This window comes from Bradyrhizobium sp. NP1, from assembly GCF_030378205.1.
In the GTDB taxonomy this organism is placed as follows: domain Bacteria; phylum Pseudomonadota; class Alphaproteobacteria; order Rhizobiales; family Xanthobacteraceae; genus Bradyrhizobium.
Window position 1 is genome coordinate 4371108 of the sequence record NZ_CP127385.1, and the last position, 54490, is coordinate 4425597.

Annotated in this window: 62 protein-coding genes (1 of these 62 running past the window's edge); 24 read left to right on the forward strand and 38 right to left on the reverse strand. The window is 65.1% G+C overall.

Annotated features, from left to right (window positions below; all coding sequences use genetic code 11):
- A protein-coding gene (locus tag QOU61_RS21120; RefSeq protein WP_289653131.1) for a cyclopropane fatty acid synthase crosses the window boundary here: on the forward strand, positions 1-491 show its final stretch. It extends 763 nt beyond the left edge of the window; the window shows 491 of its 1254 coding nt (coding positions 764-1254); its start codon lies off the left edge, out of view; the stop codon is at positions 489-491.
- A gap of 2 nt (positions 492-493) precedes the next feature.
- Here the strand turns inward: QOU61_RS21120 and QOU61_RS21125 are convergent, their stop codons facing one another.
- Positions 494-730, reverse strand: a complete 237-nt coding sequence (locus tag QOU61_RS21125; RefSeq protein WP_289653132.1) for a transcriptional regulator — start codon at positions 728-730, stop codon at positions 494-496.
- Between the two features lie 150 nt (positions 731-880).
- Here QOU61_RS21125 and QOU61_RS21130 point away from each other — a divergent pair, with 150 nt between their 5' ends.
- The 3 genes from QOU61_RS21130 to alr all read left to right on the forward strand — a co-directional run bounded on the left by QOU61_RS21130 (position 881) and on the right by alr (position 4142).
- Positions 881-1003 carry a hypothetical protein gene (locus QOU61_RS21130; protein ID WP_289653133.1) on the forward strand — a complete coding sequence of 41 codons (123 nt, stop codon included), beginning with the start codon at positions 881-883 and terminating at the stop codon, positions 1001-1003.
- A 334-nt stretch (positions 1004-1337) separates the two neighbouring features.
- Complete coding sequence (locus tag QOU61_RS21135) at positions 1338-2837, forward strand: replicative DNA helicase (RefSeq protein WP_289653134.1); 1500 nt, start codon at positions 1338-1340, stop codon at positions 2835-2837.
- 90 nt (positions 2838-2927) lie between these two features.
- Positions 2928-4142, forward strand: a complete 1215-nt coding sequence (alr, locus tag QOU61_RS21140) for an alanine racemase (RefSeq protein WP_502876800.1) — start codon at positions 2928-2930, stop codon at positions 4140-4142.
- A 12-nt stretch (positions 4143-4154) separates the two neighbouring features.
- Here alr and QOU61_RS21145 read toward each other — a convergent pair whose 3' ends face one another.
- Positions 4155-4379, reverse strand: a complete 225-nt coding sequence (locus QOU61_RS21145; protein WP_289653135.1) for a cysteine rich repeat-containing protein — start codon at positions 4377-4379, stop codon at positions 4155-4157.
- 45 nt (positions 4380-4424) lie between these two features.
- On the opposite strand from QOU61_RS21145, the gene QOU61_RS21150 reads away from it, so the two are divergent.
- On the forward strand, positions 4425-5195 hold the full coding sequence (locus QOU61_RS21150) for an exodeoxyribonuclease III (protein ID WP_289653136.1): 771 nt from the start codon (positions 4425-4427) through the stop codon (positions 5193-5195).
- Here the strand turns inward: QOU61_RS21150 and QOU61_RS21155 are convergent, their stop codons facing one another.
- Both QOU61_RS21155 and QOU61_RS21160 read right to left on the reverse strand, forming a co-directional pair.
- A complete protein-coding gene (locus QOU61_RS21155) occupies positions 5196-5564 on the reverse strand; it encodes a GFA family protein (RefSeq protein WP_289653137.1) in 369 nt (122 codons plus the stop codon).
- Between the two features lie 146 nt (positions 5565-5710).
- Positions 5711-7057 (reverse strand): MFS transporter, encoded by a 1347-nt coding sequence (locus QOU61_RS21160; RefSeq protein ID WP_289653138.1) that lies wholly within the window; start codon positions 7055-7057, stop codon positions 5711-5713.
- 223 nt (positions 7058-7280) lie between these two features.
- Here QOU61_RS21160 and QOU61_RS21165 point away from each other — a divergent pair, with 223 nt between their 5' ends.
- From QOU61_RS21165 to QOU61_RS21200, 8 genes are all read left to right on the forward strand, one after another.
- Positions 7281-8006, forward strand: coding sequence for a sulfite exporter TauE/SafE family protein (locus tag QOU61_RS21165; RefSeq protein ID WP_289653139.1), 726 nt, complete (start codon positions 7281-7283; stop codon positions 8004-8006).
- 82 nt (positions 8007-8088) lie between these two features.
- On the forward strand, positions 8089-9555 hold the full coding sequence (radA, locus tag QOU61_RS21170) for a DNA repair protein RadA (RefSeq protein WP_289653140.1): 1467 nt from the start codon (positions 8089-8091) through the stop codon (positions 9553-9555).
- A gap of 165 nt (positions 9556-9720) precedes the next feature.
- Positions 9721-10347, forward strand: coding sequence for a CvpA family protein (locus QOU61_RS21175; protein ID WP_289653141.1), 627 nt, complete (start codon positions 9721-9723; stop codon positions 10345-10347).
- A gap of 27 nt (positions 10348-10374) precedes the next feature.
- Positions 10375-11895 carry an amidophosphoribosyltransferase gene (gene purF, locus QOU61_RS21180; RefSeq protein ID WP_502876801.1) on the forward strand — a complete coding sequence of 507 codons (1521 nt, stop codon included), beginning with the start codon at positions 10375-10377 and terminating at the stop codon, positions 11893-11895.
- 162 nt (positions 11896-12057) lie between these two features.
- Positions 12058-12798, forward strand: a complete 741-nt coding sequence (locus tag QOU61_RS21185) for an SDR family NAD(P)-dependent oxidoreductase (protein ID WP_289653142.1) — start codon at positions 12058-12060, stop codon at positions 12796-12798.
- A gap of 94 nt (positions 12799-12892) precedes the next feature.
- Positions 12893-14038 carry an NHL repeat-containing protein gene (locus QOU61_RS21190; RefSeq protein ID WP_289653143.1) on the forward strand — a complete coding sequence of 382 codons (1146 nt, stop codon included), beginning with the start codon at positions 12893-12895 and terminating at the stop codon, positions 14036-14038.
- Between the two features lie 41 nt (positions 14039-14079).
- Entirely contained in the window at positions 14080-15231 is a 1152-nt protein-coding gene (locus tag QOU61_RS21195; protein WP_502876802.1) for an NHL repeat-containing protein, read from the forward strand.
- Positions 15232-15332: 101 nt separating this feature from the next.
- The gene (locus QOU61_RS21200; protein ID WP_289653144.1) at positions 15333-16556 is read left to right on the forward strand and encodes an ABC transporter substrate-binding protein; all 1224 of its coding nucleotides are present in this window, start codon (positions 15333-15335) and stop codon (positions 16554-16556) included.
- Between the two features lie 67 nt (positions 16557-16623).
- Here the strand turns inward: QOU61_RS21200 and QOU61_RS21205 are convergent, their stop codons facing one another.
- Positions 16624-17010 (reverse strand): COG4315 family predicted lipoprotein, encoded by a 387-nt coding sequence (locus QOU61_RS21205; protein WP_502876803.1) that lies wholly within the window; start codon positions 17008-17010, stop codon positions 16624-16626.
- Between the two features lie 204 nt (positions 17011-17214).
- Here QOU61_RS21205 and QOU61_RS21210 point away from each other — a divergent pair, with 204 nt between their 5' ends.
- Entirely contained in the window at positions 17215-17619 is a 405-nt protein-coding gene (locus tag QOU61_RS21210) for a c-type cytochrome (RefSeq protein ID WP_289653145.1), read from the forward strand.
- On the opposite strand, the gene QOU61_RS21215 is transcribed toward QOU61_RS21210, so the two are convergent.
- From QOU61_RS21215 to QOU61_RS21255, 9 genes are all read right to left on the reverse strand, one after another.
- Positions 17600-18877, reverse strand: a complete 1278-nt coding sequence (locus tag QOU61_RS21215; protein WP_289653146.1) for a TCR/Tet family MFS transporter — start codon at positions 18875-18877, stop codon at positions 17600-17602. The genes QOU61_RS21210 and QOU61_RS21215 overlap by 20 nt on opposite strands.
- Positions 18874-20250, reverse strand: a complete 1377-nt coding sequence (der, locus tag QOU61_RS21220; RefSeq protein ID WP_289653147.1) for a ribosome biogenesis GTPase Der — start codon at positions 20248-20250, stop codon at positions 18874-18876. Before der ends, QOU61_RS21215 begins: the two co-directional genes overlap by 4 nt.
- A gap of 55 nt (positions 20251-20305) precedes the next feature.
- On the reverse strand, positions 20306-20896 hold the full coding sequence (locus QOU61_RS21225) for a hypothetical protein (protein WP_289653148.1): 591 nt from the start codon (positions 20894-20896) through the stop codon (positions 20306-20308).
- 5 nt (positions 20897-20901) lie between these two features.
- The gene (locus QOU61_RS21230; RefSeq protein WP_289653149.1) at positions 20902-21555 is read right to left on the reverse strand and encodes a tetratricopeptide repeat protein; all 654 of its coding nucleotides are present in this window, start codon (positions 21553-21555) and stop codon (positions 20902-20904) included.
- A 148-nt stretch (positions 21556-21703) separates the two neighbouring features.
- Positions 21704-23290, reverse strand: coding sequence for a class I adenylate-forming enzyme family protein (locus QOU61_RS21235; RefSeq protein WP_289653150.1), 1587 nt, complete (start codon positions 23288-23290; stop codon positions 21704-21706).
- Positions 23291-23295: 5 nt separating this feature from the next.
- Positions 23296-24120, reverse strand: coding sequence for a 3-methyl-2-oxobutanoate hydroxymethyltransferase (gene panB, locus QOU61_RS21240; RefSeq protein WP_289653151.1), 825 nt, complete (start codon positions 24118-24120; stop codon positions 23296-23298).
- A gap of 3 nt (positions 24121-24123) precedes the next feature.
- Positions 24124-24708 carry an NnrU family protein gene (locus tag QOU61_RS21245; protein WP_289653152.1) on the reverse strand — a complete coding sequence of 195 codons (585 nt, stop codon included), beginning with the start codon at positions 24706-24708 and terminating at the stop codon, positions 24124-24126.
- Positions 24709-24791: 83 nt separating this feature from the next.
- Positions 24792-25397: a UCP034077 family protein gene (locus QOU61_RS21250; protein WP_289653153.1), complete on the reverse strand. Its 606-nt coding sequence runs from the start codon at positions 25395-25397 to the stop codon at positions 24792-24794.
- A 120-nt stretch (positions 25398-25517) separates the two neighbouring features.
- Positions 25518-27137 (reverse strand): peptide chain release factor 3, encoded by a 1620-nt coding sequence (locus QOU61_RS21255; RefSeq protein ID WP_289653154.1) that lies wholly within the window; start codon positions 27135-27137, stop codon positions 25518-25520.
- 153 nt (positions 27138-27290) lie between these two features.
- Between QOU61_RS21255 and sugE the strand changes: the two genes are divergently transcribed.
- A complete protein-coding gene (gene sugE / locus QOU61_RS21260) occupies positions 27291-27605 on the forward strand; it encodes a quaternary ammonium compound efflux SMR transporter SugE (RefSeq protein WP_289653155.1) in 315 nt (104 codons plus the stop codon).
- Here sugE and QOU61_RS21265 read toward each other — a convergent pair.
- The 7 genes from QOU61_RS21265 to QOU61_RS21295 all read right to left on the reverse strand — a co-directional run bounded on the left by QOU61_RS21265 (position 27598) and on the right by QOU61_RS21295 (position 34250).
- Positions 27598-28602 (reverse strand): inorganic phosphate transporter, encoded by a 1005-nt coding sequence (locus QOU61_RS21265; RefSeq protein WP_289653156.1) that lies wholly within the window; start codon positions 28600-28602, stop codon positions 27598-27600. The genes sugE and QOU61_RS21265 overlap by 8 nt on opposite strands.
- A 155-nt stretch (positions 28603-28757) precedes the next feature.
- Positions 28758-29402: a DUF47 domain-containing protein gene (locus QOU61_RS21270; RefSeq protein ID WP_289653157.1), complete on the reverse strand. Its 645-nt coding sequence runs from the start codon at positions 29400-29402 to the stop codon at positions 28758-28760.
- A gap of 167 nt (positions 29403-29569) precedes the next feature.
- The gene (locus QOU61_RS21275) at positions 29570-30538 is read right to left on the reverse strand and encodes a branched-chain amino acid ABC transporter permease (RefSeq protein WP_289653158.1); all 969 of its coding nucleotides are present in this window, start codon (positions 30536-30538) and stop codon (positions 29570-29572) included.
- A gap of 1 nt (position 30539) precedes the next feature.
- Positions 30540-31403: a branched-chain amino acid ABC transporter permease gene (locus QOU61_RS21280; RefSeq protein WP_289653159.1), complete on the reverse strand. Its 864-nt coding sequence runs from the start codon at positions 31401-31403 to the stop codon at positions 30540-30542.
- A 93-nt stretch (positions 31404-31496) separates the two neighbouring features.
- Positions 31497-32717: an ABC transporter substrate-binding protein gene (locus QOU61_RS21285; protein ID WP_289661652.1), complete on the reverse strand. Its 1221-nt coding sequence runs from the start codon at positions 32715-32717 to the stop codon at positions 31497-31499.
- Positions 32718-32749: 32 nt separating this feature from the next.
- Positions 32750-33502, reverse strand: coding sequence for an ABC transporter ATP-binding protein (locus QOU61_RS21290; RefSeq protein WP_289653160.1), 753 nt, complete (start codon positions 33500-33502; stop codon positions 32750-32752).
- Positions 33495-34250 (reverse strand): ABC transporter ATP-binding protein, encoded by a 756-nt coding sequence (locus QOU61_RS21295; RefSeq protein ID WP_289661654.1) that lies wholly within the window; start codon positions 34248-34250, stop codon positions 33495-33497. Before QOU61_RS21295 ends, QOU61_RS21290 begins: the two co-directional genes overlap by 8 nt.
- A 353-nt stretch (positions 34251-34603) precedes the next feature.
- Here QOU61_RS21295 and QOU61_RS21300 point away from each other — a divergent pair, with 353 nt between their 5' ends.
- Together QOU61_RS21300 and QOU61_RS21305 are read left to right on the forward strand one after the other, a co-directional pair.
- Positions 34604-35209, forward strand: coding sequence for a PAS domain-containing protein (locus QOU61_RS21300; protein WP_289653161.1), 606 nt, complete (start codon positions 34604-34606; stop codon positions 35207-35209).
- Positions 35210-35213: 4 nt separating this feature from the next.
- Positions 35214-35834, forward strand: a complete 621-nt coding sequence (locus QOU61_RS21305) for a hypothetical protein (protein WP_289653162.1) — start codon at positions 35214-35216, stop codon at positions 35832-35834.
- On the opposite strand, the gene QOU61_RS21310 is transcribed toward QOU61_RS21305, so the two are convergent.
- The 4 genes from QOU61_RS21310 to QOU61_RS21325 form a co-directional block, all read right to left on the reverse strand.
- Positions 35831-36226 (reverse strand): VOC family protein, encoded by a 396-nt coding sequence (locus tag QOU61_RS21310; RefSeq protein ID WP_289653163.1) that lies wholly within the window; start codon positions 36224-36226, stop codon positions 35831-35833. The genes QOU61_RS21305 and QOU61_RS21310 overlap by 4 nt on opposite strands.
- A gap of 118 nt (positions 36227-36344) precedes the next feature.
- Positions 36345-36473: a hypothetical protein gene (locus QOU61_RS21315; protein ID WP_289653165.1), complete on the reverse strand. Its 129-nt coding sequence runs from the start codon at positions 36471-36473 to the stop codon at positions 36345-36347.
- Positions 36474-36697: 224 nt separating this feature from the next.
- Positions 36698-37066 carry an ArsC family reductase gene (locus QOU61_RS21320; RefSeq protein ID WP_289653166.1) on the reverse strand — a complete coding sequence of 123 codons (369 nt, stop codon included), beginning with the start codon at positions 37064-37066 and terminating at the stop codon, positions 36698-36700.
- 34 nt (positions 37067-37100) lie between these two features.
- Positions 37101-38420 carry a dicarboxylate/amino acid:cation symporter gene (locus tag QOU61_RS21325; RefSeq protein ID WP_289653167.1) on the reverse strand — a complete coding sequence of 440 codons (1320 nt, stop codon included), beginning with the start codon at positions 38418-38420 and terminating at the stop codon, positions 37101-37103.
- A gap of 235 nt (positions 38421-38655) precedes the next feature.
- Between QOU61_RS21325 and QOU61_RS21330 the strand changes: the two genes are divergently transcribed.
- On the forward strand, positions 38656-38814 hold the full coding sequence (locus QOU61_RS21330) for a DUF5993 family protein (RefSeq protein WP_289653168.1): 159 nt from the start codon (positions 38656-38658) through the stop codon (positions 38812-38814).
- An 8-nt stretch (positions 38815-38822) separates the two neighbouring features.
- Complete coding sequence (locus QOU61_RS21335; protein WP_289653169.1) at positions 38823-39380, forward strand: disulfide bond formation protein B; 558 nt, start codon at positions 38823-38825, stop codon at positions 39378-39380.
- Here the strand turns inward: QOU61_RS21335 and QOU61_RS21340 are convergent.
- The 3 genes from QOU61_RS21340 to QOU61_RS21350 all read right to left on the reverse strand — a co-directional run bounded on the left by QOU61_RS21340 (position 39377) and on the right by QOU61_RS21350 (position 41584).
- Positions 39377-40081, reverse strand: a complete 705-nt coding sequence (locus tag QOU61_RS21340; RefSeq protein ID WP_289653170.1) for a glutathione S-transferase family protein — start codon at positions 40079-40081, stop codon at positions 39377-39379. The two genes, QOU61_RS21335 and QOU61_RS21340, sit on opposite strands and share 4 nt — an antisense overlap.
- Positions 40082-40175: 94 nt before the next feature.
- Positions 40176-40850 (reverse strand): methyltransferase family protein, encoded by a 675-nt coding sequence (locus QOU61_RS21345; RefSeq protein ID WP_289653171.1) that lies wholly within the window; start codon positions 40848-40850, stop codon positions 40176-40178.
- A complete protein-coding gene (locus QOU61_RS21350; RefSeq protein WP_289653172.1) occupies positions 40850-41584 on the reverse strand; it encodes a TetR/AcrR family transcriptional regulator in 735 nt (244 codons plus the stop codon). Before QOU61_RS21350 ends, QOU61_RS21345 begins: the two co-directional genes overlap by 1 nt.
- A gap of 513 nt (positions 41585-42097) precedes the next feature.
- On the opposite strand from QOU61_RS21350, the gene QOU61_RS21355 reads away from it, so the two are divergent.
- Positions 42098-43342, forward strand: a complete 1245-nt coding sequence (locus QOU61_RS21355) for an MFS transporter (protein WP_289653173.1) — start codon at positions 42098-42100, stop codon at positions 43340-43342.
- A 33-nt stretch (positions 43343-43375) separates the two neighbouring features.
- Here the strand turns inward: QOU61_RS21355 and QOU61_RS21360 are convergent, their stop codons facing one another.
- Both QOU61_RS21360 and QOU61_RS21365 read right to left on the reverse strand, forming a co-directional pair.
- Positions 43376-43915 carry a 2'-5' RNA ligase family protein gene (locus QOU61_RS21360; RefSeq protein WP_289653174.1) on the reverse strand — a complete coding sequence of 180 codons (540 nt, stop codon included), beginning with the start codon at positions 43913-43915 and terminating at the stop codon, positions 43376-43378.
- A gap of 127 nt (positions 43916-44042) precedes the next feature.
- Positions 44043-44414 (reverse strand): hypothetical protein, encoded by a 372-nt coding sequence (locus tag QOU61_RS21365; RefSeq protein WP_289653175.1) that lies wholly within the window; start codon positions 44412-44414, stop codon positions 44043-44045.
- A gap of 109 nt (positions 44415-44523) precedes the next feature.
- Here QOU61_RS21365 and QOU61_RS21370 point away from each other — a divergent pair, with 109 nt between their 5' ends.
- A complete protein-coding gene (locus QOU61_RS21370) occupies positions 44524-44892 on the forward strand; it encodes a VOC family protein (RefSeq protein ID WP_289653176.1) in 369 nt (122 codons plus the stop codon).
- Between the two features lie 99 nt (positions 44893-44991).
- Here QOU61_RS21370 and QOU61_RS21375 read toward each other — a convergent pair whose 3' ends face one another.
- Positions 44992-45906, reverse strand: a complete 915-nt coding sequence (locus QOU61_RS21375; RefSeq protein ID WP_289661656.1) for a LysR family transcriptional regulator — start codon at positions 45904-45906, stop codon at positions 44992-44994.
- Positions 45907-46010: 104 nt separating this feature from the next.
- Between QOU61_RS21375 and ilvD the strand changes: the two genes are divergently transcribed.
- Positions 46011-47861, forward strand: a complete 1851-nt coding sequence (gene ilvD, locus QOU61_RS21380; protein WP_289653177.1) for a dihydroxy-acid dehydratase — start codon at positions 46011-46013, stop codon at positions 47859-47861.
- 72 nt (positions 47862-47933) lie between these two features.
- Here ilvD and QOU61_RS21385 read toward each other — a convergent pair whose 3' ends face one another.
- The 5 genes from QOU61_RS21385 to QOU61_RS21405 form a co-directional block, all read right to left on the reverse strand.
- Positions 47934-48122, reverse strand: coding sequence for a helix-turn-helix transcriptional regulator (locus tag QOU61_RS21385; protein ID WP_289653178.1), 189 nt, complete (start codon positions 48120-48122; stop codon positions 47934-47936).
- Positions 48119-48511: a hypothetical protein gene (locus QOU61_RS21390; protein WP_289653179.1), complete on the reverse strand. Its 393-nt coding sequence runs from the start codon at positions 48509-48511 to the stop codon at positions 48119-48121. Before QOU61_RS21390 ends, QOU61_RS21385 begins: the two co-directional genes overlap by 4 nt.
- Positions 48512-48686: 175 nt before the next feature.
- On the reverse strand, positions 48687-49031 hold the full coding sequence (locus QOU61_RS21395) for a DUF1428 domain-containing protein (RefSeq protein WP_289653180.1): 345 nt from the start codon (positions 49029-49031) through the stop codon (positions 48687-48689).
- A gap of 90 nt (positions 49032-49121) precedes the next feature.
- Positions 49122-49391, reverse strand: coding sequence for a hypothetical protein (locus QOU61_RS21400; protein WP_289653181.1), 270 nt, complete (start codon positions 49389-49391; stop codon positions 49122-49124).
- Between the two features lie 83 nt (positions 49392-49474).
- Entirely contained in the window at positions 49475-50242 is a 768-nt protein-coding gene (locus QOU61_RS21405) for a DUF899 domain-containing protein (protein ID WP_289653182.1), read from the reverse strand.
- Positions 50243-50456: 214 nt separating this feature from the next.
- Between QOU61_RS21405 and QOU61_RS21410 the strand changes: the two genes are divergently transcribed.
- Positions 50457-51677, forward strand: coding sequence for a helix-turn-helix domain-containing protein (locus QOU61_RS21410; protein WP_289653183.1), 1221 nt, complete (start codon positions 50457-50459; stop codon positions 51675-51677).
- A 44-nt stretch (positions 51678-51721) separates the two neighbouring features.
- Positions 51722-52372 carry a Vgb family protein gene (locus QOU61_RS21415; protein ID WP_289653184.1) on the forward strand — a complete coding sequence of 217 codons (651 nt, stop codon included), beginning with the start codon at positions 51722-51724 and terminating at the stop codon, positions 52370-52372.
- A gap of 11 nt (positions 52373-52383) precedes the next feature.
- On the opposite strand, the gene QOU61_RS21420 is transcribed toward QOU61_RS21415, so the two are convergent.
- The gene (locus QOU61_RS21420) at positions 52384-53187 is read right to left on the reverse strand and encodes a CPBP family intramembrane glutamic endopeptidase (RefSeq protein WP_289653185.1); all 804 of its coding nucleotides are present in this window, start codon (positions 53185-53187) and stop codon (positions 52384-52386) included.
- Between the two features lie 235 nt (positions 53188-53422).
- Complete coding sequence (locus QOU61_RS21425; protein WP_502876804.1) at positions 53423-54391, reverse strand: MBL fold metallo-hydrolase; 969 nt, start codon at positions 54389-54391, stop codon at positions 53423-53425.
- Positions 54392-54490 lie beyond the last annotated feature (99 nt).

Below are 54490 nucleotides of genomic sequence, written 5' to 3' on the forward strand. Positions count from 1 at the left end.
ACGATACCTTCTTCGAGCGCTGCGCGGACCTGCTCACCGACGACGGCGTCATGATGCTGCATTCGATCGGCCGCTCCACCGGGCCGGACGTGACCAGCCCGTGGATCGCGAAATACATCTTCCCGGGCGGCTACATTCCGGCGCTGTCGGAAGTGTTTCCCGCCATCGAACGCGCGGGCCTGCTGGTCTGCGACACCGAGATCCTGCGGCTGCATTACGCGGAGACGCTGAAAGCCTGGCGCGAGCGTTTCATGGCGCGCCGCGAAGAGGCCGTGCAGCTCTATGACGAACGGTTCGCGCGGATGTGGGAATTCTATCTGGCGGCCTCCGAGATGGCGTTCCGCAAGCAGAACCTGATGAATTTCCAGGTCCAGCTCACCAAACGCCAGGGCGTGGTGCCGATGACGCGCGACTATATCGTGCATGAGGAGGCCAAGCTGCGCGGCGTCGAGCGCGGCAACCGGCCGCGGCTCAAGATCGCCGGCGAATAGCGTCAGTTTCGGGTGCGATAGGCCGAGCGGCTGGTGGCCCGGGGCAACGCCGGCCGCGCGAGGCGCGCACGAACCCGGGCCCGCAAGCGGGGATCGTCAGGCTGGCTGCGGATCTCGGGCCGGGTCACCCGCTCGATTGCCGAAATCAGCCGCGACAGCCATTTCCGCTCGTCGCGCAACGACCGCCACGCTTTGGGCCGCCAGGCTTTCGGCCGCAAAGTCTTGAACTTCTGCGCCATGATTTTCGTCCTCGACGTCCTGTCCTCGGCCCGTGCCGGAAAACACGGAATACCCGCTTGATGTTCCAATGGAGACGGCCGGAAAAAGAAAATTGGCCAGATGTGAACTGCTTCACACGACACCGGCGCATGGCGGCCTAGACCAACCCCATGACCCGGAACACACGCGAACCATATTTCGGCGCGCCCAACGACCTGCGCATCGACTATGCCCTGATCGCGACGGGTATCGGCGCCGCGCTTTTCGCGCTGCTTTACCTCCTCCTGACCTGAATACGACTGCAAACGGCGAGCAAATCCCGGGCTCTGGTGGAGTTTTGGATAATCCGCTCCACCGGGCCACGTGGGCATTTGTAGACTTCAGTCGGCAGAAGGTTCACGCCTACGGCGCGCCATGCCACGTCCCGCTCCGGAGCGGGTGATTCTGGTGCCCAGCCGTCAAGCGGAATGCGGGGGTCTTTCCGAATCCTTGCCCGATCCACATTCCTCTTTGTGTGAATCGTGAATAAGACAGCTTCCGCCTTTCGCTCGCTACCCGGCGAGCGCTTTATCGCTCCCCCCGGGGCCGACACCCCAACAACGACCCCAATCAAGAATAATCTGAACCATGGCTCCGACTGATTCGACCGTCCTGAAGCTCGCGCCCGACGCCGGAACCCCGGCCTATCGCAGCGCTCCGCACAATATCGAGGCGGAACAGAGCCTGTTGGGCGCGATCCTGGTCAACAACGACGCCTTTTACCGGGTCTCGGACTTCCTGGAGCCCAAGAACTTCTTCGAACCGATCCACCAGACGATCTTTGAGACCGCCAGCAGCCTGATCCGGATGGGCAAGGTCGCAACCCCCGTGACCCTGAAGACCTTCCTGCCAGCCGATACCGACATCGGCGGCATGACGGTTGGCCAATACCTCGCCCGTCTTGCGGCGGAGGCGACCACCATCATCAACGCCCAGGACTACGGGCGCACGATCTACGACCTGTCGCTGCGGCGCGACCTGATCGGGATCGGCGAGGACATGGTTAATGTCGCCTATGACGCGCCGGTCGATTTTGCGCCGCGGGCTCAGATCGAGGATGCCGAGCGCAGGCTCTACGAACTCGCCGAATCCGGCCGCTATGACGGCGGCTTCCAGAAATTCTCGCAGGCGCTGACGGTTGCCATCGACATGGCGGCGAAGGCGTTTCAGCGCGACGGCAAGCTGTCAGGCATCGCCACCGGCCTGCGCGACCTCGATACCAAAATGGGCGGACTGCAGTCCTCCGACCTCATCATCGTGGCGGGCCGTCCCGGCATGGGCAAGACCTCGCTTGCCACCAACATCGCCTACAACATTGCCCGCGCCTATCAGGGCGAAGTCCAGCCGGACGGCACCATGAAGGCGGTCAATGGCGGCGTTGTCGGCTTCTTCTCCTGCGAAATGTCGGCCGAACAGCTCGCGACCCGTATCATCGCCGAGCGCACCGGAATTCCATCGAGCCATATCCGGCGCGGCGGCATCACCGAGGGCGATTTCGAGAAGATCCGCGACTACTCGATCGAGCTGCAGTCGCTGCCGTTCTACGTCGACGAGACCGGCGGCCTCTCGATCGCGCAGCTCATGGCGCGCGCCCGCCGTCTGAAGCGGCAGAAGGGCCTCGACCTGATCGTGATCGACTACATCCAGCTTCTGCAGGGCAGCGCCAAGCGCTCCGACAACCGCGTGCAGGAAGTCACCGAGATCACCACGAGCCTGAAGGCGCTCGCGAAAGAGCTCAACGTCCCCGTGATCGCGCTGTCGCAATTGTCTCGCCAGGTCGAAAACCGCGACGACAAACGCCCGCAGCTTTCGGACCTGCGCGAATCCGGCTCGATCGAGCAGGACGCCGACGTCGTGCTGTTCGTGTTCCGCGAGGAATACTACCTCGCCATGAAGGAGCCGCGCCCCGGCACCGAAGAGCACACCAAATGGCAGACCGACATGGAACGGGCGCTCGGCCGCGCGGAAGTCATCATCGGCAAGCAGCGCCACGGCCCGACCGGCACGGTGGAATTGCATTTCGATGCTTCGGTGACGCGGTTCGGCGATCTCGCGCATGACGGCCAGTTGCCTGATCGCGCCTACTAGCGGCGGGAGCCGAAATCGATTGAAAAATCGCCCGGCGCCGCATCCGATTGTTCGGTTGAACCGCCCCTGCCCGGCGCGTAAAACGGCGACATGAACATCATTTCCGATCCGAGGCCGGTGGGCGGCATTCTTTCGCCCGAGGCCAATCAGGCGGCGGCACTCGCGACCGCCACCGGCATCTTGACCGTCGACCTCGACGCCATCGTCGCCAACTGGCGCAAGCTGGAAAAGACCGGCGTTCCCGCCGAATGCGCCGGGGTCGTCAAGGCCAACGCCTATGGCTGCGGTATCCCGCCCGTGGCGCGCGCCCTCGCCGCGGCCGGCTGCAAGACCTTCTTCGTCGCAACCCTCGACGAGGCGCGGGCGCTGCGCGGCGCATTGCCGACGACGACCATCTATGTGCTCAACGGCTTCTTCCAGAATTCGGGCGATGCCTACGCCAAGATCAACTGCCGGCCCGTGATCGGTGACCTCAACGAGCTCGCCGAATGGGACGTGTTCTGCCGCCGCTCGGGCTGGCACGGCGGCGCCGCCATCCATATCGACACCGGCATGAACCGGCTGGGGCTGACGATCGCGGAAGCGCAGGGCATCATCCCGCGTATCAGTGCCGGCGATCACGGCATCACGCTGGTGATGAGCCATCTCGTCTCGGCCGAGCAGCTCAACAGCCCGGTCAACGCCAGGCAGCTTGCGACCTTCCGCGAGATCGCAAGCCGGTTTTCCGGCGTGCCGGCCTCACTGTCGAACTCGTCCGGCATCTTCCTCGGCGCTCAATTCCAGTTCGACCTGGTGCGGCCGGGCGCGGCGCTCTATGGCGTCAATCCGACGCCGGAGGCCGACAATCCGATGCAGCCGGTGGTTGAGCTCAAGGCGCGCATCGTGCAGATCCGCAATGTCGAGCGCGGCGAAACCGTCGGCTATGGCGGCACCTGGACGGCGCGACGCTCGACCAGGCTTGCCATCGTGTCGGCAGGCTATGCCGACGGCTACTTCCGCGCCGCCAGCGCCAATGACGGCACCCGCGGCGCCGAAGTCGTGGTCGCCGGCAAGCGCTGCCCGGTCGCGGGGCGGATATCGATGGACCTGACGGCCGTCGACATCACCGACCTGCCGACGAACGCGGCGCGGCGCGGCCACATGGTGACGCTGCTCGGCGACGGCATCACCGTCGACGAGCTCGCGCATCATTTCGGCACCATCGGCTATGAGGTGCTGACCAGCCTCGGCACGCGCTACGCCCGTGTCTACAAGGGCGGCGAAACCGCCGGACCACGGGCGGACTCCATCGCAGCCCCATCCTGACGCCGCGTCGCTCTACTGCTTTCTGCTGTCGAGCGCCTTCTTGCAGGAATCGCTGAGCTGATTGCGTTGGCCGTTCAGGCAGGCGACGATCCGGCCCCCGCCCGGCGCGATGCCCGCGCAGAACTTCTGGTAGTCGGCCTTGCAGGCGCCGCGCTGGTCTGCCGTCGCGGTCTGCGCCGAAGCCGCATTGGAAAATCCAATCAATACGGCAAGAATAACGAAACACGGCTTCGACATGGAACCTCCCGTGACGGTCGACGGACCCGCCCACCGCCTCTCTACATGAAGATCGCGACCTTCAACATCAACAACGTCAACCGCCGGCTGCCGAACCTGCTCGCCTGGCTGAGCCGCGCGCGGCCCGACGTCGTCGCGCTGCAGGAGCTCAAGGCCGCCGACAACGAATTTCCGGCAGCGGCGCTCGCGAAGGCCGGCTTCAACGCGGTCTGGCGCGGACAGAAGACCTGGAACGGCGTCGCCATCCTCGCGCGCAAGGCAACGCCGGTATTGACCCGCTCCGAGCTGCCCGGCGATCCCCACGACAAGGAAGCGCGCTACATCGAGGCCGCCGTGCGCGGCGTCATCGTGGCCTGCCTCTATCTGCCGAACGGCAATCCGCAGCCCGGGCCGAAATTCGACTACAAGCTCGCCTGGTTCGCGCGGCTGCGCCGCCACGCTGCGACGTTCATCAAGCAGGAATTGCCGGTCGTGCTTGCCGGCGACTACAACGTCGCGCCGACGCCGCGCGACATCTATCCGACGCGTTCATGGGACAAGGATGCCCTGATCCAGCCCAAAAGCCGCGCCGCGTTCGCGTCACTGGCCAAGCAGGGCTGGACGGATGCGATCCGCACCCTGCACCCGGACCAGCCGATGTTCACCTTCTGGGACTACAAGCGCAACCGCTGGCCGCGCGACGCGGGCCTGCGGCTCGATCATCTGCTGCTGAGCCCGACGCTGGCGCCGCGCCTCTCCAAGGCAGGCGTCGACCGCGACGTGCGCGCAGAGGACGGCGCGAGCGATCACGCGCCGGCATGGATCGTGCTGCGCTAGTCACCAGAGGTTCTTGCCGTCGATCACGGTCACCGGCACCGCGGCCAGATCGAAATCGTCGAACAGCCGCGAATTGACGCCGACCTTCGGATTGTCGAAGTCCGGTTGTCCGCTCGACCAATCCGGGGATTCCGAATAGGTGCCGCAACCGCAAGCCGCGCAGAAATGATGTTTGACGGTCCGGCTACCCCACTGATACGTCGCGACATCGTCTGGCGACGACGTCAGGCGAAATTGCGCGGGCCGGTAATAGGCCCACAGCGCGCCGCGCTTCGAACACAAGGAGCAGGTGCAGCTTGTCACCGTCGACGGTGCCTCGTTGACCTCGAACTGCGTCTTGCCGCAATGGCAGCTTCCCTTGATAGCCACGCCTCGCTCCTCTCAATCAATCCGACCGGAACAGACCGATAGCGCGGGTCTGCTGACAGCATGATGTCAGCAGCCGGCAGCAGGCGTCAGCATCAAAAGCGGCGGCGCCGGACCGACGCGTCCCGCCGCACTGCCAGCACGGCGCCTTAATGCACGATGCCTCCGGCGTTGAGGTCGACGCCCTTGGGGTCCTTGATCGTGGACACCGCAGCAAGCGAGATGATCGACAGGATCATGATGTAGACGCCGATCGCCCACGAGCTGCCGTAGACGCCAATGATCCATTGCGCGATCATCGGCGCGAAGGCGCCGCCGAACACCGCTCCGAGCGCATAGCCGACCGACACGCCGGAGTAGCGCACGTTCGCCGGATAGAGCTCGGCGTAGAGCGCGGCTTGCGGGCCGTAGGACAGCCCGAGCCCGAGCGTCAGGCCGGCGGCGGCGACGAAGAACAGCAGGATGTTCTTGCTGTCGATCAGGAACCACATCGGCACGGCCCACAGCACCATGATGGCGTAGCCGACCTGGAAGGTGCGCACGCGTCCCCATCGGTCGCCAAGCACGCCGCCGGTGAGCGTGAAGATGAACCAGGTGACGGCGCCGAGCGTGGAGACCAGCAGAACCTGATCGACCGGCATCTTCAGCGTGTTCAGCGCGTAGCTGATCATGAAGGCGATGAAGATGTAGCCGGCCGCATTGTTCGCCATGAAGATCAGCGCGGTTCGCAGGATCTCGCGGCTATGGCCGCGCAGGAGGTCGCGCAGCGGCGCGGCGGATTCCTTCTGGCGGCGGACCATTTCGGCGAAGACCGGCGATTCCTCGACCGAGCGGCGGATGATCGCACCGATGACGATCAAGACGATGGAGAACAGGAACGGCACGCGCCAGCCCCATTCCGTCATCGCCGGCTTGCCTAGCCAATTGGTCAGGATCCACAATGCACCGGTGGCGAGCACCATGCCGATCGGCGTGCCGATCTGCGGAAACGAGCCGAAGAAGCTGCGCTTGCCGACCGGGGCATGTTCGACGGCCATCAACGCCGCGCCGCCCCATTCGCCGCCTGCGGAAAATCCCTGCAGGATGCGCATCAGGATCAACAATGCCGGTGCCCACGGGCCAATTTGCGCATAGGTGGGCAACAGGCCGATCACCGCCGTCGCCACACCCATCAGCACCAGGGTCAGCACGAACAGCGCGCGGCGGCCGATGCGATCGCCCATATGGCCGCAGAAGATCGCCCCCAACGGCCGAAACAGGAACGACAAACCGATGGTCGCGAACGACACGATCTGCGCCAGCAGCGGATTGTTCTGCACCATCGGCCCGAAGAACAAGGGCCCGAACACGAGCCCGGCGGCCTGCGCGTAGACGAAGAAATCGTACCATTCGATCGTCGTGCCCACGAGGGTGGCGGCAAGCACCTTCTTCTCGTCCGCGCTGACGCCTTGTACCGACGCGCCGCCCCGCAGCGCGCCCACTTCAGAAGACACCATGACGTTTCCCCAAGTTCTCTTTATTTAAAGCGTTATCAGATTACCGGATCGTCGCCGCTCCGCGACGCAAAGTCGAGCGCATCTTTCGCGTTTGCACCAAGTGGCGGCGTGATCTGACAGCGGCATCTCGCGGTGCAGGATGGAAAGCGCCATCCCGCAGGCCGCGTTGGCCCGGCCTTCCGGTGCGCGTTAGGCTTTTCACCGATTCGCGGGAGACATCCCCTTGGGCTACCTGTTCATCCTGATCGTCGGCCTGCTCGCCGGCACGATATCGGGCATTGTCGGCACCGGCTCCTCGATCATGCTGATGCCGGTGCTGATCTACGAATACGGGCCGAAGCAGGCGGTGCCGATCATGGCGATCGCGGCCGTGATGGCCAATTTCGCTCGCATCCTTGCCTGGTGGCGCGAGGTCGACTGGCGCGCCTGCGTCGCCTACTCGCTCCCGGGCATTCCGGCCGCGGCACTTGGCGCTCGCACGCTGCTGGCGCTGCCGTCGCGGGCTGTCGACATCGCGATCGGCAGCTTCTTGATCGCGATGGTGCCGGTGCGGCACTGGCTCGCGCGGCATCAGCTCAAAGCGAACCTTTGGCATCTCGCGCTCGGCGGCGCGCTGATCGGATATCTCACCGGCATCGTGGTCTCGACCGGTCCCTTGAGCGTGCCGCTGTTCCTGTTCTATGGCCTCTCCCGCGGCGCGTTTCTGGCCACGGAAGCGGCGAGCTCGCTCGGCCTTTACGTCAGCAAATCCGTGACCTTCGAGCGCTTCGGCGCGCTGAACGCCGACGTCGCGCTCAAGGGCCTGGTCGCGGGCTCCTCGCTGATGTTCGGCGCCTTCATCGCCAAACGCTTCGTGCTGAAGCTCGAGCCCGACATGTTTCGCCTGATCATGGACGGCATCATGATCGCCGCCGGCCTGTCGCTATTGTGGACGGCGATAATCGCCTGATTTTCCTCTTCGGCGCGTTGTCGTGTCCAGCGATTCGCAAAATCATTGCGGCGCGCCCTCCCCGAAGCTGCTATCAGCCTGCATGGCCAAATCCACCCTCTCCTTCGTCTGCCAGAACTGCGGCGCGGCTTATAACCGCTGGCAGGGCAAATGCGACGCCTGCGGCGAGTGGAATACGCTCGCCGAGGAGGACGCCACGGGCTCGGTCCCGGTTTCGATCCGCTCCAAGCGCAAGGGGCGGACCTTCGCGCTGGAGACCTTGACCGGCAAAAGCCAGGACGCGCCACGGCTGTCGTCCGGCATGGCCGAACTCGACCGCGTCACCGGCGGCGGCTTCGTGCGCGGCTCAGTGCTCCTGGTCGGCGGTGATCCCGGTATCGGCAAGTCGACGCTCTTGACGCAGGCCACCAGCCAGCTCGCCCGCGCCGGCCATCGCGTCGTCTATATCTCCGGCGAAGAGGCGGTGGCGCAGGTGCGGCTGCGCGCCGAGCGGCTGGGGCTGTCGGACGCGGCGGTGCAGCTTGCGGCGGAAACCTCGGTCGAGGACATCGTCTCGACGCTGTCGGAAGGCGCCGTGCCGCGGCTGATCGTAATCGACTCCATACAGACCATGTGGACCGACACGGTGGAATCCGCACCGGGCACGGTGACCCAGGTGCGCGCCTCGGCGCAGGCCCTGATCCGCTTTGCCAAGAAATCGGGTGCGGCGATCATCCTCGTCGGCCACGTCACCAAGGATGGCCAGATAGCCGGCCCCCGCGTGGTCGAGCACATGGTCGATGCGGTGCTTTCCTTTGAGGGCGAAGGTTCGCAGCAGTTCCGGATCCTGCGCGCGGTGAAGAACCGCTTCGGCCCGACCGACGAGATCGGCGTGTTCGAGATGACGGGGCTTGGCTTGCGCGAGGTTTCCAATCCCTCCGAGCTGTTCCTGTCGGAACGCGACCTCGGCAGCCCGGGAACGGCCGTCTTTGCCGGGATTGAGGGCACCCGCCCGGTCCTGGTCGAGCTGCAGGCGCTGGTGGCCCCGACCTCGCTCGGCACCCCGCGCCGGGCGGTGGTCGGCTGGGATCCGAGCCGGCTCTCCATGGTGCTCGCGGTGCTCGAGGCCCATTGCGGGGTCAAGCTTTCCGGCCATGACGTCTATCTGAACGTCGCCGGCGGGTTGCGCATCCAGGAACCCGCGGCCGATCTCGCCGCCGCTGCCGCCCTGGTTTCATCGCTGGTGAATGCGCCGCTGCCGACGGATGCGGTCTATTTCGGCGAGGTTTCTCTCTCGGGCGCGGTCCGCCCGGTGGCGCAGACCAACGCTCGGCTGAAGGAGGCGGCCAAGCTCGGTTTCGCCGGCGCGATCCTGCCCGAATCGGCCCGTGGCGAGGTCGGCGGGGACGCCGGGCTCAAGCTGGACGCGGTTGGCAATTTGACCAGCCTTGTCGCCGAAATTGCCGCCCGCGGTTCACCAAGAAGAAACCACAACCGAGACGAGACCCGGGAAGAGCCCAAGCCTGAGAAAAATACCACACCTGCGAGATTCCGCCGTCAGGACGGCTAGCCGGGCGTGACGTTCCCGGCCCGCGCCGCTATACAACCCGCGCGCAAGATGGGCTGGACAGCGCGATCTCCAGCCTTGCGGGATGGCCGCTCTGCCCCTCAGCTAGGACGGCACCGACGCGCCGATTCGCAAACAGGGTAATGGACGAGCGGACCTGACCAGCCGATGCCGATAACGATACTTGATCTGATCTTGCTCGGGGTGATGCTGGTCTCGGGCCTGCTTGCGATGGTGCGCGGCTTCATGCGCGAGATCCTGTCGATCGCCGCCTGGGGCGCGGCGGCGCTGGTGACGCTTTATTCATTTTCCAAGCTGCTGCCGACCGCCAAGACCTATTTCAGCAATGACACCGTGGCTGCGGTCGTGGTCGTGGCCGGCGTCTTCGTCGGCACCCTGATCGTGGTTTCCATTATCACGGTGCGGATCTCCGACATGATCCTGGATTCCCGAATCGGCGCGCTCGACCGCACGCTGGGCTTCCTGTTCGGGCTCGCCCGCGGCCTCCTGATCGTGGTTGTGGCGTTCCTGTTCTTCTCCTGGCTGGTGCCGGAGAAGCAGCGCCCGGACTGGGTTACGGGGGCGAAATCCCGGGTGGTGCTGCAGGGAACCGGCGATTGGCTGATGTCGCTCTTGCCGGATGACCCCGAGAACACCATCTTGAAGAGGTTCAAGAAAAACAAACCGGACGACGACCAGACTGATGCCGAGCCGTCCTCGCCGGGCGGCAGCGACGGCTACAGCAAACCCGCTCGCGACAGCCTCAAGAAGCTGATCGAGAAGCCGGCGCGCTGAGCCGCAGAGCCAGAGAGAGAGGCCGCGATGGACGAGATGCAAAACCCCGCCGGTGCCGGCTGGCTCGACCTGGACCACGGCTCGGCGGGGATTGAACTACAAGAGGATCTCGAAGGGGACACGCTGCGCGAGGAGTGCGGCGTGTTCGGCATTTTTGGCCACCCCGACGCCGCCGCGATCACCGCACTCGGGCTGCACGCCCTGCAGCACCGCGGCCAGGAAGCCGCCGGCATCGTCTCCTTTGACGGCAACCGCTTCCATTCCGAACGGCGGCTAGGGCTGGTCGGCGACACTTTTTCCCGCCGCGAGGTGATCGAGCGGCTGCCTGGCAACGTCGCGATCGGGCATGTCCGCTATTCCACGACCGGCGCCACCATCCTGCGCAACGTGCAGCCGCTGTTCGCCGAGCTCAACGCCGGCGGCTTCGCCGTCGGCCATAACGGCAACCTCACCAACGGCCTGACCCTGCGCCGCGAGCTCGTCAAAAACGGCGCCATGATGCAGTCCACCACCGACACCGAGGTGATCCTGCACCTGGTGGCCCAGAGCAAGCGCAATCGCTTCATCGACCGTTTCATCGAGGCGCTGCGCACGATCGAAGGCGCCTATTCGCTGGTGTCGATGACCAACAAGAAGCTGATCGGCGCCCGCGACCCGCTCGGCATCCGCCCGCTGGTGCTCGGCGAGCTCGACGGCTGCCCGATCGTGACGTCGGAGACCTGCGCGCTCGACATCATCGGCGCCAAATATGTCCGCGACGTCGAGCCCGGCGAGATCCTGGTGTTCGACGACAACGGCGCGCACAGCCACAAGCCGTTCCCGCCGAAGCCGCCGCGGCCCTGTATCTTCGAATACATCTATTTCTCGCGACCGGATTCGACCGTCCACGGCCGCTCGGTCTACGAGGTGCGCAAGGCGTTCGGCGCGCAGCTTGCGAAGGAAAGCCATGTCGATGTCGACGTGATCGTGCCGGTGCCGGACTCCGGCGTGCCGGCGGCGGTCGGCTACAGCCAGCATTCCGGCGTGCCGTTCGAGCTCGGCATCATCCGCAACCACTATGTCGGGCGCACCTTCATCCAGCCGACCCAGAGCATCCGGGAATCCGGCGTGAAGATGAAGCACAACGCCAATCGCGCCGCGATCGAGGGCAAGCGCATCATCCTAATCGACGACTCGCTGGTACGCGGCACCACCTCGAAGAAGATCGTGCGCATGATGCGCGACGCCGGCGCGCGCGAGGTACATTTCCGCCTCGCCTCGCCCCCGATCCTCTATCCTGATTATTACGGCATCGACTTGCCCGACCGCGGCGGCCTGCTCGCGGCGACCCATACGCTGGAACAGATGCGCGAGATCATCGGCGCTGATTCGCTCGCCTTCCTGTCGATCGACGGCATGTACCGCGCCATGGGCGAGCCCGGCCGCGACCCCGCGAACCCGAAATTTGCCGATCACTGCTTCACCGGCGACTATCCGACCAGCCTCACTGACCAGAGCGAGGCCGAGCATCAGACGCGCCAGCTCTCGCTCCTCGCCGAAGCAAGCTAAGCCGTCGTCCCGGACAAGCGAGCGAAACGCGATCCGGGACCCATAACCACCGACGTTCCTTGTCTTGAACACGGTTAAACACGAGCAGCTTTCTCCCTCATAACTGTCACGGCGTATGGGTCCCGGCTTTCGCCGGGACGACTGCCGAGAAAACCGTTTTTCATGACCCTCCCCCTCGCTTCCCGCATCGCTCTCGTCACCGGCGCCTCGCGCGGCATTGGCTTTGCCACCGCGAAAGCGCTGGCCAAAGCGGGCGCGCACATCGTGGCGGTGGCGCGCACCCAGGGCGGGCTCGAAGAGCTCGACGACGAGATCCGGAAGGACGGCGGCAGCGCCACGCTGGTGCCGCTCAGCCTCGCTGACACCGACGGCATCGCGCGGCTGGGTGCTGCGCTCCATGAGCGCCACGGCAAGCTCGATATTCTGGTGGGCAATGCCGGCGTCCCCGGTCCGTCATCGCCGCTTGGCCATATCGACCTCAAGCCGTGGAGCGACGTGATCGCCATCAACGTCACGGCGAACTTCCAGCTCATCCGCTGCATGGAGCCGCTGCTGAAGCAATCCGATGCCGGCCGCGCCGTGTTCCTGACCTCGGGCGTCGCCCAGAAGGCATCGGCCTATCTCGGCCCCTATGCGGTCTCGAAGGCCGCTCTGGAGACCCTGGTGCGGGTCTGGGCCCACGAGACGGCGTCGACGGCGTTGCGCGTCAACCTGTTCAGCCCGGGCCCGATCCGCACCCGCATGCGCGCCACCGTATTTCCCGGCGAGGATCCGATGACGCTTGAGACGCCCGACCAGGTCGCCGAGCTCATCGTGCCGCTGTGCCTTCCGACCTTTGCCGAAACCGGCAAGTTGTATGACTACAGGGCGCGCAAGCTCGTGGATTTCCGCAGCCCAGAGTAACGCGGCCGCGCGATTGACTCGTCTGTCTCCCCACGATTGACTGTCGGCCAGGCGGACGAGAGAACCGCCGACAAAAATCATTGGGGAGAACGCCATGAGTTGGGCGCAGAAGAGCGGCCGGCGTGCCGCCGGTCGTTGCATCCTGTCCTCCGTCGTCGTCGCGACCGTGCTGGTGACGGCCAGCGCCGCCTCCTTACCGGCGCAGGCCGGCGACATCCCGACCTTCCAGGTCGACCCCTCCTGGCCCAAGCAGCTTCCGAACAACTGGATCATCGGCCAGATCGGCGGCATCACCGTAGACTGGCAAGGGCATATCTGGGTCATCCAGCGCCCGCGATCGCTGAGCGAGGCGGAGAAGGCCGCGACGCTGACGCCTCCGCGCGCGAAATGCTGCGTACCGGCACCTCCGGTGCTGGAGTTCGACGTCGACGGCAATCTGCTGCGCTCCTGGGGCGGCCCGGGCGAAGGCTATGAATGGGTCGGCCGCGAGCACGGCATCGAGGTCGACGACCGCGGCTTCGTCTGGATCGGCGGCAACGCCGACAACGACAGTGCGATCCTGAAATTCACCCTCGACGGCAAATATCTCGGACAGATCGGCAAGATCGCGCCGCGCACCGACAGCAACGACACCACCCAGCTCGGCAAGCCCGCGGAGATCGCCATCGACAAGGGCGCCAACGAGCTCTACGTCGCCGACGGCTATGGCAACCGCCGCGTCATCGTGTTCGACGCCACCACGCTCGCCTACAAGCGGCACTGGGGCGCCTACGGCAACAAGCCGAACGACGACAAGCAGCCGCCCTACGATCCGGCGGCTCCCGTTCAGCAGCAGTTCGGCAATCCCGTGCATTGCATCAAGATCGCCGGTGACGGGCTCGTCTATGTCTGCGACCGCAGCCAGAACCGCGTTCAGGTTTTCAGGAAGGACGGCACTTTCGTCAAGGAATGGTTCTACGAGAAGAACAGCCGCGGCGACGGCGCAGTGTTCGACCTCGCGCTCTGGCCCGATCCGAAGCAGACCTATCTGTTGAACGCCGACGGCACCAACAACGAGATCCGGGTGATCAGGCGCGACGACGGCAGCGTCGTCGGCACGTTCGGCCACAGCGGCCGCAACGCCGGGCAATTCGCCCTGCTCCATGCGATGGCCGTCGACAAGCTCGGCAACGTCTATACCGGCGAGGTCGAAGGCAAGCGCATCCAGAAGTTCAAATTGACGTCCGACGCGCTGAAATAGAAACGCTGGCCAGGCCGCCAACAAGAACAAGGGAGACTGCCATGATGCCGGCGCAAGCTTTCATATCCTCTCCGCATGCCCTCGCACGCTTCGCCAAGACCCTCGCGTTGCTGGCGGCTTGTATCGCGGCCGTGCTGGCTCCGCATTCCGCCGATGCCGCCGACATCCCGACCTTCCAGGTCGATCCCTCCTGGCCGAAGCAGCTTCCGAACAACTGGATCATCGGCCAGGTCGGCGGCATCACCGTCGACTGGCAGGGCCATATCTGGGTGCTGCACCGGCCGCGCTCGCTGACCGAGGACGAGAAGGGTGCAAGCCTCAGCCCGCCGCGCTCGAAATGCTGCGTGCCCGCCCCGCCTGTGCTCGAATTCGACGCCGACGGCAACCTCTTGCGTTCCTGGGGCGGCCCCGGCCAGGGCTATGAATGGGTCGGACGCGAGCACGGCATCGAGGTCGACGAGCGCGGCTTCGTCTGGATCGGCGGCAATGCCGATAACGACAATGCGCTTTTGAAATTCACACTCGACGGCAAGTTCGTGATGCAGATCGGCAAGATCGCACCGCGCACCAACAGCAACGACACCACCCAGCTCGGCAAGCCCGCGGAGACCGCGCTCGACAAGGAGGCCAACGAGCTCTACGTCGCCGATGGCTACGGCAACCGCCGCGTCATCGTCTATGACGCAACCAGCGGCGCCTACAAGCGCCACTGGGGCGCCTACGGCAACAAGCCGAACGACGATCCGCAGAGCGCCTATGACCCGAAGGCGCCGGTGCAGCAGCAATTCGGCAATCCCGTGCATTGCGTGAAGCTCGCCAATGACGGCCTCGTCTATGTCTGCGACCGCACCCAGAACCGCATCCAGATCTTCAGGAAGGACGGCACCTTCGTGAAGGAGTGGTTCTTCGAGGAGGCCACGCTCGGTAATGGCGCGGTGTGGGATCTGGCGCTCTGGCCAGACCCGAAGCAGACCTATCTGCTCTCCGCCGACGGCGAGAACAACGAAATCCGTATCCTCAAGCGCGAGGACGGCAGCGTCGTGGGCGGTTTCGGGCACAATGGCCGCAACGCCGGGCAGTTTCACTGGGTCCACGCCATGGCGATCGACCAGAAGGGCAACGTCTATACCGGCGAGGTCGACACCGCCAAGCGCATCCAGAAGTTCAGGCTGACCTCGGACGCGCTACGATAGTTTGGTTGCGGCTGATACGCCGAACCGACACAATCCCGCCCAGCCGGCCACAAGGCTTCGCAAAGAAAGCCCGCCGGCGGCAAACATGGGAGGGAGACGTCATGACGACGCGCATGCGGCGTACCGCCGCCATTATCGCCATTGCAACATGCGGCTTTGCGGTTTCCGCGCTGGCGCAGGACAAGACCGTCAAGATCGGCGTGCTCAACGACATGTCGAGCCTTTACGCCGACATCGGCGGGCCCAATTCGGTGGTCGCCATCAAGATGGCGGTCGAGGATTCCGGGCTGCCGGCCAAGGGCTGGAAGATCGAGGTCTTGAGCGGCGATCACCAGAACAAGCCTGATGTCGGCGCCAACATCGCGCGGCAGTGGGTCGACAACGACAAGGTAGATGCGATCGCCGACACGCCAAATTCGGGCGTGGCGCTTGCCATCAACAACATCGCCAAGGAAAAGAACGTCATCCTGCTCAATTCCGGTGCGGCAACCGCCGATCTCACCGGCAAGGCCTGCACGCCGAACACGGTGTCCTACACCTATGACACCTACATGCTCGCGAACGGCACCGGCAAGGCGCTGACCAAGGCCGGCGGCGACACCTGGTTCTTCCTCACTGCAGACTACGCGTTCGGCCACGCGCTGGAGCGCGACACCTCGGCGGTCGTCACCGCCAATGGCGGCAAGGTGCTCGGCTCGGTCAAGCATCCGATCAACAGCTCGGATTTTTCGTCATTCCTGCTGCAGGCGCAGTCGTCCAAGGCCAAGGTGATCGGTCTGGCGAACGCCGGGGGCGACACCACCAACGCGATCAAGCAGGCCGCCGAGTTCGGTATCGTCGCCGGCGGACAGAAGATCGCCGCGCTGCTGCTGTTCATCAACGATGTGCATGCGCTGGGGCTGAAGACCGCACAGGGCCTGACCTTCACCGAATCCTTCTACTGGGACATGAACGACAAGACCCGCGCCTGGTCGAAGCGTTTCTCCGAACGCGCGAGCAAGAATGCCATGCCGTCGATGACCCAGGCCGGCAACTACGCCATGGTGCTGCATTACCTGAAGGCGCTGGAAGCGCTCGGCGGCAATCCGCATGACGGCGCCAGGGTCGTCGCCAAGATGAAGGAGATCCCGACCGACGATCCGCTGTTCGGCAAGGGACCGCTGCGGGCCGACGGGCGGCGCATCATTCCGGCCTATCTGTTCGAGGTGAAGAAGCCGGAAGAGTCCAAATATCCCTGGGACTATTACAAGCTGGTGGCGACCATCTCTCCGGAAGATGCCGCCAAGCCGCTGGAAGCCAGCGAGTGCCCGCTGGTGAAGAAATGATCGTGTCGCTCCGCGGCTGGCGCGCCTTGTGCCGGCCGCGGAACGCAAGCCAATCCGGCGCGGTGCTTCAGGGCGCGGCGACGTGCCAGGCGCCGTTCAGCTTGCCGTCGCCGTCGGTATCGCCCGGCGCCTTGTCGTTTTTCCACGCATAGAGCGGGCGTCCCTTGTAGGCCCACATCTTCTTGCCGTCGTCGCGCACGACGACGGTCCAGTCGCCAGAGGCCTTGTCGCTGTCCGAGGCCGCCAGCGGCGGCCAGCTCTCCGCGCAAGGACCATTGCAGGCCGACTTCCCGCCGACATCCTTGTCGAACACGTAGAGCGTCATGCCCTTGGCGTTGACCAGCGCCTTGCCTTTCGAGGTATCGGCGATCTTCGCCGGTGCCATCTGCGCATAGGCCGCGGCACAGCCGGCGACCAGCACGGCAGTCGCCATCATCACCCGGAATGCTTTCATCGTTTTGCCCGCTGTTAAGTTTGTTTGTTCCCGTAAGACACCCGTCGTGAAAACCTATTCCATCCCGGGATCGCATTTCTTGGCCAGCCCTGCGACCAAACCATCCAGCACGGTCTGCAGCAGGGTGGTGTCGACCATGCGCGGGGCGCGGGAATATATCCGCCACGCCTGAATCTAGCCTGCACTGGCGGACAGGAGGGGTTCATGGCCCAACGATCGGATCACGGCGGCGTCGGCTTCAGCGGCGCGTTCATTGCAGTCACTTTCATCATCGGCATGGTGCTTTCCGGAGCACCCCCGGCCCAGGCCGCCGGCGATCCCGCGCGCGGCGAAACGCTTTATCACGGGTGCCAGGCGTGTCATGCCATCGACAAGAATGGGATCGGCCCCATGCACAAGGGGGTCCTTGGACGCGAGTCCGGGAAAGTGCCGGGCTACGAATATTCGCCAGCCTTGCAGAACGCGAATCTTGTCTGGACCGAGGACAATCTCGACAAGTGGCTGACCAGCCCGCAGAAGCTCGTTCCGGGAACCAAGATGTTCTACCTGGTGAAAAACCAGCAGGACCGAGCTGATATCATTGAATTTCTCAAGGAGCGCGCGCAGTGATCGAAGGCATTGCGTCGCGCTTGCCTGACAGCGTTCGCACCGCGATCAACAACGCCAGCAACAAGAGCACGCCGGCCAGCAGAAACGGCGCGCCGGGCAGCGTGAACGGCGCGGTGGCCCCGATGAAATAGGCAAAAGTCAGCGTGAACAGGAACGGGCCGACGAGCTCGGCCACGCTCTGGACGCTCGCGGTCGCGCCCTGCAACCGGCCCTGCTGGTCCGGCGCGACGAGACCTGTCATCAGGGCCTGCGTCGCCGCGCCCGCGACGCCCCACAGCGCCATCACGGGAATACCGACGCAAAACGCAAGTCCGGTGGGCGCGCTGCCGAAGATCATGAAGCCGGCCGCGCCGCAGGCGAGCCCGAGCAACAGCGCACGCCGCTCGCCGAGCCGCCTGACGATCGGGCCGATCGCCGCACCCTGCACCACCATCGAGCAGACGCCGACGATGGCGAGCGCGACACCGACCGCGGTGGTGTCCCAGCCGTAGCGGTAGGTCGCGTAGAGCACAAAGGTCGAGGGCAGCACGACGTGGGAAAGCTGGGCGAAGAAGTTCGCAAACGACAGCCCGGCGAGCCTGCCGTTCGACCGCAACAGATGCATCGCGCCGACCGGGTTGGCGCGCGCCCAGCGGAATGCCGCGCGGCGATCCGGCGGCAGCGATTCCGGCAGGATCGACAGGCCGTAGAGACCGTTGGCGAAGCTCAAACCCGCCGCCACCCAGAATGGCAGCCGCGGCTCGATGCCCCCGAGCAGGCCGCCGAGCGCAGGGCCCAGGATGAATCCCGCGCCGAAGGCGACGCCGATCTTGCCGAACACCGCGGCACGGCGTTCGGGCGCGGTGACGTCGGTGATGTAGGCAAAGGCGGTCGAGATGCTTGCCGAGGTGATGCCGGAAATCAGGCGGCCGACGAACAGCCAGGCCAGCGAGGGCGCGAGCGCCATCAGCACATAGTCGGCCGCAAGCCCGAAATTCGACAGCAACACCACGGGCCGGCGGCCGAAGCGGTCCGACAGCGCGCCGAGCAGCGGCGAAAAGAAGAACTGCATCAGCGCCCAGGCGGTGCCGAACAGGCCGAAGATGCGCGCGGCATCCGCCGTATCGTTGTTGACGAAGCTCTCGATCAGCTTGGGCAGGATCGGGATGATGACACCGAGCGCCAGCGTGTCGAGCAGGATGGTGACGAAGATGAAGGCCGCCGCGCCCGCGCGCGGCACGGTTGCGGCGGCAAGGCTTCCGGAAGTCTCCTGGCTCATGACAGGCGCTTCCGCTTATGCGCGAACGGATTGGCCTTCTCGCGCAGCGTGATCCGGATCGGCGTGCCCGGCAGGCCGAACACCTCGCGCATGGAATTGACGAGGTAGCGCAGATAGGATTGCGGCACGGCATCCGCGCGCGAGCAGAACAGCACGAAGCTCGGCGGCCGCGCCTTGGTCTGGGTGATGTAGTTGAGCTTCAGCCGGCGCCCGGAAACCGCGGGCGGCGGATTGGCATCCACCGCCTGCTCGAACCAGCGGTTCAGCGCCGCGGTCGGCACGCGCTTGTTCCAGATCGCATAGGCCTCCACGATCGCGGCCATCAGTCGGTCGATGCCCTCGCCCATCAGGCCGGACACCGCGACGATGGGCGCGCCCGCGACCTGCGGCAGCCAATGGTCGGCATCGCGGCGCAATGCCGTGATCTGGCCCGGCTTGGCCTCTACCAGATCCCATTTGTTGACTGCGATCACGATGGCGCGGCCTTCGCGCTCGATCAGGTCGGCGATGCGCAGGTCCTGCTCCTCGAAGCGGTTCTGCGCGTCCAGCATCAGCACGACGACTTCGGCAAAGCGCACCGCGCGAAGCGCGTCCGCGACCGAAAGCTTTTCCAGCTTCTCCTCGATACGCGAGCGCCGCCGCAAGCCTGCGGTATCGAAGATGCGGAACTCGCGCTCCTTCCATTTGACCTCGACCGAGATCGAGTCCCGCGTGGTGCCGGCCTCGGGGCTGGTCAGGAGCCGCTCCTCGCCGAGCAGATGGTTGATCAGGGTCGATTTGCCGGCATTCGGCCGGCCGACGATGGCGACGCGGATCGGCCGCTGCAAGCCGCCCTCCTCCGCATCGATATCCTCGTCCGTCACTTCCTCGTCGGCCGGCTCAGGCATGAGCTTGCGCAAGGCGTCGTAGAGCTCGCCCATGCCCTCGCCATGCTCGGCGGAGACTTCCACGGGATCGCCGAGGCCGAGCGCATAGGATTCCATCGCGCCCAATTCGCCGTGCTTGCCTTCGGCCTTGTTGGCGATGAGCACCACCGGCTTGTTGGCGCGGCGCGCGAAATCGGCGAAGGCGCGGTCGGTCGGCGTCAGGCCTGCGCGGGCGTCGATCACGAACATCAGCGCATCCGCAAGCCCGATCGCGGCTTCGGTCTGCTCCTGCATCCGCGCCGTCAGCGAACCCTTGCGGCCTTCGTCGAGGCCCGCAGTGTCGATCACCGTGAAGGCGAGATCGCCGAGGCGCGCCTCGCCCTCGCGGCGGTCCCGCGTGACGCCGGGCTCGTCATCGACCAATGCGAGCTTTTGTCCGACCAGCCGATTGAACAGCGTCGACTTGCCAACATTGGGCCGGCCGATGATGGCAATCGTGAAGGACATGGATGATCCCGGCGCAATTCACGGTGCGCGCGTCAAGAAAACGGAAAAACAACAATTAGCGTGAGAAGCCGCCGCTCGGAAGCGGCGCCGGGAACGGCGCGGCCGATTGCTGGGCCGCCTGCGCCGGTTGGGCAGCCGGCTGCGCCTGCGGCGCGGGTTGCTGATCGGGCGGCGGCGCGGTGGTGCGCTTGCGCGCGATTTTCTTGGGCTTGGGCGCGGGCGGCGCGGCCGGCGTCGCATCCTCTTCGGGCGCAGCCTCGCCGTCCTGGGCGGCAGCAGGCTGCTGCTCGGCCGGCGCGGCGCTCGCGGCTTCCGGCTGCTTGGCCTTCTTGCCCTTGGCCTGCTTGCCCTTCGGCGGCTCGGCCGCCGGCGGAGGCGCCGTCGCGGCGGCGGCTTCCGCGGCCGCCTGCTGATCCTGCTGGTCCCGCGCGCCCTTGTACAATTCCTTCGGCACGCCCTGCTCGAGACCCGGCACACCCTCGGGGAACAGCGGCTTACGATCGCCCGGCAGCTTCTTCTTGGTGTCGAGGAAGTCGAGCATGTCGGTCGGATCCCAGCTCGAGAAGCCGCCAGCGCCACAGCCCGCAAGCACGCCGGACAGGGCGATCAGGACGGCAGCAGCGATCAGGCGTTGCGGTCGGATCATCGGGGTCAGCTCTTCGCAACCGGCGGCAACAGCGCCTGCAGGGCCTCGGCGCGCGAGCGCATGCCCGGTGGGGTCTCGCCGTCATTGGCGATCTGGTCGAGCCATTGCCGCGTCGCGTTCACGTCATTGGCGCGCCAGGCCGACAGCGCGAGCAGTTCGCGGGCGCTGTGACGATAGGTGGCGCCGGGACCGGCCGCGGCCTCGAGCCGCTGCAGGATGTCCTGGTAGCTCGCGCTGTCGAGCAGGAGACCGGCTCCGCGGATCTTCGCAAGATCCTGCATTTCGGCGCCGACGCTGTGGTCCGCTGCAATCTCGTCGAACATCTTGGCCGCCGCCTTGGGATCGCGCTGCGCGACCTCGCCGGCGAGGCGCAGCCGCGACAGCGTGCGGTAGCCCGAGGGGGCCGTCGCGACAATCTGGGCAAAGGCAGTTTCCGCCTCGGTATGCTTGTTCTGCTCGGACAGCTCGACCGCCCGGTCGAAGGCAGCACCGGCTTCCGCGGCCTTCTTGGCCTCCAGGTACTGGTAGCCACGCCAGCCGCCGACGCCGGCCACGATCAGGATGGCCGCCGCAATGATGAAGAGCGAGTACCGGTCCCACAGCTTCTTGAGCTGATCGCGGCGGACCTCCTCGTCTACTTCGTCAAATAATTCAGACACTTAACGAAATCCCATCCCCACGGCCGCAAGCGGCCCCAAAAGCCCGTCCCTGATGTGGCGCGGCGTTACCCTATCGATATGGCGACGGCAAGGCAAAGCAAGGCGGGTCAAAGCGTTAACCTGCCGAAATGAACCGCTTTTCCCGCCCCTACCCGCTGGCCAAAACGTCCCTCAATTGCCGCTTGATCACCTTGCCATTGGCGTTGCGCGGCAACGGCTCTGCGGTGAGCAGCATGGTCTCCGGCACCTTGTAGTCGGAGAGCCGCTCGGCGCACCAGGCGCGCAGCGCGTCCGCCGTAACACCGTCGCGCGTCACCACCACGGCATGCACACGCTCGCCGAGCACGGGGCATGGCTTTGCGACCACCGCACTTTCGACGACGCTGGCGTGGCCGGCGAGCACCGATTCCACCTCGGCGGAATAGATCTTCAGTCCGCCGCGGTTGATCATGTCCTTCTGGCGGTCAAACACCCGCACGAAATTGTCGGCATCGATCGAGCCGAGATCGCCGGAATGCCAGAAGCCGCCGGTGAAGCTTTCGGCCGTCGCCTTCGGGTTGTTCCAGTAGCCTTTGATGACGGAGCCGCCGTGGATCCAGATTTCACCGATCTCGCCACGCGGCAGCTCGGTTCCGTCCGCACCGACGACGATCATGGTCGCGCCCGGACACGGCAGGCCGACGCTATCGATATGGCGGGCGGTGAGTTCGCCGGGCATGATGGTCGAGGGCGAGGTGGTCTCGGTCGCGCCGTAGCAATTCATCAGCTTCAGGCCGGGCAGCTTGACCGCGAGCCGCTCGATGGTCGCGACCGGCATCGGCGCCCCGCCAAAGCCACCGATCCGCCACGCGGAAAGATCGTATGAATCGAACTCCGCCTGCAGCAGGCAGAGATTGTACATCGCCGGCACCATCACGGTGTAGGTGACGCGCTCGCGCGCGGCGATCTTCAGATATTCCGCTGCCTTGAACTCGGCGACGATCACGAGTGCGCCGGCGCAGCGTACCATGGTCATGATATTGGCGACCGCGCCGGTGACGTGGGCAAGCGGCACCGCGGCGATCGAGCGGTCGGCTTGCGTCAGCCCCATGGTCGAGGTGAAGACGTCAGCCGAATGGATGATGTTGCAATGGGCGAGCATCGCGCCCTTCGGCCGCCCCGTTGTCCCTGACGTGTAGAGGATCATCGCGGTATCCTCTTCGCCGACCTCTGCCGGTGAGACAGTGGCTTCGGCACGCGAGCCGGCAAGGGGCGAAGCCTCATCGCTGATTTCGAGGCGGTGCTTCAGCTCAGGCACCTCGGCCGCGTCCGGCACGCGCCGAGCCAGCGACGCCTCGTGGATCAGGGCTTTCGCGCCGCAATCATTGAGCACATAGGCGATCTCGGGCTTCTGCTGCCGCGTGCCGAGCAGCACGGTGACCAGGCCGGCATGCGCCGCAGCGAATAGCACGAGCGGAAACGCGATGCGGTTGCCGAGCAGGATCGCGACACGGTCGCCGGGCGCAAGGCCAAGCTTGCGCAATCCAGCCGCGATCGAAGCCGATTCCGCGACCACCTCGCGCCAGGTCATACGACGCTCGCCGCAGACCAGCGCCTCGCCGTCAGGGTTTTTCGCGGCCGCTTCCGCAACCATCGCCCAGATGCTTGCCGGCCGGTCGGCGAAAGCCGGAACCACACGATCGCCGAAGCGCGCCTCGAGCCGCATCGCAGGAATGGAATGCGACGACCAGTCCATCGCGCTTACGCCTTGGGTTTCATGCCATAGACATGTTCGGCTGCCGGGAATGCGCGTGAACGCACGTCGGCGGCATAGGCCTTGATCGCGGCCTCGATCGCGGGACCGAGGTCGCCGTAACGGCGGACGAATTTCGGCGTGCGCGGCGACAGGCCGAGCATGTCTTCCAGCACCAGCACCTGGCCGTCGCAGGCGGCGCTGGCGCCGATGCCGATGGTCGGGACCGCGATGCCTTCCGTGATCTTGCGCGCGAGCGGCTCGGCAACGGCCTCCACGACGACCGAAAACGCGCCGGCCTGCGCGATCGCGCGGGCGTCGTTCTCGATCGGGGCCCAGTCCGCCTCCTCGCGCCCCTGGGCGCGGAACGAGCCGAGCGTATTGATCGATTGCGGGGTGAGCCCGATATGGCCCATCACGGGAATGCCGCGCTCGGTGAGGAAGCGGACGGTCTCGGCCATGCGCGCGCCGCCCTCGAGCTTGACCGCGCCGCACTGGGTTTCCTTCATGATGCGCACCGCCGATTGGAACGCCTGCTCCTTCGAGCCCTCATAGGAGCCGAAGGGCATATCGACCACGACGAGGGCGTGGGTCGATCCGCGCATCACAGCGCGGCCCTGCAGGATCATCATGTCGAGCGTGACCGGCACCGTGGTCTCGAAACCGTGCATGACGTTGCCGAGGGAATCGCCGACCAGGATCGCGTCGCAATGACGGTCGACAAGGGCGGCGGTGTGGGCGTGATACGACGTCAGCATCACCACCGGCTCGCCGCCCTTGCGGGCGCGGATGTCGGGGGCGGTCTTACGCCGGATCGCGGATTGCACGGACATGTCTCAAGCTCCCATCACAGGCACGCCGATCACGACCGGATGGAACGCGAAGGCGAGCGCGAGGTAGGCAACGATTCCGACGGCGACTGCGATCGCATCGTTGGCGATGCCGCCGACCGGAATCGGCGGGCCGCCGGGGTCGCTGCGGCGTTTCAGCGAGATGCGGTCGAACACCGCCCAGGCCAGGAACGAACCGAACAGGATGATCGAGCCGAGGTCGCCATTGGCGAGCAGGTGCGCCGCCGCCCACAATTTGATGCCCGCGAGCATCGGATGCTTCAGCGTCGCGTAGATGCGGCCGCGGATATAGGAGGCCACCACCAGGATCACCGCCGGCAGCATGAGCGCGACCGTGATGTGTTTGAGAAATCGCGGCGGATCCCAGATCTCGATCATCCCCGCGGAGCGATAGTGGGCAAAACCCCAGACGATCAGCACGAGGCCTGCGAGCGAGACCAGCGAATAGCCGGCCTTGTAGCCGCTTTCGCCGATCGCGCCGACCAGCTGGCCGCGCAAATCCCGCTGCGTGGTGACGGCGTGAACGCCAAAGAACAGCACGAGGCCCAGGATCATCACCAGAAGCCCCATCGGTCCCTCCCTTGCGCGCCGCGTCCTCCGCCTCGCCTATCACCTTTCGCGCCGCAGGCAAATAGGTCCGAATGAGCGCCAGGTCACTGCTTCTCCGGCGGCTTGCCGAGCTCGCGATTGTCGACATAGCGGATCGCGATCGGCCGGCCTGCCAAGGCGCCGCCGAGGCCGGAGGTAAATTTCATCGGCAGGCAGGAATCCAGCGAGGCGTTGATCGCCTTCAGATAGGTGTCGCGGGTTTCCGCCGGCACGCCCGAAGTCGCAAAGGTCATGCGCGGCGCGCCGATGATCTCGCCGGAGCGCTTGAAGCTGAAGCGCACCGACATCTGCATGCCCTCGCGCGCCTGATCGGTGGGCGGCGGCGACCAGCAGGAGCGCAGCTCGGCGAAGAGGTCGCCGATGGTATCGAGATCATGGTCGGGGCGGTGGTACTTTTCCGCGTCCTGCTGCGCCGGCACGGTCTGGATGGTGAGCTGCAGGTTCTCGCCGTAGGGATAAAAGATCTCCGGGACGCAAGGGCCGTGGTTGAAGACGCTGCAGAACGTAGGCGTGCAGGGACGGTTGTCGAGCACGCTGCAGGGCTCGTGCGCAAACGGCACCGCGTTGATCTGCCGCCGGCGCGCGTCGGCGCCGCCGGCGACAGCGAGGGCGATGACAACAGCAACAAGAATGACGACGATGCGCGGCATGGAAGCGGCCCGTTGAACAAGGACGCAACCAATAAATGCTTTGCCGCGGCGTCGATATCAAGACGGGCGGACTTCACATCCGCGCGTTCGCGAGCTTACGGTTCCGCAATGAGCTGACGGTCACGCCTTCTTCTTCACGTCCTTGACGTTGGAAAAGACGATGCCTTCCGCGCGCTCGCGGGTATAGCCGAGATAGAACTCGTTCTTGGCCATGAAGACCGGGTCGCCGTCGACATCGTCGGCCACACCCGAGCCGTTGGCGGCGATGAACGCCTCGAGCTTCTTCCTGTCGTCGGATGAGATCCAGCGCGCGAGCTGGAATTCCGAAACCTCGAACTCGACCGGAAGCGAATATTCGGCGTCGAGCCGCGCCTTCAGGACGTCGAGCTGCAGCGGGCCGACCACGCCGACCAGGGCCGGCGCGCCGTCGCGCGGGCGGAACACCTGCACCACGCCCTCCTCCGACATCTGCTGCAGCGCCTCTTTCAGCTTCTTCGCCTTCATGGCGTCGGTGAGCCGCACCCGGCGCACGATTTCCGGCGCGAAGCTCGGCACGCCGACGAAGGTCAAATCCTCGCCTTCGGTCAGCGTGTCGCCGATCCGCAAGGTGCCGTGGTTGGGGATGCCGACGACGTCCCCGGCATAGGCCTCGTCGGCCACCGAGCGGTCCTGGGCGAAGAAGAATTGCGGGCTCGACAGCGGCATGGCCTTGCCGGTGCGCACGAGCTTTGCCTTCATGCCGCGGGAAAGCTTGCCGGAGCAGAGCCGCGCAAAGGCGATGCGGTCGCGATGGTTCGGATCCATGTTGGCCTGGATCTTGAACACGAAGGCGCTCATGCGCGACTCGGAGGCCTCGACCTTGCGCAGGTCGGCGTCCTGCGCGCGCGGCGGCGGCGCGAACTGGCCAAGCCCCTCAAGCAGGTCGCCGACGCCGAAATTGCGCAGCGCGCTGCCGAAATAGACCGGCGTCAGATGGCCCTCGCGAAAAGCACCGAGCTCGAACGGCTTGCAGGCTTCGGTCACAAGCTGGAGCTCGTCCTTGATCGCGGCGACGTCGAGATTGGGATTGCGGGATGCAAGCTCGGCGATGTCGATCTGCTGCGCCGCGCCGGTCTTGGCGCCGCCGCCTTCGAGCAGGCGCACGCCGCGATTCCTGACATCGTAGGTGCCGATGAAATCGCGCCCGCGGCCGACCGGCCAGGTCACCGGCGTGGTGTCGAGCGCCAGCGTCTTCTCGATCTCGTCGAGAAGCTCGAAGGTGTCGCGGCTCTCGCGGTCCATCTTGTTGATGAAGGTGATGATCGGGATGTCGCGCAGGCGGCAGACCTCGAACAGCTTTCGCGTACGCGACTCGATGCCCTTGGCGGCGTCGATCACCATGACGGCGGAATCGACCGCGGTCAGCGTGCGGTAAGTGTCCTCGGAAAAGTCCTCGTGGCCCGGCGTGTCCAGCAGGTTGAACACGAGACCCTCGAACTCGAAGGTCATCACCGACGTGACGACCGAGATGCCGCGCTCGCGCTCGATCTTCATCCAGTCGGAGCGCGTGTTGCGCCGCTCGCCCTTGGCCTTGACCTGACCCGCGAGGTTGATGGCGCCGCCGAACAAAAGCAGCTTCTCGGTGAGCGTGGTCTTGCCGGCGTCCGGATGCGATATGATCGCAAAGGTGCGCCTCCGCGCTACTTCTTCTGCAAGCGGCGAGCGGGACGGCGATTCGGCGGCAACGGTAATATCGGACATGGCGGGAGCGTTTGGCAGGGAAAACAGGCGCAATCAAGCGTCATTTAGGCATTTGCGAAGCGTTCCGTAATCCCTATATCCGGCGTGGGAAGGACGACCTTCTCCTCGAAACTATCCGCGGGGACGACCCTGCCTTTAAAACGGAGGGTTGTCATGGCGTGGACCATCCTGTTCGCGGCCGGGCTCTTGGAGATCGGCTGGGCGATCGGCCTCAAATTCACCGAGGGTTTCACACGGCTCGTGCCGTCAGCGCTGACGCTGCTCAGCATGGCCGGGAGCGTGATCTTGCTCGGGCTGGCGCTGAAGACGCTGCCGATTGGAACGGCCTATGCGGTATGGACCGGGATCGGCGCGGTGGGAACCGCGATACTCGGCATCCTATTGTTCGGCGAGCCGGCGACCGCCGCGCGGCTGGCCAGCATCTCGCTGATCGTGGCGGGGATCGTCGGGCTCAAGCTCGTCACCTGATCAGCGCCACCGCCCAATAGGCCAGCGCGGCCACCGCCGCGGACGCCGGGATGGTGATCACCCAGGCATAGACGATGGAGCTTGCGACGTTCCAGCGCACCGCCGAGACGCGCCTCGCCGCGCCGACGCCGACGATCGCGCCGGTGATGGTGTGGGTGGTGGAAACCGGGACGCCGAGGAAGGTCGCCATGAACAGCGTCGCCGCGCCCCCGGTCTCGGCGCAAAAGCCCTGCATCGGCGTCAGCTTGGTGATGCGCAAGCCCATGGTGCGGACGATGCGCCAGCCACCCATCAGCGTACCCAGCGCCATCGCGGCCTGGCAGGCCAAAACCACCCAGAACGGCACGAAGAATTCCGTGCCCAGCGCACCCTGCGAATAGAGCAGCACGGCGATCATGCCCATGGTCTTCTGCGCGTCGTTGCCGCCGTGGCCGAGCGAGTAGAGCGAGGCCGAGACGAATTGCAGGATGCGGAAGGCGCGGTCCACCGCGAACGGCGTCGACCGCACCGAGGCCCAGGAGACGATGGCGACCAGGACCATCGCAAGCAGGAAGCCGACCAGCGGCGACAGCACGATCGCGGCCATGGTCTTCGACAGCCCGCTCCAGACCGCCGCAGAGATCCCGGCCTTCGCCATGCCGGCGCCGACCAGCCCGCCGATCAGCGCATGCGACGAGGACGAGGGGATGCCGAGCCACCAGGTGATCAAGTTCCAGACGATCGAGCCGACCAGCGCCGCGAATATCACGCGCGCATCGACGATCGCGGGGTCGATGATCCCGGTGCCGATGGTCTGCGCCACGTGCAGGCCGAACACCAGGAACGCGACGAAGTTGAAGAAGGCGGCCCAGAACACCGCATATTGCGGCCGGAGCACGCGCGTCGAGACGATGGTGGCGATGGAATTGGCGGCGTCGTGCAGCCCGTTCAGGAAATCGAACAGCAGCGCGACCGCGATCAGGCTCGCGAGAACCGGAAGACCCAGCGTGGCGTCCACGGACCCTGCCCCCTAGAGCGCGATGCGCTGAAGCGCGATCGCGCTCCAGGGATTTTTATAGGGCATGATCTCCGCGCAAACGCGGTCCGCGTTTGTCGCGAGGGAAGACCGGCTCCCACTTTGCGCTAACGCGGCCCTTCGGGTCCGGATCATGCCTATACCTGTTCGATCACGATGGAACTGATCTCGTTGGCGACGTCGTCGAAGCGGTCGGCGACCTTCTCGAGATGGTCGTAGATCTCGGCGCCGACCACGAAATCCATGGTGTTGGCATTGCGATGCTTGAGGAACAGCTCCTTCAGCCCGATGTCATGGAGGTCGTCGACGCGCCCTTCGAGCTTGGTCAACTCCTCGGTGATCGCGGTCAGCATCGCGACGTTGTGGCCGATCGATTGCATCAGCGGCAGCGCCCGCACCACCAGATTGGCGCATTCGACCAGAAGCGTGCCGATCTCGCGCATCGGCGGCTCGAAGACGCGCACCTCGAACAGCATCACCGCCTTCGCGGTCTGCTGCATCTGGTCGACGGCGTCATCCATCGCGGTGATCAGGTTCTTGATGTCGCCGCGGTCGAACGGGGTGATGAAGGTGCGGCGTACCGCGGTCAGCACCTCGCGGGTGATGCCGTCGGCGTCATTCTCGATCTGGTTGATGCGCTGGCAGAACACCGGCGTCTCCTCGCCGCCGCGCAGCATGTCCTGCAGCGCCTGGGCGCCCAACACCGCGGTCTGGGCATGTCTGGCGAACAGGTCGAAGAACCGCTCCTCCTTGGGTAGAAAGGCGCGAAACCAACGCATCATGGATCAATTCCATTGTCCTGGAACGGGCCGGAGCGGTCTGTCACGAAACCGTCATAGACCATTTTGCAGTGAAGCGCGCCGCGGGCGGCGGGCCAAACCGGATCATCCACCGCTTTGTGGCACGGCGACTGGCGGCAAAGCTAAAAATGCCTCGGGAAATCCGAGATTTAGAGCGATATCCGGAAGTAATGCGCGATCTCGCCGACGACGCCGCGGCGGAACATCAGCACGCACGCGACGAAGATCACGCCCTGAATCACCGTCACCCACTGGCCGAAGCCTGCCAGATACTGCTGCATGGCGATGATCACGAAGGCGCCGACGACGGGGCCGAAGATGGTGCCGAGCCCGCCGACCAGCGTCATCAGCACGATCTCACCCGACATGGTCCAGTGCACGTCGGTCAGTGAAGCGTTCTGCGCCACGAACACTTTCAGCGACCCGGCGAAGCCGCCGATCGTGCCGGAGAGAACGTAGGCCAGCCACTTGTACTGGTCGGTCTTGTAGCCGAGCGAGATCGCGCGCTGCTCGTTCTCCCGGATCGACTTAAGCACCTCGCCGAACGGCGAGTTGATGATGCGGTAGATCAGGAGGAAGCCGCCGAGGAAGCCGGCCAGCACGACGTAATAGAGAGTGATCGGCCTGGAAAGGTCGAAAATACCGAACAGATGACCCTGCGGAATGCCCTGGATGCCATCCTCGCCATGGGTGAACGGCGCCTGCAGATAGATGAAGTAGAGGAGCTGCGACAGCGCCAGGGTGATCATCGAGAAATAGATGCCCTGGCGGCGGATCGACACGAAGCCGGTAACGACGGCGAGCGCCGCGGCTGCGGCCGTGCCGGCGACGATGCCGAGTTCGGGTGGCCAGCCCCATACCTTGAGCGCGTGCGCGCTGACATAACCGGCGGTGCCGAGGAACATCGCGTGGCCGAACGACAGCAAGCCGCCGTAGCCGATCAGCAGGTTGAACGCGCAGGCCAGGAGCGCAAAGCACAGCGCCTGCATCACGAAGAACGGATAGAGGCCGGTCCACGGCACGACCCCGAGCAGCACGGCCATGATCGCGAACACGGTCATCTCGTCGCGCATCGCGCGCGGCGTCATCGGCAAGGTATCGTCGGTGATTGCTGTCATGTCAGGCCGCCCGTCCGGTCAGTCCCGCCGGCTTCACCAGCAACACCAGCACCATCAGCACGAACACCACGGTGTTGGAAGCCTCGGGATAGAAATATTTCGTCAGTCCCTCGATCACCCCGAGCGCGAAGCCGGTGATGATCGAACCCATGATCGAGCCCATGCCGCCGATCACCACCACCGCGAACACCACGATGATGAGGTCGGCGCCCATCAGCGGCCGGACCTGGTTGATCGGCGCCGACAATACGCCGGCGAGCGCCGCCAGCCCGACGCCGAGGCCGTAGGTCAGCGTGATCATCCTGGGCACGTTGATGCCGAAGGCGCGCACCAGGGTCGGATTTTCGGTCGCCGCGCGCAAATAGGCGCCTAGCCGGGTCTTCTCGATCAGGAACCAGGTGGCGAGGCAGACCACCAGGGAGAACACCACCACCCAGCCGCGATAGACTGGCAGGAACATGAAGCCCAGATTCATGCCGCCCTTGAGCTCATCGGGGATCGCATAGGGCAGACCGGAAGAACCGAAATAGTTCTGGAACACGCCCTGCACGATCAGCGCGATGCCGAAGGTGAGCAGCAGGCCGTAGAGATGATCGAGCCCGGCGAGCCGCTGCAGCATAGTGCGCTCGAGGATCATGCCGAAGATGCCGACCACGATCGGCGCGATGATCAGCGCCGGCCAGTAGCCGATGCCGGCGACATTGAGCAGGAAATAGGCGCAGAACGCGCCCATCATGTAGAGCGCGCCGTGGGCGAAGTTGATGATGTTGAGCATGCCGAAGATCACGGCAAGCCCGAGGCTGAGCAGCGCGTAGAACGAGCCGTTGATCAGTCCGACCAGAAGCTGTGCGTAGAGAGCCTGCATGGTTCCATTCTTTCGCGCTCAATCCCGTGGCGCTCGATCCTGTCCACTTCGCTCAAAGGCCGCCGGCGCGAGGCCGGCGGCCTTCGCGCGATACTACTTCTTCAAGAGCGCGCACGTGCTCTGCGAGAGCGGCGTGAACGCCTCGTCGCCCGGAACGGTGCCGACCAGCTTGTAGAAATCCCACGGCGCCTTGGACTCCGACGGCTTCTTCACCTCGAACAGATAGGCGCTGTGGATGGTGCGGCCGTTGGGCTCGATCGAACCCTTGCCGAACAAGGGATCATCGGTCGGGATCGACTTCATCTTCTCGACCACCTTGACGCCGTCATGCGGATTGCCGCCGAGCGCCTCCAGCGCCTTGAAGTAATGCAACAGGCCCGAATAGACGCCGGCCTGCACCATGGTCGGCGGCGCGCTGTTCTTCATGCGCTCGGAAAAACGCTTGGAGAAGGCGCGGGTCTGGTCGTTCATGTCCCAGTAGAAGGTCTCGGTGAAGTTCAAACCCTGCGCGGTCTCGAGCCCGATCGCCTTGACGTCGGTGAGGAACAGAAGCAGCGCCGCGAGTTTCTGCCCGCCCTTGACGATACCGAACTCGGCCGCCTGCTTGATCGAATTGGTGGTGTCGCCGCCGGCATTGGCAAGGCCGATGATCTTCGCCTTGGACGACTGGGCCTGGAGCAGGAAGGAAGAGAAGTCGGAGGTGTTGAGCGGATGCTTGACGCTGCCGACGATCTTGCCGCCATTGGCGACGACGACCGCGGTGGTGTCGCGCTCGAGCGCCGCGCCGAAGGCGTAGTCGGCGGTGAGGAAGAACCAGGTATCGCCGCCGGCCTTCACCAGCGCCTGCCCCGTGGTGTGGGCGAGCATGTAGGTGTCGTAGGTCCAGTGCACGGTGTTCGGCGAGCACTGCGCATTGGTGAGGTCGGAGGTGGCCGCGCCCGAATTGATGTAGACGCCGTTCTTCTCCTTGACCACGTTGTTGACGGCCAGCGCCACGCCGGAATTCGGCACGTCGACGACGACGTCGACCTTTTCGACGTCGAACCACTGCCGCGCGATCGTGCTGCCGATATCGGGCTTGTTCTGATGGTCGCCCGAGATCACGTCGATCTTCCAGCCCTTCTTGGTGAGCCCGGAATCCTCGACCGCCATCTGCGCCGCCAGCGTCGAGCCGGGACCTCCGAGATCGGCATAGAGGCCCGACTGGTCGGACAGCGCGCCGATCTTCACGGTCTTGTCCTGCGCCGACGCGGCGCTGGCCACCAGCGCGAGCGCGGTACCGAGCAGCAGGGAGGCAATGGCGTTGGTCTTCATGTTCATTCCCTTTTTCGAATTTCTGTCTTTGGTCAGACGCCCAGATAAGCGTGCAGCTTGCCCATATTGGCCTGGAGCTCGGAATTGGCGAAACCGTCGATGATCTTGCCGTGCTCGACGACGTAGTAGCGGTCCGCCACCGTCGAGGCGAAGCGGAAATTCTGCTCGACCAGAAGGATGGTGAAGCCTTCCTTTTTCAGCCGCGCGATGGTGTGGCCGATCTGCTGGATGATGACGGGCGCGAGCCCCTCGGTCGGCTCGTCCAGCATCAGGAAGTTGGCGCCGGTGCGCAGGATGCGCGCAATCGCGAGCATCTGCTGCTCGCCGCCGGACAGCTTGGTGCCCTGGCTGTTGAGGCGTTCCTTCAGGTTCGGGAACAGGTTGAATATCTGCTCGACCGACAGCCCGCCCGGCCGCACCACCGGCGGCAGCAACAGGTTCTCGCGGACGTCGAGGCTGGCAAAAATGCCGCGCTCCTCCGGGCAGAACGCGATGCCGAGCCGCGCGATCCGGTCGGAGGTCGCGCGGATGATCTCCTGGCCGCCGAACGCGATCGAGCCGGTCCGCTTGCCGATGATGCCCATGATCGACTTCAGCGTGGTGGTCTTGCCGGCGCCGTTGCGGCCAAGCAGCGTGACCACCTCGCCGGCATTCACGTTGAAGTTGATGCCGTGGAGGATGTGCGATTCGCCGTACCAGGCTTCGAGATTCTGGACGCTGAGCACCTGCCCGCCTGCCGCGGCGGGCTTTGCGAGCGTGGCCTCGGCCGTTGTCACATCAGGCATGACCAGCTCCCAGGTAGGCTTCCTTGACGCGCTCGTCCTTGGAAAGGTCAGTATAGTTGCCCTGCGCCAGCACCTGGCCGCGAGTCAGCACGGTGATGATGTCGGAGAGGTTGGCGACCACGCTCAAATTATGCTCCACCATCAGGATGGTGTATTTCGCCGAAATGCGCTTGATCAGCGCCGCGATCTTGTCGATGTCCTCATGGCCCATGCCGGCCATCGGCTCGTCAAGCAGCATCATCTCCGGATCGAGCGCGAGGGTGGTCGCGATCTCCAGCGCGCGCTTGCGGCCATAGGCCATCTCGACCGCCGGCGTATTGGCGAACTCGCTCAGGCCCACGTCGTTGAGCAGTTCGTGCGCGCGGCTGTTGAAGCGGTTGAGCGCCGATTTGGAGCGCCAGAAATCGAACGAGGCGCCGTGCTGGCGCTGCAGCGCCACCCGCACGTTCTCCAGCGCCGTGAGATGCGGAAATACCGCCGAGATCTGGAATGAACGAACGAGGCCCAGCCGCGCCACGTCGGCCGGTGCCATAGCGGTGATGTCCCTCCCGTTGTAGAGGATCTGCCCGGCCGACGGCTTCAAAAACTTGGTCAGGAGATTGAAGCAGGTCGTCTTGCCCGCCCCGTTCGGACCAATCAACGCGTGAATGCTGCCGCGCCGCACCTTCAGCGCGACGTCGCGAACGGCGAAGAAACCCGCGAATTCCTTGGTCAATCCGTTGGTTTCGAGAATGAACTCATCGGCCAAATAAATTCCCCCTTGGCCATGCGTCGCGAGGCCTCCCGCGCGCGGCCAATCTTCCTTTCCTGACCGGCAGGTTCGTAACCGGACGTCTTGGAACCGTCCGGGCCTGCCGCCTCCGGGCCGGAATATGCCGGAGGCGACAGGGGTTAGGCAAGGCGGAAAGCTGGGCAAGCGGTCGCAACCCCGGCGCGGCGGCTTGGCCCTTAGTCGAAGGCGACGCGCCGTGCCGAAAAGCCTGCTGCGGGCCGTGGATAAGCGACCGTTAACGGTGTTTTGTTCCGCCAAGCCGCCTTCACAGAAAATTTTCACCTCAAGCCCGATCATGGCCAGGTTTCATCCAGAACGGATTTTCAGCTGTGGAATTTCAGGGCGCCAGCGCGTCGATCGTCAAATCGATCAAGCAGCGCGATCTCTTGAACGTCTGGCTCCGGCTCTACGCGCGCTCCCAGACGATCCCGCCGATTGCCGAATACCTGCCGCCGCGGATTGAGGACGAGCGTCCCGACCTCGTCTATTACAGCGTCGATACCGCCCATCAGCCGCCGCGCCTGACCATCGAAACCGACGGCTCGCGCATGTCGAGCGCCTACGGCCATAACGGCAAGGGCAAGCTGCTCGACGACTATCTCGGCGCAAGGCTCGCGCCGGTCGTCATGCCGGTCTATTACCGGTGCATCGCGCGAAAGCTTCCGGTCTACACCATCGCCAACGTCGACGACCTCTATGGACGCGTCGTCGCCTATGAACGCCTGCTGTTGCCGTTTTCCGACCGCACCGGCGACGTCACCCACATCATCGCCTCGCTGAAGACGATCAGCGAGGACGGCGGTTTCGAGATCAGAAACCTAATGCGCGGCTCCAGCACGCTGCCGACGCCGAAGCTTCGCGCCGTCATCGATCGCGAGCTGTTCCATCGCGCGCCGGGCCGGATCGATGCGGCCGACGCGATCGAGTTCGGTTAGTGCGATGACGCAGTTCGAGAGCGCCAACCCGTCCGTCGTCCGCTCGATCAGGCAGCGCGACCTGCTCAACACCTGGCTGCGCACGCTGCGCAAGCCGCAGCAGCTGCCCGCGGTCGCAGATTTCAGGCCGGAGCGCATCGCCGACGAACTCGCCGACATGATGAGCTTCGACGTCGAGGGCGAAGGTACTGCCGCGCGCTTCGTCATCACCCATGAAGGCGCGCGGCTGACCGCCACCTACGGCAACGACCACGTCGCACCCGAGATGCGGGTCAACCGCTATCTCGATGATGCCATCGGTCCGGACCGTTACGCCCGGGTCGTGCCGTCCTATCTCGCCTGCATCAGCCACTGCCGGCCGACCTATTCAGTCGCGATGGTGCAGGATGCGGACGGCAAGGAGGTTTCCTACGAGCGGCTGCTGTTGCCGTTCGGAAGCGGCACGAGGGTCGAAAAGATCATCGGTTCCTACAAGGCGATCAGTATCGACGGCGGCTTCAAGGTGCACAACCTCATGGGTCGCCGCCCGAAATCGCTGCCGATCGGCGTCGTCAACGCCGTCATCGACCGCGAGATGGCGCGGCGGCCGGTAGGCGGCACCGACGAGATCATCGAGTTCGGCTAGCGGCCTTCAGCCGCGGCCGGCTTGACCTGCGCCATGATCGCCAGTGGCCGGTCCTCATTGTCCTTGAAGAAGGCCATCCACTCCTCCGTACCGTCGGCATGACGATGGATCATGTGCGGCGCGTTGAGGAAAACGATGCCGCGCGCGCTCAATTCGGCATGCGCGCTGCGAATGTCCGCGACACGGAAATAAAGAATGGATTTGCTCGGCTTGCCCGCTTCGTCCTTGCTGAGCATCAGGCGGATGCCGTCGCAATCGAAGAAGGCGAGATCGCCAAAGCAATAGAGAGGCTTGAGACCGAGGACGTCTGCGTACCAGCGCCGCGCGGCCTCGATATCCCTGACGCGGCGCGCGATCTGCCCCACTGCTCCGATCTTCAACGGCTCGTCCATGTCGGCCTCCGTCGCGGCCAGCGCGCTGGCCCGTGCGGCACCTCTCCATTCCCGAAGCTGCCTGCGGGAGGTCAACCCCAGCTTCTGCAGCGCGTTCGAGACGTGATACTTCGCGGCATCAATGCTGACGCCGCGCCGCGATCTCCCGGTTGGTCAGGCCGTGGCGCACGGCCTCGACCACCCGCCATTCGGCGGGCGTAAGCAGATCATCGAAAGCGGGCCGGCCGCGCCCTCGCTGGCTTGCCATGGATGAAGCCTAGCAGGACGGAGGGCGATTTTCCCTCCCCCGTCGCGTGCGCCGCCCGCGGCTAGTGGTCCGATTCTAACATTCGCTCCCCACTTTGGGAGGCACGTTTGCGAATGTTAGAATCAAAGGACCACTAGCAAATTATTTATTCTAGTGGAGCTTTGGATTTGACGTTCGCATAAGTGAAGCGCGGCAAATGGGTAGCGAACGTCAAATCCGCTCCACTAGCGCGCCTTGCCGGACGGCTTGACTTCCTTGGCGTAGGTCTCCGGCTTGAAGCCGACCAGGAGCTTGGCGCCGAGTTCGAGCACCGGGCGCTTGATCATCGAGGGCTGCGCCAGCATCAGGGCCAGCGCCTTCCTCTCGTTGAGCCCCTCCTTGTCGGCGTCGGGCAATTTCCTGAACGTGGTCCCGGCGCGGTTGAGCAACGCCTCCCACCCCAGCTCATCGCTCCAGTGTTTCAGCTTGTCCTTGGTGATGCCTGCGACCTTGTAGTCGTGGAAATCGTATTGAACACCGTGGCCGTCGAGCCAGGCGCGGGCCTTCTTCATGGTGTCGCAGTTCTTGATGCCATAGATGACGGTTTTGGACATGATGCGCCCCTTGTCGGATGAATTCAAAGGATGGCTAGACCGCGCCAGGCTCCAGCGCCTCGCCGAGCTCGATCGGATGCGCCATCGCCTCGTGCAGCTTGTCCTTGTCGAGTTCGCCTTCCGAGCGGCTGATCACGATGCAGGCGACGCCGTTGCCGATCAGATTGGTCAGCGCGCGGCATTCGCTCATGAACTTGTCGATGCCGACCAGAATGGCGATCGACTGGATCGGTATGTCAGGCACGATGGAAAGCGTCGCCGCCAGCGTGATGAATCCGGCGCCGGTGACGCCTGAGGCGCCCTTCGAGGTGATGATGGCGACACCCAGAATGCCGAGCTCCTGCCAGATCGTCAGGTGGGTGTTGGTCGCCTGCGCCAGAAACAGCGTGGCCAAGGTCATATAGATATTGGTGCCGTCAAGATTGAAGCTGTAGCCGGTCGGGATGACGAGGCCGACTACGGATCGCGACGCGCCGAGATGCTCCATCTTCTGGATCATCTGCGGCAGCACGGTTTCCGATGACGAGGTGCCGAGCACGATCAGAAGTTCGTCCTTGATGTAGGCGATGTAACGAATGATCGAGAAGCCGGAAAAGCGCGCAATTGCGCCGAGCACGATCAGCACGAAGAGGATGCTAGTGAGATAGAATGTGGCGATCAGCGCAACCAGATTCCACAGCGCGCCGAGGCCGTAAGCGCCGACGGTGAACGCCATCGCGCCGAACGCACCGAGCGGCGCGACGCGCACGATGATGCGGATCACGCCGAAAAAGACTTTCGCCGCCTGGTCAATGGCGTGGGAGATCGGCTCGCCGGCCTTGCCGAGAAAGGCGATGGCAAAGCCGGAAAGGATCGAGATCAGCAAGACCTGAAGAAGGTCGCCGCGCGCGAGCGCATCGAAATAGCTGTCGGGAATGATCGCCATCAGATGCGCGACGATGCCCTCCTCCTTTGCCTTGGTGACGTAGGAGGCGACGGATTTCGGATCGATGGAGGCCGCATCGATGTTGAAGCCGTGGCCCGGCTGCAGCAGTTCGCCGACCAAAAGGCCGACAGCCAGCGCAATCGTCGAAACCACTTCAAAATAGATCAGCGCCTTGAGGCCCACCCGGCCGACGCGCTTGAGGTCGCCCATCGATGAAATGCCGTGCACGACGGTGCAGAAGATCACCGGCGCGATCATCATCTTGATCAGTGCGATGAAGCCGTCGCCGAGCGGCTTCAGCTCCTGGCCGAGATTGGGATAGAGGTATCCGACCGCGACGCCGAGCGCGATCGCGATCAGAACCTGCACGTACAGGATCTTGTACCAGGGCTTGCGATGGACCGCGGGACGGGGCGCTGTTGTGGTCATGGGATGGACTCAGGTCGGGTATGCAAGGCGGGCGGCGCAATCATGGCGGAGCATTGCGCGCGGAACAATGCACATTCTCGCTCACGGCGATGGTTCGATTCCGGCATTCGCATCCCGGCTCAGCAGGCCATATCGTCAAATCCACTCCAACAGCCGCGGTGGCGCTCAAGTTTTTCCGTCAACCAGATCGGCGAATCTATCATAGACTACGGCGCTGTTCCGTTGGGGGCTGACCATGGAATTCACCGCACTGTTTCTCGCCATCGCCATCGCCATGCTGATCGCCTGGCGCGGTCCGCGACCACTCGCGATCGGGGTGTTTGCCGTTGTCCTTATCGCGTGCGTCGCAACCTTCCTGCATCATGCTACCGACCGGCTGAGCCTTTCATTCTGAGACCGGTCATGGCACGCAGTTACGCGACTACCCTCAATGCACTCGCGCTTTACGGCATCGGGCTGGTGCTGACCGCGGCATTTGCCGCGCAGTTCCTGCTCCACGAGCTGCCCTGCCCGCTGTGCCTGCTGCAGCGCGTCCTGTTCGCCCTGCTGGCCGTTGGACCGATCCTGAACGTCCGCTTCGGACCGAGGCCGAGCCACTACGCACTGTCACTGCTGACGGCCGTCGCGGGCGCAGTTGTGTCGACACGGCAGATCCTGCTGCACATCCTTCCCGGAGACGCAGGCTACGGTTCGGCCCTGCTCGGCTATCACTATTACACTTGGGCGCTGATCGGCTTCGTCGCGGCCATCGTCCTGCTCGCGGCCATCCTGCTGTTCGATAGCCAGTTCGACGACGACGGCGCGACGCAAGCCGTCGCTGGCGACGGCTTTGCGCAGGCCGCGGTGTGGCTAGTGATCGGGCTAACCGCGCTGAACGTGATCTCCACGCTGCTGGAATGCGGCTTTGGCGCCTGTGCCGACAATCCGACTGTTTATGAACTGCTGAAGAGCGCAGCTTAAGGCCGCTTTGGGATGTCCAGTCCACGCTGCACGGCGGGCCGCGCCAGGCCGCGCTCGAGCCAGGCGGGAACGTGCGTCAATTGATCGAATCCGACGAGGTCGCGCGCGCCGTAGAAGCCGATCAGGTTCCGCACCCAGCCGAGCATTGCAATGTCGGCGATGGTGTACTCGTCGTCCATGAACCATTGCCGGCCGGCGAGGTGCGTCTCCATCACGCCGAGCAGGCGTCTGGATTCGTTGACGTAGCGCTCCAGCGGCCGCTTGTCGGCGATCTCGCGGCCGGCGAATTTGTGGAAGAAGCCGACCTGGCCGAACATCGGCCCGATGCCACCCATCTGGAAATGGACCCACTGAATCGTGTGCCAGCGGCGCGCCGGCTCGGCGGGCAGCAACTGCCCGGTCTTCTCGGCGAGATATTGCAGGATCGCGCCCGACTCGAACAGCGCAAGCGGCTTGCCGCCGGGGCCGTCGGGATCGATGATCGCAGGGATCTTGCCGTTCGGATTGAGCGACAGGAATTCCGGCGTCTTCTGGTCGTCCTTGTTGAAGTCGACGAGATGCACTTCGTAAGGCAGGCCCGTCTCCTCCAGCATGATCGACACCTTGACGCCATTGGGCGTCGGCAGCGAATAGAGCTGCAGGCGGTCGGGGTACTGGGCCGGCCAGCGTCTGGTGATGGCAAAGGCGGAAAGGTCGGACATCGGAAATCCGTCATGGGCTTCGCTGCGGGTGGCCGTAATCTATGGGCCTCGCCGCTTCTGGCAAGGCCCATCGACCGTCCACGCACAACGCGCGCTACCAGAGCCCGGGCACCAGGCGAGAACGCACGCCCCGCGCATAGTCCGCGTAGCCCTCCAGTTCTTGATGCAGCATCGCCTCCTCGTCGAGGATACGCAGCACCAGGATCGGGATATCGACCAGCACGAAGAGCTCTCCCCAATAGGAGCCGAGCGCCAGCGGCACGCCGGCCACCATGATCAGCGCACCTACGTACATCGGGTGCCGGACCACGGCATAGGGCCCGGTCGTGATGACGCGCTGCCCCTCCATCCTGCGGATCGTGGCGGCGCTGAAGCTGTTCTCGCGCAAGACCAGGAGATCGATGTAAAGGCCCAGCACGACAAGAGCATTGCCGGCGATCGCAACCCAGGCCGGCACCCTCGACCAGCCGAAGCGGAAATCGAGCGCGGAGACGATCGTCATGGCAAAGAAGCTCGCAATGATGAGCGTGATCAAGATCTTCTGCACCGGCCGCGTCTCTGCGAGCGGCCCTCCCTTGACGCGCCTGTCCAGCAGCGCCGGGTCCTTCAGGCCGAGATAGATTCCGGTCAGCGTGCTGCAGGCCGTGAAGACGAGGATGAAGACCCAGCCCTGCCAATAGGCGATGGTGCCGGCCGGCACAAAAATGACGACGCCGAGCGCGACAAGCCCTGCCAGCGCCGACACGAGCGAACGGATCACGAGTTGCATCAGGACCTCCCTGGGGAAGCGGCCATGCCATGCGCGCGCATCGCCTTGATCCAGAACGCCACCGCCGCTTCATCGGCCGGCGGCAGCGAGCCCGCGGGCGCGCCGAGCGCGCGTTCGATCGCGTCGCTAAAGGCCGCGTGCAGCGCGAGCACGCCTTCCGTGAAGCGCCGCTCGTCCGGATCGCGCGCAAAGGCCAGCATCAGCTGTGCATGGGCCGTGCCCATGGCATTGGCGAGCGCCAGCACGATTTCGCCGGCCTGGTCGGGAAAGGCCGTGGAGAAGACGCCTTCGCGCACGCCCTGACGCGCAACCTCGGCGATCAGCGGCGCGCGCCAGGCGGTCGTCGCCGCCTCCACCTTCTGACGCACGATGGCGTTGCTGTCGTCGTACCAGATCTGAAGCAGCGCGATCACGGTGGCCTGCCGCTCGGTTCGCATGCGATCGAGCACCTGGAAGAACGCGCGCAGTTTTTCCGGCGCCGACAAGGCGCCGTCGCGAACGACGGGCAAGAGCTCGGCGCCGGATTCTTCCTTGATGCGATCGACCAGCGCATCCAGCACCTCCGGCTTGGAGCCGAAGTAGTGGTAGAAGGCGCCGCTCGACATCTTCAGCTCGGCCAGGATGTCCTGGACGGTCATCCGCTCATAGCCCTTGGTGACGACCAGGCGCTGGGTGACATCAAGGATTTCGTTGCGTCGTGCGGTCCGCTCCTCGGGCTTGACGGTCCGCGCCATCGACGATTCCTCTTAAATAATAAACCGACTCTCTGTTTATTATTAAAAGCATTGTTTGTCAAAATGTTGACGGGCAACGCCGATTAGTGGCCGGGTGGAGGCAGAGCCGCTGAGCGAGGCCACCAGCACGACGCCGAGGCCGGGGACCAACGTGAGGGTGGACTGATCCCAGGCGCAAAATGCCGAGCCTTTCCGTGAGGGTCACGGAGCGCAGGCCTGGCTCGTTCGCGGCGGGACGACGTGGGGCCGCCGCGCGGCTCGTCGGCGACTGGTTGCCTCACACCATGCAGAAGCGCGCCTTTGGCGAGGCAATCCCGGCGACGTCGCGCGAAGGCTTCGCACGTGCCGCCGGTATTGCGAGGCTGCTGCTGGGCGGTGCGCGCCGGCATCCACCGGTACGCGATATGACCTGACGCGATACGCCTCGTGCGCCCCTGCATATCTCTCCCGGGCTAGCATGCCGGCGCTTCGCGTCGGCTTTTTGAGTCTTTCACCTCCCGTTGCATCCCGCCCTTGCATTTCCCCCTGCCCAGCACCGTCTTCGACAAGAAAATCGCGATCGCCATCGTTGCGCTTGCCGTCACCCAGCTCATTGGCTGGGGCACGATCAGCTTGCCCGCCATCGTCGGGCGGCCGATCGCCGCCGACCTCGGCATGGACATTTCCTCGGCCTTTGCCGGCACCTCGGTGCTCTATGTCGTCACGGGGCTGTGCTCGCCGTTTCTCAGCCGACTGTTCTCGCGCTTCGGCGCCCGCCGCGTCATGATCGGCGGCACCATCGTGGCCATTCCGGGCTTCCTGATGCTCGCCGCCTCGCGCGGCGCCCTCTCCTATTTCCTCGGCTGGACGCTGCTGGGCTTGGCCGGGAGCGCCACGCTCACCACGGCCACCAACATCATGCTCAACGAGCTCGTGGGGCGCCGCGCGCCACGCGCCATCGGCGGCTTGATGCTCGTCTCGGGGCTTTCCGCCAGCGTCTTCTGGCCGATCACCTCACTGCTTTCGGACCTGGTCGGCTGGCGCGGAGCCTGCGCGATCTATGCCGGCATGATGCTTGCAATCTCGCTGCCGCTCTACATCTTCGCGCTGCCCGTGCGCACGGCCGCAGCGGAGGCACAGGCACTTTCCGTGGGCGAGCCGGAGGTGCATCCGCCGAGCCGCAAGAGCACGTTCTATTTGCTCACCACCGCGATCGCGCTGAACGCCTTCGTCACCTTTGGCTTGAGCGCGATCTTCATCGAGCTGCTCAAGACGGTCGGACTGCCACCGACGCAGGCCATCGCTTTCGGCTCGGCACTCGGCGTCATCCAGGTCAGCGCTCGGGCGATGGATTTTGTCGGCGGCAAGCACTGGGACGGGATTTCGACCGGCATTGTCGCCGGCATGGCGCTGCCCGTCGCGATGATGCTTCTGCTGGTCGGTGAGAACAACTACGCCGCCATCGCCACCTTCGTCCTGATCTACGGGCTCGGCAGCGGCGCGCTCGCGGTGGCGCGGGCCACCATTCCGCTCGTGTTCTACGACAGGGCCGATTACGTCAAGGCCGCATCGCGCATCGCGCTGCCCTTGAACCTGATGTCCGCGGCCTCGCCACCGCTGTTCATCGCGCTGCTCACCCGTTTCGGCAGCCACGCCCTGCTCGCGGTCGCGATCACCTGCTCGGTCGCAACGGTCCTCTTGCTGCTGCCGCTGACGCGCCGGCGCCCGATGCTGCAGGCTGCCGCTTCGGCTGCGTCGTCGGGCATGGTGGTCAGGTAGCCGCCGCAAGCCGGCATGCTGGCGGCGCCTCCTTCATCCGCGCAGCCGCCATCGCGCCAGATGGCGGTGTCCGTTATGGCTGTGCACGAGCACGAATTCGCTGACCTGCCACGTGACCGGCGCGACCGGATGTTCCTCGGCGCTGCGCGCGTCGTAGAGCAGCGTGACGTGCGGCGTGAAGCCTCGCCGTGCCAGGCGTCCAAACCCGATCCCCGCCAGCGCCGCGCCGAGCCGTTCGCGAAACCATTTCAGCGGGGTCGGCCCCTCGTCGCCAATGAGCACGAAGGGACGGCTGCCAGGCTTGCCGCGGAAGCTGACCGACCGATCGAACACGACGACAAACGGCGGGGCGCGAATGCCGGCGATCGCATCGCAGACTTTCGGGATCGCCTGCGAGGGCAGGCCGCCGAGGAAAAACAGCGAGACATGCAGCCGCTGCGGCGCGATCGGATGCCCGTCGAAACCGTGGGCCCGTCGCAAGTTGGTCGCGCGCTGGTGAATCTGGGCTGCCGTGCCGGCGTCGGGCAACGTGGCCAGAAACAGCCGGCCGCCATCGTCGCTTCCTTCACCCATCGGCACTGCATTCCCGGCACGCAACGTCCAGAACATATCAAGAACAATTGCAGCCTGGAAGGGTGGATTTGCGAAAGCGCGATCACACTCTGTTGCGCGGCCCCGGTCATCATGGACCGCCGGCCAATCAGCCGACGCGCTTCAGCCGCAGCGCCGACCAGTCTTCGTCGATCGCGATCTGGCTCACGGTATCGAGCCCGTGACCACGTGCGAGCCTGTGGATGACGTCGCGGCTCAGATCCGCCGCAAGGGCCGAGGTCAGCTTCGGATAGGCCATCCAGAGGATCGACGTCGGCAGTGCCTTCTTCAGAACAACAGGCAATTGCGCATCAAGCCGCGCGCGATTTGCCACGAACAGAAGAGCCACGTCCGCCGCCCCGAGATCGGCGCGTGCCTTGCTCGCGCCGACCTTGCGGTCGAGACCTGCCGGCGCATCGACCACGGCAAGTTTGCGGTCGCGTTTGACCTGCAGGCGCTCGGCGATCGGCTTATCCGACATGCGAGGCTCTCCCTTGGCCATGCCTGGTCGAACGAACAAACCATGCTGCCAGAATCTGGCAGGGCTACCGGTTAAGACACGCAACGCTGGGGAAATGGAGATTTTCGCGATGCCAGTTCCGAACCTGCTGCCACTCTATGTCAGCGATCCCGCGGCGAGCCAGGCCTTCTACGAGCGGCTGCTCGGCCGCAAGCCGCTCGGCGTGTTTCCGACTTATGTCGCCTTCGACTTCGACGGCCGGCTGATGCTGGGACTGTGGTCGATGCAGGCGAAGAACTTCGTCTCCGGCGGCAGTGGCCATCGCAGCGAGCTCGCCTTCATGGTCGAGAGCGAGGCCGACGTCCACCGCCTGCATGACGAATGGCGTGCAGCCGGCGTCGCGATCGAGCAGGAACCGATGAATGCGGTATTCGGCCTCACTTTCGTCGCGCTCGATCCCGACGGCCACCGCCTGCGGGTGTGCCTGCCGGACAAATAAAGCCGGTTCGTTGCGTCACGCCGGATCGGAGTGGCCCGCTCCGGCGATGCGCCGCCGGGATGGCTCGAAAGCAGCAAGACGGGCTCGGCCCTGGCGCAATCACCGATCGACGCGGGCGACCTCCCGCGCAACGTCGAGAAAGCGCACCAGCGTCGGCGTGGTGTCGTCGCCGCGCCAGACGATCCCGGTTTCGAGCAGCGGCGCGTCGTGGAGGAGGTCGACATAGCTGACGCCGGTGCGCGCGAGGTTGCGTAGCGACGCCGGCACCAGCGCGATCCCCATCCCCGCCGAAACCAGGCTGATGATGGTCTGCATCTGGATCGCCTCCTGCGCGATCCGGGCCCGGCCGCCGTGCCGGACGTAATAGCTTGTCACGAGATCGTGGAAGGCCGGCGCTGATCGCCGCGGGAAGATGATCAGCGGCGCCTTGATCACGGCTTCCGGTGCCAGGCGCCCGCGCTTGAGCGCGAGTTGCCTGCGTTCGATCCAGCCAGCCGGCACGGCCGCAACCAGCGGCTCCGACAAAAGCTTAGCGTAGCGCAGTGGCGCTGGCAGCGCGCCTTCAGCTGGCGGGATGATGATGCCGGCATGTCCCCTGCCCTCGACGAGCGTCACGATCTGCACGTCGCTGGTCGCTTCCGAAAGCGCGATCTCGACGTCGGGAAACAACGCGGCGTAGCGCCTGACGAGACTGGGCAGGATGCTGTAGTCGGCTGTGCTGACGAAAGAGAGCGACAGCGTGCCAGCGACCCCGTCACGCAGCCGCTTTGCAAGCTCCGGCAGCGCGTTCAACTGCTCCAGCGCCTTGCGCACGTGCGGCAGCAGGCTCTCGCCGAATGGCGTCAGCGCGACGCTGCGCTTGGTGCGGACGAACAGCGGCGCACCAAGCGCGCGCTCGAGCGCCAGGATCGACTGGCTGAGCGGCGGCTGCGTCATGCCGAGCGCTTCGGCGGCGCGGCCGAAATGCAGCGTCTCCGCCACCGTCACGAAATGCCTGAACTGCCGGACGTCCATATCTGATATACTCAACGACCTTATTATGCTTGAATAATATATTTTACAACAGACCGAAAGCGCCGTAACACCCGCCAAACATTTCTGCCAGGAGACGCCCAAAGATGCCCGCCTATCGTTCGAGAACCACCACCCACGGCCGCAACATGGCCGGCGCGCGCGGCCTGTGGCGAGCCACCGGCATGAAGGACGAGGATTTCGGCAAGCCGATCATCGCGGTCGCCAACAGCTTCACCCAGTTCGTGCCGGGCCATGTCCACCTCAAGGATCTCGGCCAGCTCGTCGCGCGCGAGATCGAGGCGGCAGGCGGCGTCGCCAAGGAGTTCAACACGATTGCGGTCGACGACGGCATCGCGATGGGCCATGGCGGCATGCTGTATTCGCTGCCGAGCCGCGAGCTGATCGCCGATTCCGTCGAGTACATGGTGAACGCGCATTGCGCGGACGCGCTGGTGTGCATCTCCAACTGCGACAAGATCACGCCCGGCATGCTGATGGCCGCGATGCGGCTCAACATCCCGACCGTGTTCGTCTCGGGCGGCCCGATGGAGGCCGGCAAGGTCGCCGTCAAGGGCAAGCAGGTCGCGGTCGACCTGATCGACGCGATGGTCGCCGCCGCCGACGATCGCTACACCGACGAAGAGGTGAAGGTGATCGAGCGCTCCGCCTGTCCGACCTGCGGAAGCTGCTCCGGCATGTTCACCGCCAATTCCATGAACTGCCTGACCGAGGCGCTCGGCCTTTCGCTGCCCGGCAACGGCTCGGTGCTCGCGACGCACGCCGATCGCGAGGTGCTGTTCCGCCAGGCCGGCAACCTGGTCGTCGAGCTGGCGCGGCGCTGGTACGAAGCGGATGACGCGACGGCGCTGCCGCGCGGGATTGCCAATTTCAAGGCGTTCGAGAACGCCATGAGCCTCGACATCGCGATGGGCGGCTCGACCAACACCGTGCTGCATCTGCTCGCGGCCGCCCGCGAGGGCGAGGTCGGTTTCACGCTCGATGACATCGACCGCCTGTCGCGCCGCGTGCCGTGTCTCTGCAAGGTCGCGCCCGCCAAGAACGACGTGCACATGGAGGACGTGCACCGCGCCGGCGGCATCATGGCGATCCTCGGCGAGCTCGACCGCGCCGGCCTGATCGACGCATCGGTGCCGACCGTGCATGCGCGCACGCTGGGCGATGCGCTGGCGCGCTGGGATATCAGCCACACCACCGACGAGGCGGTGCGCCGCTTCTTCTCAGCGGCCCCGGGCGGCGTGCCGACGCAATCCCCCTTCAGCCAGTCGGCGCGCTTCGATGAGCTCGATACCGACCGGCAGAGCGGCGTCATCCGCTCCGCCGAGCATCCGTTCTCGCGCGACGGCGGCCTTGCGGTGTTGACCGGTAATCTCGCGCCCGAAGGCTGCATCGTGAAGACCGCAGGCGTCGACGCCTCGATCCTCACCTTCCGCGGCAGGGCCCGCGTGTTCGAGAGCCAGGAGGATGCAGTTTCCGGCATCCTCGGCAACAAGGTGAAGGCCGGCGATATCGTCCTCGTCCGCTACGAAGGCCCCAAGGGCGGCCCCGGCATGCAGGAAATGCTGTATCCGACGAGCTACCTGAAATCCAAGGGCCTCGCCAAGGAATGCGCACTCATCACCGACGGCCGCTTCTCCGGCGGCAGCTCGGGCCTTTCCATCGGCCATGTCTCGCCGGAAGCCGCGGAAGGCGGACCGATCGGGCTCGTCGAGGACGGCGACAGCATCCTGATCGACATCCCCAACCGACGCATCCATCTCGACGTCGATGATGCCGTGCTGGCGGCGCGCCGCGCGGCGATGGAGGCGAAGCATCGCGGGGCCTGGGAGCCGAAGAGCCGCGACCGCGTCGTCTCGGCGGCGCTGCGCGCCTATGCGGCGCTCACCAGCAACGCCTCGCGCGGCGCGGTGCGCGATGTGACGCAGGTGCGGCGCTGACGCGGCATTCGCCGCCGGAGCGCGAAAGGTCGATCGCGGCAAAGGGCGACCCTGCGGGCGCCTGGGCAGGCCTCATGGCTGGAAGATGTCCTCCAGGGGCTTGCCGAATAGTTTGGCAATCTTGAAAGCCAGCGAAAGGCTTGCCTCGTAGCGGCCGGTCTCGATGGCGTTCACGGTCTGCCGCGATACCTGAAGCTTCCTGGCAAGGTCGCCCTGGGTCCAGCAGCGCTCGGTGCGCAGTTGAGGCACGATGTTTTTCATCGGCCCGTCGCCACAAGCCTGAGCATCTGCGCCACGAAGACCAGCCAGACAATGTTGGTCGTCCAGGACGCGCTCAGATGCGGCAGTCCCAGCAGCTCCAGGAACGCATAGATCAGTGAAAGCGCGGCGACGATGACGGCGGCGAGCGCGGCCGCCTGCAGAATCCGCAGGCGGATATATTCGTCGCTCTGCCTGTAGGAGCGTATGGTCAACCAAAGCAGCAGAAGGCCTGGCAGGATCGGCGCGACGATCAGAGGCACCCGCACGAGCGCGCCCATCTGGGTCATCGATGCCCAGACGGACACAGCGACCACAGCGAGATAGAACGCCAGCGCGGGTCCGAACAGCCGCGCCCAACCACTCAACACCTGCTTCGTCTCGGCGGACATTCGCGTCTCCTCTGTGTGTAAAGCATGCTTTACTATCGCGGCATCGACGCGACAGTGTCAAGCATGCTTTACATGGAGCGGACGGCGAATCTGGCGTCTGGTCGGCCTCAACGCCAGGACGAGAAAAAGCGGCGGAAGCAGCTCATAGACTCGGCAAACCGCCGCGTCGCGGCCGTCACATCTTCAGCCACATCTCGAAGCCGCCGAAGATCAGCCGCTTGCCGTCAAATGGCATATCGCCCTTGAGGCGCTCGTCCGCCATCACCTTGGCGTTGATCGCATCGCGCTCGGCCTTGTTCCGATAGACGATCCAGGAAAAGACGACGATTTCGTCGTCTTGAGCGCGCACGGCACGCGGAAACGACGTTAATTCGCCATAGGGCACGTCGTCACCAATACACTCGACAAAATCGAGCGCACCAAATTCCTTCCAGATTTCTCCGGCTTTGCGCGCCTGGGCCCTGTAGGCCTCGATCTTGTCCTTGTGCACCGGAATGACGAAACCATCGACATAGGGCATATCGGAACTCCTTGGGTTGGGTTGCAGCCCCAGAGGACGATTCACGAGACGGGAATCCGACAGCCTTCCGGGGATTCCTGACGACCGCGATCAGGGACCATTCGCGCCGTTTCGCCGGCCGGCGATCAGCTTCAGCCAGGGCGCCAGGTGGAAGGCGCTCATCAAGAGGTACATCGGAACCATTCCGCTCAGCGGCGACATGCCGTGCGCCGACGAGCAGAGCGCATCCTGCGCACTGTCGAGAAACGGCGTAAGCAGCGCCATGACGGCAAAGGTCGGCGTCGCCGCAAGCGACAGCCAATCGGCAATGCCGCTAGTGCTGACGCTGTCGTGCCGAACGGAAAAACATCCAAAGCTCATGCGTCGTCTCCTCGATTCGCAAATGGACGCCGGCCCCACGAGGTCGGCACCCGTCACCGTTTTCGGGTCGCCCACCCTCCCCGCTAGCGCGCTTCGTACTCGTCGTGGCGGCGCCACCAGGGTCCCTCCGTCTGGTTGCGTCCCTTGGGAGCACGGTCGAGCCACTGGTTCATGCCCCAGATGCCGTCGACGCCACGCGCGTAGGCCGAATAGGTGTGATAGACGACGCCGTCCTCCAGCACGAACGCACTCAGGCCCGGCCTCTCGCGCGAATATGTTGGTGCATCGGTCCCGCATGAGGCCGCGAACCTGGCGACAGGCGTCGGCACCTTGGCCGCGTCCATCGCGTGCCCGCCGCGCGCGTAGTTGTATTCGATGGTCCCGTTGCGCTGCTGCTCTTCGGTGAAGAACACGTTGAAGTCAGGGTTGAAGTCGCCGCCGAACGAGGACGCCCAGGGGAACGTCCACCCCATCCGCTGCTTGTAGGCCTGCAGTTTTGCCAGCGGCGCCCGTGACACCGCCCAGAGCATCACGTCATGATTGGCTAGATGCACTGCGATCCCGTTGAAACCGTCGGCGATCGCCGAGCAGGACGGGCAGCCCGCCGTGTAGTCGGGCCCGAACATGAAATGATAGACGAGGAGCTGCGAGCGCCCGCGGAAGAGCTCCCTGAGCGAGGCCTTTCCGTCCTCGCTGTCGAACGCATATGCCTTGTCGATGCGGACCCACGGCAGGTTCTGGCGTTGCTGTGCCAGTTCGTCACCGCGCCGGGTCAGCTCCTTCTCCGCCTGCAGCAACTCCAGCCGCGCCGCAAGCCACTGCTCCCGTGTTCCAGTGGTATGTCCCGTCATTGCTCTCTCCGTTCCGTTGAATGGGCCGGACCGACGGCCAGCACGGTCACGACGGCGCCCGCCCAATCGACGATGGCGGAAAGGAACGCCGGGGAAAGCATCGTCAGGTAGACCATGGGGTAACCCTCTCGCTTTGCCGTGCTGGCCTGTGGTCGCGAGATAGACTAGGACCGGAGATCGAACCGGTGAGAGTTACAAGTGTGGCGGGATTTCCATGGACTCGCTGATCACGGCTGCGGCGCGCGCGCTGGCGACAGGTGATCCGCTCGGCGCCTTGAAGCGGGTTGCGCTGCGCGGCGATGCGCCGGCGCTGGCGCTTCGCGGCATCGCGATGGCGCAGCTCGGCGAGCTCGTGCGGGCGAAAGCGCTGTTGCGCAGTGCCGCGCGCGCCTTCGGCCCGAAAGAGACGCTGGCCCGCGCCCGATGCGTCGTCGCCGAGGCCGAGATCGCATTGGTCTCGCGCGATCTCGGCTTTGCGCCGAAGGCGCTCGATGCGGCGCGGGTCGCGCTCGAGTCGCACGGCGACCGTGTCAACGCCGCGCATGCACGACATCTTGAGGTCCGCCGCCTGCTCCTGATCGGCCGCCTCGACGACGCCGAACATGCGCTGGCCGGGCTCGACCCTGCGCTCCTGCCTCCCGCGCTGAGGGCCGCCCACGAGCTGGTCGTGGCCGGCATCGCGATGCGGCGCCTCCGCACCCGCGTGGCGCGCGCCGCGCTGGAACGGGCCTCGCGTGCCGCACGCCAGGCGAACATCCCGGCGCTGAAGGTGGAAGTCGAAACCGCGGCCCTCGCCCTCGATACGCCGGCCGCGCGCCTGATCGCGCGTGGCGAGGAGCGCCTGCTCCGGCTCGAGGACGTCGAGGCGCTGCTGGCATCGAAGGCACTCGTGGTGGACGCGTGCCGCTATGTCGTGCGCTACGCGCGCAACGTGGTCCCGCTCGCAACGCGCCCGGTGCTGTTTGCGCTCGCCCGCGCGCTCGGCGAGGCCTGGCCCAGCGACGTGCCGAGAAGCACGCTGCTCGCACAGGCCTTCCGCGCCAGGCACGCCGACGAATCGCACCGCGCGCGGCTGCGCGTCGAGATCGGGCGGCTGCGCACGGCGCTGAAATCGCTGGCCGACGTCAGCGCGACGGAGCGCGGCTTCGCGCTCGCGCCGCGCGTCGCCCACGATGTCGTCGTGCTGGCGTGGCCGGTCGACGAGGAGCATGCGGCGGTGCTCGCCTTCCTCGCCGACGGTGAATCCTGGTCGAGCTCCGCGCTCGCGCTGGCGCTCGGCGCGAGCCAGCGCACCGTGCAGCGCGCCCTTGATCAGCTCGCGGCGGAGGGCAAGGTACAGTCCTATGGTCGCGGCCGCGCGCGGCGCTGGATGGCCCGGCCGCTGCCCGGTTTCACGACAACCTTGTTACTCCCGGGCCCGCTGCCGAGCGATTAAGACAGCATCAGCGAAACAATTCATCACGTTCAGGGATCGCCAGCATGAAACGCTCTTCAGCCGACATCATCCGTGAATATGGCCCCTTCCCCGGCGTCGACCGCATCAATGGCGTGACGTTCGACGGCCAGCAGGTCTGGTTTGCGAGCGGCGACAAGCTCAACGCGCTTGATCCGGCTGAAGGCAAGGTGCTGCGCTCGATCGAGGTCGCCTCGCACGCCGGAACGGCATTCGATGGCCGGCACCTGTTCCAGATCGCCGAGGATCGCATCCACAAGATCGATCCGAAAACCGGCCGCGTGCTCGCCACCATCCCGGCGCCCGGCGGTGGCGGCGATTCCGGGCTGGCCTGGGCCGAGGGGACGCTGTGGGTGGGTCAGCACCGCGGCCGGAAGATCCATCAGATCGATCCCGATACCGGCGCCATTCTCCGCACCATCGAGTCCGACCGCGTCGTCACCGGGGTCACCTGGGTCGACGACGAGCTCTGGCACGGCACCTGGGAAGGCGACGAGAGCGACGTGCGGCGGATCGATCCGCAGAGCGGCGAGGTTCTGGAGCGGATCGAGATGCCCGAAGGCACCGGCGTCTCGGGCCTCGAATCCGATGGCGGCGACCGGTTCTTCTGCGGCGGCGGCGGCAGCGGCAAGATCCGCGCCGTGCGCCGGCCGAAGCGGACCGCCGCGCGCAAGTGAAGCGTCGTTCTTCACGCGGAGAGAACGTGCAGGACGATGTCGGCGCCGAAATGCGAGACCATCGCCCACTCTAGTCCGTAGCGACGAAACAGCGCTCCGAAGACGATGCCGGCCACGCCGTTCAAGACGATGGCGCGAACCACCAGCGCCGTCGTGAGCGGGGTCAGCGCCGCGGTCGCGGGAAGATGGCCGAGCCCGAAAACAATGGCGGTCAGGATGTTCGCTGTCCAGAACACGCCGGAGGGGAGCGCAACGTCGCGCCTGCGCAAAACCGTGCGGAGCCCCAGCGCCAGCACCGACATCTGGCCGAGCCGCATCAATATCTCCTCGTCGATCGCGCCATAGAAGGAGGCGAGCAGCCCCTGCCATGCGTTCGGCCGCGCGCCGCCACCCGCTGCGTCCTTGACGACGTCTGCGACCGATAGCATCGCCGCGAACACGAAGCGGTCGAGCACGACCAGGACGAGTCCCACGGCAAGGCCGATGGCGAGCGCCACCAGCAGCGTTCGGCCGGTGTCCGGAGGCACCGGCCGCCGCGTCAGCCATGCGGAGAGCAGCGGGATCGCAAGGCCGAGCTTGCGCGAGGCCCACAGCCCCGCCAACACGGCGGCCAGCAGCAGCACCATCGTCTGCGCGGTCGAGACGAGAAGAAGCTGGACCACCGTGAGGTGCGAGCGCGCGCTCGCCGCGGCGAGTGCGGCCTGCTGCAACGCCAGTGCATAGGGAAGGATCAGGACCGCGCCAACGAGCCCGAGCAGCCAGAGTACAAGGGCGAGTTTCCAGAACGGCGCCGCTGCCGGCGATGGTTCGGACATGCGAGCACAATCCTTGTTCGAAAATTGACGGGCGCTATCTGATATCAACGACGCGACAAGCTTGCGACAGCCGTAAGCCATCTACGAAACCAATGCGTCGGGATCTTGATTCAACCGGGTCGTCAAAATTCCCCGTCCCGCGCAAGAGAGTGTGACCTGCGTGGCCACAATGACGTCGAATTCCGGTCTGCAAGCGACGAGGCGATCCGCAGTCGCGCCGTCGATCCGAGCGGCGTCAGACGCCCTGGTAAACCAGCCGGGTGAAGAATGCCGGAGTGATGACGAATTGCCCCCACTTCGCGTCGAACGCCGCGGTCGGCTTGGCGGCAATCGCCTCGTCGAGCGAGCGGCCCTCTCGTTTGAGCTTGCCGACATTGTCGCGGATCGCGACCAGCATGTCGCGGTAGGCCACAAGCCCCGCCTTGTTGCTGACCGGCTTGCCGTGGCCGGGAATGACGATCGTCTTGTCGCTCGCGGCAGCGACGTTCGCCTCTGCTGCCTTGATCATGCCGTCGATGTTTCCGCCGGTCGAATAGTCGATGAACGGATAGATGCCGTTCCAGTAGGTATCGCCGCAATGGAGGATGTCGGCTTCGGGAATCGTGACGGACAGGTCGCTGTCGGTATGCGCGGGACCGTAAAACTTGAGAAGAAGCGTGGACCGGTTGAGCTTCAAGGTTTTCTCCGACGAGACGGTTTCGGTCGGAACGGCCGGCAGCGGGGACGAAGGGAAGTTGAAATCCCAGTCGTCGACCCTCTGGGCAACAAGCAGATGCTTGTGGGTGTTTTCGTGGGCGATGATGGCGGCCCCTTCCGCATTCAGCCATTGATTGCCGTCGGTGTGATCGAAGTGCCAGTGCGTGTTGATCAGGTGCTTGATCGGATCGCGGCTGAGGCTATTGGCGGCTTCCAGAATTCGCGGGCGTGATGCGGTGATCCCGGCATCGATGAACACCTTGCCGTCGGCACCGGTCAGCACGGCGATGTTGCCGCCGGAGCCTTCCAGGATGCTGACGTCACCACGCAGCTTGTGGACCTTGATCGGCGCCTTGGCGGCGTCATCGCGGATCAGGTCCACGATGTTGCGGGCTTCGGCGAAGGCCTGTCGTGGCGTAAGCCATCCGCCTGCCGCGAGCGTCGTCGCCGCCATGCAGCACAGACAGAATCCGCGCCGCGACATCATGTGCCGATCGAGGGAAGGCATGGATTGCTCCTGAGGAATGTCCGTAAGCGGCCGCGAGCGGGTCGGGGAAATGTAGTGCTGCGCTGGCGGCTCGAGATAAAGAAATCGAAAATCGGGGTC

Bases quoted from the DNA above. Each gene is read 5' to 3' on its own strand.
- QOU61_RS21125 (WP_289653132.1), bottom strand. From the start codon at position 730: ATGGCGCAGAAGTTCAAGACTTTGCGGCCGAAAGCCTGGCGGCCCAAA.
- QOU61_RS21130 (WP_289653133.1), top strand. From the start codon at position 881: ATGACCCGGAACACACGCGAACCATATTTCGGCGCGCCCAACGACCTG.
- QOU61_RS21135 (WP_289653134.1), top strand. From the start codon at position 1,338: ATGGCTCCGACTGATTCGACCGTCCTGAAGCTCGCGCCCGACGCCGGA.
- alr (WP_502876800.1), top strand. From the start codon at position 2,928: ATGAACATCATTTCCGATCCGAGGCCGGTGGGCGGCATTCTTTCGCCC.
- QOU61_RS21145 (WP_289653135.1), bottom strand. From the start codon at position 4,379: ATGTCGAAGCCGTGTTTCGTTATTCTTGCCGTATTGATTGGATTTTCC.
- QOU61_RS21150 (WP_289653136.1), top strand. From the start codon at position 4,425: ATGAAGATCGCGACCTTCAACATCAACAACGTCAACCGCCGGCTGCCG.
- QOU61_RS21160 (WP_289653138.1), bottom strand. From the start codon at position 7,057: ATGGTGTCTTCTGAAGTGGGCGCGCTGCGGGGCGGCGCGTCGGTACAA.
- radA (WP_289653140.1), top strand. From the start codon at position 8,089: ATGGCCAAATCCACCCTCTCCTTCGTCTGCCAGAACTGCGGCGCGGCT.
- QOU61_RS21175 (WP_289653141.1), top strand. From the start codon at position 9,721: ATGCCGATAACGATACTTGATCTGATCTTGCTCGGGGTGATGCTGGTC.
- purF (WP_502876801.1), top strand. From the start codon at position 10,375: ATGGACGAGATGCAAAACCCCGCCGGTGCCGGCTGGCTCGACCTGGAC.
- QOU61_RS21185 (WP_289653142.1), top strand. From the start codon at position 12,058: ATGACCCTCCCCCTCGCTTCCCGCATCGCTCTCGTCACCGGCGCCTCG.
- QOU61_RS21190 (WP_289653143.1), top strand. From the start codon at position 12,893: ATGAGTTGGGCGCAGAAGAGCGGCCGGCGTGCCGCCGGTCGTTGCATC.
- QOU61_RS21195 (WP_502876802.1), top strand. From the start codon at position 14,080: ATGATGCCGGCGCAAGCTTTCATATCCTCTCCGCATGCCCTCGCACGC.
- QOU61_RS21200 (WP_289653144.1), top strand. From the start codon at position 15,333: ATGACGACGCGCATGCGGCGTACCGCCGCCATTATCGCCATTGCAACA.
- QOU61_RS21205 (WP_502876803.1), bottom strand. From the start codon at position 17,010: ATGAAAGCATTCCGGGTGATGATGGCGACTGCCGTGCTGGTCGCCGGC.
- QOU61_RS21210 (WP_289653145.1), top strand. From the start codon at position 17,215: ATGGCCCAACGATCGGATCACGGCGGCGTCGGCTTCAGCGGCGCGTTC.
- QOU61_RS21215 (WP_289653146.1), bottom strand. From the start codon at position 18,877: ATGAGCCAGGAGACTTCCGGAAGCCTTGCCGCCGCAACCGTGCCGCGC.
- der (WP_289653147.1), bottom strand. From the start codon at position 20,250: ATGTCCTTCACGATTGCCATCATCGGCCGGCCCAATGTTGGCAAGTCG.
- QOU61_RS21225 (WP_289653148.1), bottom strand. From the start codon at position 20,896: ATGATCCGACCGCAACGCCTGATCGCTGCTGCCGTCCTGATCGCCCTG.
- QOU61_RS21235 (WP_289653150.1), bottom strand. From the start codon at position 23,290: ATGGACTGGTCGTCGCATTCCATTCCTGCGATGCGGCTCGAGGCGCGC.
- panB (WP_289653151.1), bottom strand. From the start codon at position 24,120: ATGTCCGTGCAATCCGCGATCCGGCGTAAGACCGCCCCCGACATCCGC.
- QOU61_RS21245 (WP_289653152.1), bottom strand. From the start codon at position 24,708: ATGGGGCTTCTGGTGATGATCCTGGGCCTCGTGCTGTTCTTTGGCGTT.
- QOU61_RS21250 (WP_289653153.1), bottom strand. From the start codon at position 25,397: ATGCCGCGCATCGTCGTCATTCTTGTTGCTGTTGTCATCGCCCTCGCT.
- QOU61_RS21255 (WP_289653154.1), bottom strand. From the start codon at position 27,137: ATGTCCGATATTACCGTTGCCGCCGAATCGCCGTCCCGCTCGCCGCTT.
- sugE (WP_289653155.1), top strand. From the start codon at position 27,291: ATGGCGTGGACCATCCTGTTCGCGGCCGGGCTCTTGGAGATCGGCTGG.
- QOU61_RS21270 (WP_289653157.1), bottom strand. From the start codon at position 29,402: ATGATGCGTTGGTTTCGCGCCTTTCTACCCAAGGAGGAGCGGTTCTTC.
- QOU61_RS21275 (WP_289653158.1), bottom strand. From the start codon at position 30,538: ATGACAGCAATCACCGACGATACCTTGCCGATGACGCCGCGCGCGATG.
- QOU61_RS21280 (WP_289653159.1), bottom strand. From the start codon at position 31,403: ATGCAGGCTCTCTACGCACAGCTTCTGGTCGGACTGATCAACGGCTCG.
- QOU61_RS21285 (WP_289661652.1), bottom strand. From the start codon at position 32,717: ATGAAGACCAACGCCATTGCCTCCCTGCTGCTCGGTACCGCGCTCGCG.
- QOU61_RS21290 (WP_289653160.1), bottom strand. From the start codon at position 33,502: ATGCCTGATGTGACAACGGCCGAGGCCACGCTCGCAAAGCCCGCCGCG.
- QOU61_RS21305 (WP_289653162.1), top strand. From the start codon at position 35,214: ATGACGCAGTTCGAGAGCGCCAACCCGTCCGTCGTCCGCTCGATCAGG.
- QOU61_RS21310 (WP_289653163.1), bottom strand. From the start codon at position 36,226: ATGGACGAGCCGTTGAAGATCGGAGCAGTGGGGCAGATCGCGCGCCGC.
- QOU61_RS21315 (WP_289653165.1), bottom strand. From the start codon at position 36,473: ATGGCAAGCCAGCGAGGGCGCGGCCGGCCCGCTTTCGATGATCTGCTT.
- QOU61_RS21320 (WP_289653166.1), bottom strand. From the start codon at position 37,066: ATGTCCAAAACCGTCATCTATGGCATCAAGAACTGCGACACCATGAAG.
- QOU61_RS21325 (WP_289653167.1), bottom strand. From the start codon at position 38,420: ATGACCACAACAGCGCCCCGTCCCGCGGTCCATCGCAAGCCCTGGTAC.
- QOU61_RS21330 (WP_289653168.1), top strand. From the start codon at position 38,656: ATGGAATTCACCGCACTGTTTCTCGCCATCGCCATCGCCATGCTGATC.
- QOU61_RS21335 (WP_289653169.1), top strand. From the start codon at position 38,823: ATGGCACGCAGTTACGCGACTACCCTCAATGCACTCGCGCTTTACGGC.
- QOU61_RS21340 (WP_289653170.1), bottom strand. From the start codon at position 40,081: ATGTCCGACCTTTCCGCCTTTGCCATCACCAGACGCTGGCCGGCCCAG.
- QOU61_RS21345 (WP_289653171.1), bottom strand. From the start codon at position 40,850: ATGCAACTCGTGATCCGTTCGCTCGTGTCGGCGCTGGCAGGGCTTGTC.
- QOU61_RS21350 (WP_289653172.1), bottom strand. From the start codon at position 41,584: ATGGCGCGGACCGTCAAGCCCGAGGAGCGGACCGCACGACGCAACGAA.
- QOU61_RS21360 (WP_289653174.1), bottom strand. From the start codon at position 43,915: ATGGGTGAAGGAAGCGACGATGGCGGCCGGCTGTTTCTGGCCACGTTG.
- QOU61_RS21365 (WP_289653175.1), bottom strand. From the start codon at position 44,414: ATGTCGGATAAGCCGATCGCCGAGCGCCTGCAGGTCAAACGCGACCGC.
- QOU61_RS21370 (WP_289653176.1), top strand. From the start codon at position 44,524: ATGCCAGTTCCGAACCTGCTGCCACTCTATGTCAGCGATCCCGCGGCG.
- QOU61_RS21375 (WP_289661656.1), bottom strand. From the start codon at position 45,906: ATGGACGTCCGGCAGTTCAGGCATTTCGTGACGGTGGCGGAGACGCTG.
- ilvD (WP_289653177.1), top strand. From the start codon at position 46,011: ATGCCCGCCTATCGTTCGAGAACCACCACCCACGGCCGCAACATGGCC.
- QOU61_RS21385 (WP_289653178.1), bottom strand. From the start codon at position 48,122: ATGAAAAACATCGTGCCTCAACTGCGCACCGAGCGCTGCTGGACCCAG.
- QOU61_RS21390 (WP_289653179.1), bottom strand. From the start codon at position 48,511: ATGTCCGCCGAGACGAAGCAGGTGTTGAGTGGTTGGGCGCGGCTGTTC.
- QOU61_RS21395 (WP_289653180.1), bottom strand. From the start codon at position 49,031: ATGCCCTATGTCGATGGTTTCGTCATTCCGGTGCACAAGGACAAGATC.
- QOU61_RS21400 (WP_289653181.1), bottom strand. From the start codon at position 49,391: ATGAGCTTTGGATGTTTTTCCGTTCGGCACGACAGCGTCAGCACTAGC.
- QOU61_RS21405 (WP_289653182.1), bottom strand. From the start codon at position 50,242: ATGACGGGACATACCACTGGAACACGGGAGCAGTGGCTTGCGGCGCGG.
- QOU61_RS21410 (WP_289653183.1), top strand. From the start codon at position 50,457: ATGGACTCGCTGATCACGGCTGCGGCGCGCGCGCTGGCGACAGGTGAT.
- QOU61_RS21415 (WP_289653184.1), top strand. From the start codon at position 51,722: ATGAAACGCTCTTCAGCCGACATCATCCGTGAATATGGCCCCTTCCCC.
- QOU61_RS21420 (WP_289653185.1), bottom strand. From the start codon at position 53,187: ATGTCCGAACCATCGCCGGCAGCGGCGCCGTTCTGGAAACTCGCCCTT.
- QOU61_RS21425 (WP_502876804.1), bottom strand. From the start codon at position 54,391: ATGCCTTCCCTCGATCGGCACATGATGTCGCGGCGCGGATTCTGTCTG.